The organism is Chryseobacterium oleae (assembly GCF_900115055.1).
Classification (GTDB): domain Bacteria; phylum Bacteroidota; class Bacteroidia; order Flavobacteriales; family Weeksellaceae; genus Chryseobacterium; species Chryseobacterium oleae.
Genome location: NZ_FOVD01000009.1, coordinates 173,015 through 223,992, shown reverse-complemented (window position 1 = coordinate 223,992; position 50,978 = coordinate 173,015). Strand labels below are relative to the sequence as shown.

Annotated in this window: 48 protein-coding genes (1 of these 48 cut by a window edge); 20 read left to right on the top strand and 28 right to left on the bottom strand. The window is 38.5% G+C overall.

Going from position 1 to position 50,978, the window contains the following annotated elements; genetic code table 11:
- Positions 1 to 120 precede the first annotated feature (120 nt).
- The 3 genes from BM143_RS24090 to BM143_RS21910 all read right to left on the bottom strand — a co-directional run bounded on the left by BM143_RS24090 (position 121) and on the right by BM143_RS21910 (position 5,125).
- Entirely contained in the window at positions 121 to 297 is a 177-nt protein-coding gene (locus BM143_RS24090; RefSeq protein ID WP_167375333.1) for a hypothetical protein, read from the bottom strand.
- 78 nt (positions 298 to 375) lie between these two features.
- Positions 376 to 3,369: a zinc-dependent metalloprotease gene (locus tag BM143_RS21915; RefSeq protein ID WP_090027314.1), complete on the bottom strand. Its 2,994-nt coding sequence runs from the start codon at positions 3,367 to 3,369 to the stop codon at positions 376 to 378.
- Positions 3,370 to 3,496: 127 nt separating this feature from the next.
- On the bottom strand, positions 3,497 to 5,125 hold the full coding sequence (locus BM143_RS21910) for an acyl-CoA carboxylase subunit beta (protein WP_090027312.1): 1,629 nt from the start codon (positions 5,123 to 5,125) through the stop codon (positions 3,497 to 3,499).
- 393 nt (positions 5,126 to 5,518) lie between these two features.
- Between BM143_RS21910 and BM143_RS21905 the strand changes: the two genes are divergently transcribed.
- From BM143_RS21905 to BM143_RS21895, 3 genes are read left to right on the top strand one after another with little or no spacing between them, the layout of a single operon-like run.
- Positions 5,519 to 6,406, top strand: a complete 888-nt coding sequence (locus BM143_RS21905; RefSeq protein WP_090027311.1) for a DMT family transporter — start codon at positions 5,519 to 5,521, stop codon at positions 6,404 to 6,406.
- 13 nt (positions 6,407 to 6,419) lie between these two features.
- Entirely contained in the window at positions 6,420 to 7,502 is a 1,083-nt protein-coding gene (locus BM143_RS21900) for a putative type IX sorting system protein PorV2 (protein ID WP_090027309.1), read from the top strand.
- 23 nt (positions 7,503 to 7,525) lie between these two features.
- The gene (locus BM143_RS21895; RefSeq protein ID WP_090027307.1) at positions 7,526 to 8,272 is read left to right on the top strand and encodes a hypothetical protein; all 747 of its coding nucleotides are present in this window, start codon (positions 7,526 to 7,528) and stop codon (positions 8,270 to 8,272) included.
- A gap of 52 nt (positions 8,273 to 8,324) precedes the next feature.
- Here the strand turns inward: BM143_RS21895 and uvrC are convergent, their stop codons facing one another.
- Positions 8,325 to 10,124, bottom strand: coding sequence for an excinuclease ABC subunit UvrC (gene uvrC / locus BM143_RS21890; RefSeq protein WP_047454611.1), 1,800 nt, complete (start codon positions 10,122 to 10,124; stop codon positions 8,325 to 8,327).
- A gap of 264 nt (positions 10,125 to 10,388) precedes the next feature.
- The gene (locus BM143_RS21885; RefSeq protein WP_090027305.1) at positions 10,389 to 11,150 is read right to left on the bottom strand and encodes a hypothetical protein; all 762 of its coding nucleotides are present in this window, start codon (positions 11,148 to 11,150) and stop codon (positions 10,389 to 10,391) included.
- A gap of 136 nt (positions 11,151 to 11,286) precedes the next feature.
- Here BM143_RS21885 and hutH point away from each other — a divergent pair, with 136 nt between their 5' ends.
- The 3 genes from hutH (at position 11,287) to BM143_RS21870 (ending at position 14,971) form a co-directional block, all read left to right on the top strand.
- On the top strand, positions 11,287 to 12,777 hold the full coding sequence (hutH, locus tag BM143_RS21880; RefSeq protein ID WP_090027303.1) for a histidine ammonia-lyase: 1,491 nt from the start codon (positions 11,287 to 11,289) through the stop codon (positions 12,775 to 12,777).
- Between the two features lie 136 nt (positions 12,778 to 12,913).
- Entirely contained in the window at positions 12,914 to 13,360 is a 447-nt protein-coding gene (locus BM143_RS21875) for a GNAT family N-acetyltransferase (RefSeq protein ID WP_090027302.1), read from the top strand.
- Positions 13,361 to 13,477: 117 nt separating this feature from the next.
- A complete protein-coding gene (locus BM143_RS21870; protein ID WP_090027300.1) occupies positions 13,478 to 14,971 on the top strand; it encodes a S8 family peptidase in 1,494 nt (497 codons plus the stop codon).
- A 141-nt stretch (positions 14,972 to 15,112) separates the two neighbouring features.
- On the opposite strand, the gene BM143_RS21865 is transcribed toward BM143_RS21870, so the two are convergent.
- The 3 genes from BM143_RS21865 to BM143_RS21855 form a co-directional block, all read right to left on the bottom strand.
- The gene (locus BM143_RS21865; RefSeq protein WP_090027298.1) at positions 15,113 to 16,282 is read right to left on the bottom strand and encodes a carboxypeptidase regulatory-like domain-containing protein; all 1,170 of its coding nucleotides are present in this window, start codon (positions 16,280 to 16,282) and stop codon (positions 15,113 to 15,115) included.
- 53 nt (positions 16,283 to 16,335) lie between these two features.
- The gene (gene ygiD, locus BM143_RS21860) at positions 16,336 to 17,163 is read right to left on the bottom strand and encodes a 4,5-DOPA-extradiol-dioxygenase (RefSeq protein WP_034729877.1); all 828 of its coding nucleotides are present in this window, start codon (positions 17,161 to 17,163) and stop codon (positions 16,336 to 16,338) included.
- 176 nt (positions 17,164 to 17,339) lie between these two features.
- Entirely contained in the window at positions 17,340 to 17,852 is a 513-nt protein-coding gene (locus tag BM143_RS21855; RefSeq protein ID WP_034729881.1) for a YceI family protein, read from the bottom strand.
- A 419-nt stretch (positions 17,853 to 18,271) separates the two neighbouring features.
- Here BM143_RS21855 and BM143_RS21850 point away from each other — a divergent pair, with 419 nt between their 5' ends.
- Positions 18,272 to 20,413 (top strand): S9 family peptidase, encoded by a 2,142-nt coding sequence (locus BM143_RS21850; protein WP_090027296.1) that lies wholly within the window; start codon positions 18,272 to 18,274, stop codon positions 20,411 to 20,413.
- A 74-nt stretch (positions 20,414 to 20,487) separates the two neighbouring features.
- On the opposite strand, the gene BM143_RS21845 is transcribed toward BM143_RS21850, so the two are convergent.
- Positions 20,488 to 21,294, bottom strand: a complete 807-nt coding sequence (locus tag BM143_RS21845; RefSeq protein ID WP_228430927.1) for a hypothetical protein — start codon at positions 21,292 to 21,294, stop codon at positions 20,488 to 20,490.
- Positions 21,295 to 21,401: 107 nt separating this feature from the next.
- Between BM143_RS21845 and BM143_RS21840 the strand changes: the two genes are divergently transcribed.
- The gene (locus tag BM143_RS21840) at positions 21,402 to 22,418 is read left to right on the top strand and encodes an LLM class flavin-dependent oxidoreductase (protein WP_090027292.1); all 1,017 of its coding nucleotides are present in this window, start codon (positions 21,402 to 21,404) and stop codon (positions 22,416 to 22,418) included.
- 60 nt (positions 22,419 to 22,478) lie between these two features.
- Here BM143_RS21840 and BM143_RS21835 read toward each other — a convergent pair whose 3' ends face one another.
- The 3 genes from BM143_RS21835 to BM143_RS24085 all read right to left on the bottom strand — a co-directional run bounded on the left by BM143_RS21835 (position 22,479) and on the right by BM143_RS24085 (position 27,054).
- The gene (locus tag BM143_RS21835; RefSeq protein WP_090027289.1) at positions 22,479 to 25,514 is read right to left on the bottom strand and encodes an SbcC/MukB-like Walker B domain-containing protein; all 3,036 of its coding nucleotides are present in this window, start codon (positions 25,512 to 25,514) and stop codon (positions 22,479 to 22,481) included.
- 3 nt (positions 25,515 to 25,517) lie between these two features.
- A complete protein-coding gene (locus BM143_RS21830; RefSeq protein ID WP_090027287.1) occupies positions 25,518 to 26,723 on the bottom strand; it encodes a metallophosphoesterase family protein in 1,206 nt (401 codons plus the stop codon).
- A 178-nt stretch (positions 26,724 to 26,901) separates the two neighbouring features.
- Positions 26,902 to 27,054: a hypothetical protein gene (locus BM143_RS24085; RefSeq protein ID WP_165571912.1), complete on the bottom strand. Its 153-nt coding sequence runs from the start codon at positions 27,052 to 27,054 to the stop codon at positions 26,902 to 26,904.
- Positions 27,055 to 27,174: 120 nt separating this feature from the next.
- Here BM143_RS24085 and BM143_RS21825 point away from each other — a divergent pair, with 120 nt between their 5' ends.
- A complete protein-coding gene (locus tag BM143_RS21825; RefSeq protein ID WP_034729898.1) occupies positions 27,175 to 27,426 on the top strand; it encodes a VF530 family protein in 252 nt (83 codons plus the stop codon).
- A gap of 114 nt (positions 27,427 to 27,540) precedes the next feature.
- Positions 27,541 to 28,041, top strand: coding sequence for an FKBP-type peptidyl-prolyl cis-trans isomerase (locus BM143_RS21820; RefSeq protein WP_090027285.1), 501 nt, complete (start codon positions 27,541 to 27,543; stop codon positions 28,039 to 28,041).
- Positions 28,042 to 28,080: 39 nt separating this feature from the next.
- Here BM143_RS21820 and BM143_RS21815 read toward each other — a convergent pair whose 3' ends face one another.
- Entirely contained in the window at positions 28,081 to 28,458 is a 378-nt protein-coding gene (locus BM143_RS21815; RefSeq protein WP_090027282.1) for a YchJ family protein, read from the bottom strand.
- A 368-nt stretch (positions 28,459 to 28,826) separates the two neighbouring features.
- Entirely contained in the window at positions 28,827 to 30,968 is a 2,142-nt protein-coding gene (locus BM143_RS21810; protein ID WP_090027280.1) for a M3 family metallopeptidase, read from the bottom strand.
- A gap of 59 nt (positions 30,969 to 31,027) precedes the next feature.
- Here BM143_RS21810 and BM143_RS21805 point away from each other — a divergent pair, with 59 nt between their 5' ends.
- Positions 31,028 to 31,855 carry a head GIN domain-containing protein gene (locus BM143_RS21805; protein ID WP_090027278.1) on the top strand — a complete coding sequence of 276 codons (828 nt, stop codon included), beginning with the start codon at positions 31,028 to 31,030 and terminating at the stop codon, positions 31,853 to 31,855.
- A gap of 1 nt (position 31,856) precedes the next feature.
- Here BM143_RS21805 and BM143_RS21800 read toward each other — a convergent pair whose 3' ends face one another.
- From BM143_RS21800 to BM143_RS21780, 5 genes are all read right to left on the bottom strand, one after another.
- Positions 31,857 to 33,734: a monovalent cation:proton antiporter-2 (CPA2) family protein gene (locus tag BM143_RS21800; protein WP_090027276.1), complete on the bottom strand. Its 1,878-nt coding sequence runs from the start codon at positions 33,732 to 33,734 to the stop codon at positions 31,857 to 31,859.
- 3 nt (positions 33,735 to 33,737) lie between these two features.
- On the bottom strand, positions 33,738 to 34,259 hold the full coding sequence (locus BM143_RS21795; protein ID WP_034729916.1) for an NAD(P)H-dependent oxidoreductase: 522 nt from the start codon (positions 34,257 to 34,259) through the stop codon (positions 33,738 to 33,740).
- Between the two features lie 187 nt (positions 34,260 to 34,446).
- Positions 34,447 to 35,262: a TPM domain-containing protein gene (locus tag BM143_RS21790; protein ID WP_090027274.1), complete on the bottom strand. Its 816-nt coding sequence runs from the start codon at positions 35,260 to 35,262 to the stop codon at positions 34,447 to 34,449.
- On the bottom strand, positions 35,243 to 35,671 hold the full coding sequence (locus tag BM143_RS21785) for a TPM domain-containing protein (protein WP_185116565.1): 429 nt from the start codon (positions 35,669 to 35,671) through the stop codon (positions 35,243 to 35,245). The genes BM143_RS21790 and BM143_RS21785 overlap by 20 nt, the downstream gene beginning before the upstream one ends.
- The gene (locus tag BM143_RS21780; protein WP_034729922.1) at positions 35,671 to 36,276 is read right to left on the bottom strand and encodes a LemA family protein; all 606 of its coding nucleotides are present in this window, start codon (positions 36,274 to 36,276) and stop codon (positions 35,671 to 35,673) included. The genes BM143_RS21785 and BM143_RS21780 overlap by 1 nt, the downstream gene beginning before the upstream one ends.
- A gap of 73 nt (positions 36,277 to 36,349) precedes the next feature.
- On the opposite strand from BM143_RS21780, the gene BM143_RS21775 reads away from it, so the two are divergent.
- Positions 36,350 to 36,844, top strand: a complete 495-nt coding sequence (locus BM143_RS21775; RefSeq protein ID WP_034729924.1) for a dihydrofolate reductase — start codon at positions 36,350 to 36,352, stop codon at positions 36,842 to 36,844.
- A 75-nt stretch (positions 36,845 to 36,919) separates the two neighbouring features.
- Complete coding sequence (locus BM143_RS21770; protein ID WP_090027270.1) at positions 36,920 to 37,489, top strand: hypothetical protein; 570 nt, start codon at positions 36,920 to 36,922, stop codon at positions 37,487 to 37,489.
- 66 nt (positions 37,490 to 37,555) lie between these two features.
- Here BM143_RS21770 and BM143_RS21765 read toward each other — a convergent pair whose 3' ends face one another.
- The 3 genes from BM143_RS21765 to BM143_RS21755 form a co-directional block, all read right to left on the bottom strand.
- Entirely contained in the window at positions 37,556 to 38,188 is a 633-nt protein-coding gene (locus tag BM143_RS21765; protein WP_034729928.1) for a trimeric intracellular cation channel family protein, read from the bottom strand.
- A gap of 91 nt (positions 38,189 to 38,279) precedes the next feature.
- A complete protein-coding gene (coaD, locus tag BM143_RS21760; protein WP_047454664.1) occupies positions 38,280 to 38,753 on the bottom strand; it encodes a pantetheine-phosphate adenylyltransferase in 474 nt (157 codons plus the stop codon).
- A gap of 138 nt (positions 38,754 to 38,891) precedes the next feature.
- The gene (locus tag BM143_RS21755; RefSeq protein WP_090027332.1) at positions 38,892 to 39,875 is read right to left on the bottom strand and encodes a D-alanine--D-alanine ligase; all 984 of its coding nucleotides are present in this window, start codon (positions 39,873 to 39,875) and stop codon (positions 38,892 to 38,894) included.
- A gap of 155 nt (positions 39,876 to 40,030) precedes the next feature.
- Between BM143_RS21755 and BM143_RS21750 the strand changes: the two genes are divergently transcribed.
- The 5 genes from BM143_RS21750 (at position 40,031) to murI (ending at position 45,447) form a co-directional block, all read left to right on the top strand.
- Complete coding sequence (locus BM143_RS21750) at positions 40,031 to 41,125, top strand: PASTA domain-containing protein (protein ID WP_090027268.1); 1,095 nt, start codon at positions 40,031 to 40,033, stop codon at positions 41,123 to 41,125.
- A 73-nt stretch (positions 41,126 to 41,198) separates the two neighbouring features.
- Complete coding sequence (locus BM143_RS21745; protein ID WP_185116564.1) at positions 41,199 to 42,272, top strand: RluA family pseudouridine synthase; 1,074 nt, start codon at positions 41,199 to 41,201, stop codon at positions 42,270 to 42,272.
- 51 nt (positions 42,273 to 42,323) lie between these two features.
- Positions 42,324 to 43,274 (top strand): PorP/SprF family type IX secretion system membrane protein, encoded by a 951-nt coding sequence (locus BM143_RS21740; protein WP_090027266.1) that lies wholly within the window; start codon positions 42,324 to 42,326, stop codon positions 43,272 to 43,274.
- A gap of 51 nt (positions 43,275 to 43,325) precedes the next feature.
- Entirely contained in the window at positions 43,326 to 44,450 is a 1,125-nt protein-coding gene (gene hemW, locus BM143_RS21735; protein WP_090027263.1) for a radical SAM family heme chaperone HemW, read from the top strand.
- Between the two features lie 166 nt (positions 44,451 to 44,616).
- Positions 44,617 to 45,447: a glutamate racemase gene (gene murI / locus BM143_RS21730; protein WP_090027261.1), complete on the top strand. Its 831-nt coding sequence runs from the start codon at positions 44,617 to 44,619 to the stop codon at positions 45,445 to 45,447.
- A 57-nt stretch (positions 45,448 to 45,504) separates the two neighbouring features.
- Here the strand turns inward: murI and BM143_RS21725 are convergent, their stop codons facing one another.
- Positions 45,505 to 46,086 carry a nitroreductase family protein gene (locus BM143_RS21725; RefSeq protein WP_394332583.1) on the bottom strand — a complete coding sequence of 194 codons (582 nt, stop codon included), beginning with the start codon at positions 46,084 to 46,086 and terminating at the stop codon, positions 45,505 to 45,507.
- A 104-nt stretch (positions 46,087 to 46,190) separates the two neighbouring features.
- Between BM143_RS21725 and BM143_RS21720 the strand changes: the two genes are divergently transcribed.
- On the top strand, positions 46,191 to 46,541 hold the full coding sequence (locus BM143_RS21720; RefSeq protein ID WP_034729961.1) for a winged helix-turn-helix transcriptional regulator: 351 nt from the start codon (positions 46,191 to 46,193) through the stop codon (positions 46,539 to 46,541).
- On the opposite strand, the gene BM143_RS21715 is transcribed toward BM143_RS21720, so the two are convergent.
- The 5 genes from BM143_RS21715 to BM143_RS21695 all read right to left on the bottom strand — a co-directional run bounded on the left by BM143_RS21715 (position 46,538) and on the right by BM143_RS21695 (position 49,410).
- A complete protein-coding gene (locus BM143_RS21715) occupies positions 46,538 to 47,110 on the bottom strand; it encodes an RsmD family RNA methyltransferase (RefSeq protein WP_034729963.1) in 573 nt (190 codons plus the stop codon). The genes BM143_RS21720 and BM143_RS21715 overlap by 4 nt on opposite strands.
- Before the next feature lie 83 nt (positions 47,111 to 47,193).
- A complete protein-coding gene (locus BM143_RS21710; RefSeq protein WP_047454684.1) occupies positions 47,194 to 47,910 on the bottom strand; it encodes a DUF3822 family protein in 717 nt (238 codons plus the stop codon).
- An 18-nt stretch (positions 47,911 to 47,928) separates the two neighbouring features.
- The gene (locus BM143_RS21705; protein WP_090027257.1) at positions 47,929 to 48,423 is read right to left on the bottom strand and encodes a Smr/MutS family protein; all 495 of its coding nucleotides are present in this window, start codon (positions 48,421 to 48,423) and stop codon (positions 47,929 to 47,931) included.
- A 32-nt stretch (positions 48,424 to 48,455) separates the two neighbouring features.
- Positions 48,456 to 48,953 carry a metallophosphoesterase family protein gene (locus tag BM143_RS21700; RefSeq protein WP_090027254.1) on the bottom strand — a complete coding sequence of 166 codons (498 nt, stop codon included), beginning with the start codon at positions 48,951 to 48,953 and terminating at the stop codon, positions 48,456 to 48,458.
- A gap of 34 nt (positions 48,954 to 48,987) precedes the next feature.
- Positions 48,988 to 49,410, bottom strand: a complete 423-nt coding sequence (locus BM143_RS21695; RefSeq protein ID WP_090027252.1) for a hypothetical protein — start codon at positions 49,408 to 49,410, stop codon at positions 48,988 to 48,990.
- A 96-nt stretch (positions 49,411 to 49,506) separates the two neighbouring features.
- On the opposite strand from BM143_RS21695, the gene BM143_RS21690 reads away from it, so the two are divergent.
- A protein-coding gene (locus BM143_RS21690; protein WP_090027250.1) for a serine hydrolase crosses the window boundary here: on the top strand, positions 49,507 to 50,978 show its 5' portion. The gene runs 70 nt beyond the window's last position; only the first 1,472 of its 1,542 coding nucleotides appear in the window; the start codon lies at positions 49,507 to 49,509; the stop codon falls past the right edge of the window.

Below are 50,978 nucleotides of genomic sequence, written 5' to 3'. Positions count from 1 at the left end.
CTACTACTACTACTACTACAGAACATCACTTATCATTCATCATTGATCCATAGATTTGCAATAAGCAATAAGCAATAAGCAATAAGCAATAAGCAGCTCTTCTACATTTTTCCTATGTATTCAATAGGAGCGGGCTTTAGCCCGCTTACCATGTATACCCAATACAAAAGGCTTTAGCCAAAACTTAAACGAAACCATCTTCTCCTTCTCTTGTTCTCCGGTAACTACAAAAATAATCTGCTCCATCTGAAAGATCTGCGCGAGATATTCATTGCTGTTATGAAGCTTAACTCTCATCTACTCTTATAGTTTAACATGTATAACAAAAAAGATGGCCTTTCGACCATCTTTTCTTATTGTATTTAAAAGTTAATACTATTTTTTAATAACAGTTGTTGTATAGATCAGACCTTCTTTATCGAAAAGTCTCAATACATAAGATCCTGCTGAATACTCTGTGAAAATGATGTTTCCTGAATATTTCTTTCTGCCAACCATATTTCTACCGGACATATCATATAGTTCATAATGAGTAACCTGTTTGTCCGTAATCACAGAAAGAATATCTTTTACCGGATTAGGGACGATTTTGATATCAGTAACATTCTGATATTCCTTTGTGCCCAAGCTTGAAGTAAGTGTTAGTACTCTGGAATTTTTACTTTCATTTAAGCAGATATTTAAAGCAATAAGTTCACTGACACTTTTTCCAACAAAGCTTGATACATTGGCTGTACTGACATAGGAGATTCCTTTTACAGTAAAAGTACCAGCTGGAAGTGATGTGAAGTTTGCCGTAGGGCTTACTGCCTGAATCTTACCAGTGGAATTATTAATGGCGACAAATGTGTAGCTGTAGCCTGCAGGTGTTGTAGTCGTCTCATACAAACTTCCAGGGCCAGCAGACGTAAGGGTATAACTGGTTGCATTCGCTGGATTGGAAAAATTTGAAATCACAAAGTAATAATCAACTCCCTCATTTAATACTACAGCTTTTGCGGATCCGGTAGATGTGTAATTTGAGCCGTTATAGTAAGCATTTGATGTTAAAAAGTTAGCCAGTGTAGCAGGACTTCCGGAATGTACTGATGTAATCAGGAAGCCAGATGATTTGGAGAAAACATATGAACCGGTTTCTGTTACTCTGAATTTAAATGTATTGGTTACAGCATTACTGCTTGCAGAAACAGGAGCTGTCATTCCAGAGTTACTGTAGACAATAATGTTATTTGTACTGGTTCCTACATTATAGACAAAAGTTTTGGAAGTATACGCCGGATCTGCTGCTGGTGGAGCTACCATATTAAGATTAGATGCCGGACTACCCGCAACAGCTGTAGCTGCAGTCTGTGGGGTAATATAAGTAGGATAGGCTGCACAGTCTGATGTAATGGTAAAATTATTATCAGAAACATCAAAGAATTCAGCATAAGGATTGATCACCCCTACTACTTTTACTCTTGCTTTATCAGTAGTTGGAATATAAGGAATAGTAGCATTATAGCTGCCATTATTCAGAACATTGGATGCTAATGTATAAGGAAATGATACTCCACCATCAATAGAAAGTAAAATATCAACATTACTTTTAATCGTATTGGTATTATTGACATCCCAGGTAACGGTCATATTCGTATTGGAAGCTACTGAAATACCTGTAGCATTCGGATATGAAACTGTTAATGGTCCATTATTGCTCACCGTTACAATGATTTCATCAGAATCCAGTCCTCCGTTTGTGGCATTATTATCTCTTACGGTAAAACGGAATTTCATATTCCTGGCTACCAGAGGTAAAGCTTCGGCGTCATTCGTAGGTGGATTGTTTTGATTATTCAGGACAAACTGCATCTTTGGAAAATATCTTTCAGTAGTTGAAACCGTTTGTTCAGAACGGAATAAAGGTGCAGTCGTACTGTTTACTGCAGTATAGCCGCCTGTTCCGGTAATCGTGGACCCGAATGCTCCTTTATCATTAGCTGTAGCTATATCCGCCTGTTCCCAGGTGTAAGAAAGGTTGCTGTCATTAGGGTCAGTAGCAATTCCTTTTAATTTGAAAGGTGTATTTTTCGGGATGGTAATATCTACTCCGGCATTGGCAGAAGGAGCCTGGTTGGTACTGGCAACAATAGTATAACAGTTGGCAGGTGTTTGCAGATAAGCTAGAATCTGATCTAAACTTCTTGCATTAAAATAACTTAAATTATTATTTCCTGTATTTGTTTGATTATTAGGGGTTGAGCAGTTAGTTGAATATCCCATAAGCGTTGATCCTCCACCGGGTTCAATAGCGGCACCTGCATTCCAGCCGCTTGTACAAAATGTAGGACTACTGGCACTTCCGCCAACAGCATTATAGGTATGTCCTGCAGAGAATTGATGGCCCATTTCATGAGCAATTAATCCTGCAACAATCCCTTTAGGCATTGTAAGAGCCCATTGGCTCCATGCTCTTGACTTTGATGTATTGTTACACGGTTGCGGACCAGCCTGACCCTGCGCCCCACCACTGCTTAAAATATTAAATGTATGCCCAATATCATATTTATTATAAACCAAAGTGGTATTGGTATTCATTGTATTAAAACCGGTTTGAGAATTGGCAGCACTGGCAAAAGAAGCATCCACTGTAAATGGATCTGTAGCCGGATCTGTAAATATCAACGTTTTATTAGTAGTATCAGCAATAAGACCGAATGTTACGGAAACCTCAGATTCATAAATTTTATTAATCAGGTTCACCATATTGACAGCCTCAGCCAAAGCATCATCTGTATTTCCTGCAAAAGCCTGGGTAAATTCACCGGTCGTAGCAACCGCCAGTCTGAATTTTCTGATCTGGTTGCCGAATGGAAAATTGACCGCTGATTTTGAATTTAAAGATTGTTTAACTACCGCTAGTTCCTTAATCACATCATTTTCTTCCACCCCACAGGTAAATCTTTCATCAAATTTAGAGAAAGCGTTGTATATCCTGTACTCGCCGGGAGATGTTTTGTAAGGCTCTACTATAAAATAACCTTCATCATTTTTAATAATCGCATTAAAGTGATCTTTAAAGACAGATAGTTTTAAAGAAGAACTGCGATCTTCACTCACACCGTCAAAAGTAAGGATTGAATTAAGCCTTTGCTCTGTAAGACCGTTCTCGCTTAAATTGAATCTTATACTTTTCCCGTTTTCCGCAGGAATGTTGATCCAGACCTTTGAAATTTTTTCTTTTTTTAATCGGGTTTCCCGAAACTGGCTATCAAATCTTTGAAAGTCAAATGGGAAAACACTGCCTGGTAAGGAGGCTTCTTTTGAAATGTTCTGTGCCCAAAAAATGTTAAAAACAATTAATAGGAAAAAAGTTAATTTAGTTTTCATAATAAAGTGATTCTTTTTATAAAGTTAATAAATAAAAAGCAACGACAATATGAATTACTTATCATATTGCCGTTTTGTTAGAGTATATTAAAAAAATAAATACACTATTAATATATGGTGAATATTTTTATACCTGAATAACTCCTAAGTTAAATTTTTCCGTAATTGGAGAATGGTTTGCTGCTTCAATACCCATAGAGATCCATTTTCTTGTATCGGTAGGGTTGATGATAGCATCCGTCCAAAGCCTTGCAGCTGCATAAGTAGCTTCAGTCTGCTTTTGGTATCTTTTGGTAATGGTATCTAAAATTTCGTTATGTTCTTCTTCAGAGATTTCTTTACCCTGTTTTTTCAAGGTAGACTCCTGAATCTGCACTAGAACTTTTGCTGCCTGAGATCCGCCCATTACAGCAAGATCTGCCCAAGGCCATGCTACGATCAGTCTTGGATCATAAGCTTTTCCACACATCGCATAATTTCCGGCTCCGTAAGAGTTTCCTGTAATGATCGTGAATTTTGGAACTACAGAATTAGAAACGGCATTCACCATTTTAGCACCATCTTTAATAATTCCGCCATGCTCGGACTTCGAACCTACCATAAATCCTGTAACATCCTGAAGGAATACCAAAGGAATTTTTCTCTGGTTACAGTTAGCAATAAATCTTGTTGATTTATCAGCAGAATCCGAATAAATGACACCTCCGAACTGCATTTCACCTTTTCCGCTTTTTACAAGCTTTCTTTGGTTGGCTACAATTCCTACGGACCACCCGTCAATTCTTGCGGTAGCACAGATGATGCTTTTTCCGTAATCAGGTTTATATTCTTCGTATTCTGAATTATCAACTAAACATTTAATGATCTCGTAAGTGTCATACTGTTCCGCTCTTGAAACAGGAACAATACCGAAGATATTATCAGGATTTTCTTTTGGAGGAAAGCTTTCTATTCTGTCGAATCCGGCCTTTTCAGTACTTCCAAGAGATTTCATGATGTTTTTGATTCTGTCTAAAGCATCTTTGTCATCTTTAGCCTTATAATCCGTCACTCCTGAAATAGCACAGTGCGTGGTAGCGCCTCCCAATGTTTCATTATCGATAGTTTCACCAATGGCTGCTTTTACAAGGTAACTTCCGGCAAGGAAAATAGAACCTGTTTTATCCACAATCATCGCTTCATCACTCATAATAGGAAGATAAGCGCCTCCTGCTACACAGCTTCCCATCACGGCGGAAATCTGAATGATCCCCATTGAACTCATTTTAGCATTATTTCTGAAAATTCTTCCGAAATGCTCTTTATCAGGGAAAATTTCATCCTGCATAGGAAGATAAACACCCGCAGAGTCTACCAGATAGATAATTGGAAGTTTGTTTTCCATCGCGATTTCCTGTGCTCTTAGGTTTTTCTTTCCGGTAATCGGGAACCATGCACCTGCTTTTACAGAAGCATCATTCGCTACCACCAGACACTGTCTGCCTGAAACATATCCCATCACCACTACAACTCCTCCGCTAGGGCATCCGCCATGTTCTTTATACATTTCATAGCCAGCAAATGCACCGATTTCTATGGAATCTGAACCTTTGTCGAGAAGATATTCTACTCTTTCTCTTGCTGTCATTTTTCCTTCGTCGCGAAGCTTTTGAAGCCTCTTTTCACCGCCTCCTTTTTTTATTTCAGCGAGCAATTGATTGAGATCGGATAATTTTAATCTATTTTGATCTTCCCGTTTGTTGAATTCAAGGTCCATAAAATTTCAATTTTTTACGCCTAAAGATACTATTTTTATAAAGAATACACACTGAAGTAAAACAAGTGTTTAATATATTGGTTCTCAGAAATTTGTGAAATTTTTAACAAAAAATTATTTTTAAATTACTGATATTTTTTCTAACTTTACTACAGAGTTAAAGGGATCATATTCCCTGCTAAATACTCTAAGTTCCTAGTTTATTTTTTTAATAGTTTATTATTTGAAGGCCCTGAACGTTGAACAAATTTTCAGGGTTTTTTATGTCTTATAATAAGTAGATGAACTGAATTTTACATTTTCTGCTTTTTATTTCACTAAACTTATCTTTTTAGCACTATTTCTAAATGCTATTTGTAAATTTGCCTGTTAAAAATTTATAGAAGTTAGGATATGCAAAAATTAGCACTTTTCAGGTTGCATTTGATTGTTTTTTTGTGGGGGTTTACTGCAATTTTGGGAAAACTGATTCATGCCAATGCTCAGATTCTCGTATTTTACAGAATGCTGTTTGCGGCCATATTCCTATTTATATTTATCAGGATCTATAAAAAGGAGAGCATAAAAGTATCGAAGAAGATATTTTTTCAGCTGGCTGGGATCGGCTGTGCCATGGCGCTCCACTGGTATTGTTTTTTTTATTCCATTAAAGTGTCGAACGTTTCCATTGCATTAAGCTGCCTCTCACTTTCTACTTTATTTGCTTCCATATTAGAACCCATTATTTTTAAAAGGAAGATCGATATATCAGAAGTCATCATGGGTGTCGTAATTGTTGCCTGTATTTTACTGATCTTTAAAACAGAGTTTCATTTTAAGGAAGGGATCATCTATGGGATTCTCTGTGCGATATTCGGGACCATCTTTTCTGTTTTTAACGGGAAGATGTTTGGAAAAACAAGTTCCGGAAATATTATATTTTATGAAATCTTCTGCGGATGGCTGGTTCTTGCTCTATTTTATATGGGTACAGGACAGATTTTTCAGATGAATGAAATAAACTACAGAGATCTGGCGTTAATATGCTTGTTGGCCAGTGTTTTTACAGCATTTCCAATGTTGGAATCTGTAAACCTGATGAAATATATTTCGCCGTTTACTTTAATTTTAACAGTTAATTTAGAACCTGTTTACGGAATTATACTAGCTTTTTTTATCTTTGGGGAATCAGAAGAAATGAGTCCTGTATTTTATGGAGCTTCAGGCGTTATGATACTGGCAATCATTGTCAATGGATTGATGAAATCCAGGAAAACTAAAAAACTAAAAAACTTTAACTAAGCATCAAATTTATATGATGAAGAAATATTTTTTACTTGCATTTTCACTGCTGTTTGGGCTGTCTCAATCTCAGATCATAAGAAAATACTCCAATGAATTTCTAAATATAGGAGCTGGAGCAAGAGGGCTGGCCATGGGTGGAGCTGTAATTTCCAATCAGGACGATGTATACGCCTCGATGTGGAACCCCGCAGGTTTAATGGCTATCGAAAGAGACTGGCAGGGCGCAGCAATGCACGCAGAATATTTCGAATCTATTGCAAAATATGATTATCTGGCCTATGCAAAAGTACTGGAAGAAGGGGTATTTGGGGTTTCTGTAGTAAGATTAGGGGTAGACAATATCCTGAACACTACACAGATGATCGATTCAGAGGGGAATATTGATTATGATAAAATCACAAAATTTTCCCAGTCTGACTATGCCGCCATCCTTTCCTATGCATTTCATCCTGCCGGAAATCCGAAACTGGATGTGGGGGTCAATGCTAAGATTGTCTACAGAAATGTAGGGAAATTTGCCAACGGTTATGGTTTTGGTTTTGATATCGGTGCTATTTATAAAGCAGACAACGGATGGAAATTCGGGGGGATGTTGCGTGATGCAACGACGACTGTCAACTTCTGGAGCATCAATCAAAAGGAGCTTTCTACTGTGGTAAACGGAGAAGAATTTAACCCGGCGCCAAAAGATAAAATGGAACTTACCATGCCTAAACTGAATGTTGGGGCAAGTAAAATATTCAATATCAATAGCAGCCTTTATGTATTACCGGAAGCCGGAATCAATGTGGATTTCGCGAAAACGGCCGCTTTGGTTTCTACAGATTTTGCCAGCCTTACGCCTTACGCAGGGGCTGAACTTGGATATCAGAAAATGATTTTCGTAAGACTTGGGGTAAACAGATTCCAGTCTATCACAGATATTGAGGACCTGAAGAGAAAAGTTTCTTTCCAGCCGAGCGCTGGTATCGGGATAAAATACAGAGGGCTTACACTGGATTATGCCATCACCAATTCAGGAATAGGAGGATCTAATTTCTATTCTAATTTTTTCTCTCTTAAACTGGATATGGGGCAGTTTAGAAATGATTAACTTTGACATGTAATTTAAAAGCAATGAAAAAAATTTCAGTATTAGCATCTTTCTTTTTGGTAACGGCTGTTTTTGGACAGAAAGTTTCTGATTATAAATATATTTCCGTTCCGGAGAAATTTAAAGATTTTGATAAAGAACCCTATGGGCTTGAAGCAGCCTTGGCTAAGGCCTTGACCAACAAAAAATACACGGTTATAAAGCCGGCTGATGCAAGAGAAAATCCATGCAGTGTTTTATCTGCTAATGTTTCAGACAACAGCAGCTTTTTAAAGAATAAACTACTTATTGAATTGAAAGACTGCAATGAGAAAACTGTTTTTTCTTCTAAAGGAGCTTCCGGGATCAAAGACTTTAAGGAAGGATTTCAAGACGCTCTTAAACAGGCTGTCGTAACAATTCCTGTTTCCTTTCCTTCAGAAGCAATGTTAGCTGTAAAAGCAGCAGAACCTGTACCAACACAATCTGTAACTCAAACTGAGACTCCATCTTCTTCTCCTGTAACAATTCAGGAAAATAAATCAGGGAAGTATTCAAACGGAAAGTGGAATCTTCAGAAAATTCAGGTAGATAATAGTCAGTTTATCCTTGCAGATAGCGGAAGTTCTGTACCATTCGCTGTTTTTAAAACTTCTTCAAAGAAAGATGTCTTCAGAGTAAAACTTGCAGACGGAAGCTATACCATCGGTTATTTTGAAAACGGAAATATCATCATTGATATGCCACAATCTAACGGAGAGTTTTCAAAAGAAGTATTTTCCTCAAAATAAGAATACACTATCAATAATATATAATCCTTAATTCCATGAGTTAAGGATTTTTTTATTGGTCAGTGCTATTGAAATACTCCCAGATCACCTTCGCCTTACTTTTCCCCAGGATCTCTTCCAATGTTTCCATACTCGATTCCCGGATACGTTTAACGGATTTCAATTTAGAAAGCAATAGCTCAATTGTTTTTTCACCCACACCCGGAATTTCTTCCAGCTCAGATTTGATGGTTGAGTTTTTTCTTCTCGTTCTGTGGTGTTTTACTCCGAAACGGTGAGCTTCATCTCTTACGCGCTGCAATATCTTTAAGGTTTCTGATTTTTTATCCAGATACAAAGGAATAGAATCTTCAGGAAAGAATATTTCCTCCAGCCTTTTCGCGATGCCGACAATGGTAATTTTGCCGTAAAGTCCCAATAACCTCAGACTTTTTACAGCAGAAGAAAGCTGTCCTTTTCCACCATCTATCAGAATCAGCTGCGGAAGATCTTCTCCTTCATCCAGCAGTCTTTTATAACGTCGGTAAATCACTTCTTCCATGGTAGCAAAGTCATTGGCTCCTTCCACCGTTTTCGGATGGAAAATTCTATAGTCAGCTTTGCTTGGTTTTCCGTCTTTAAATACAACACAGGCAGAAACAGGATTGGTTCCCTGAATGTTCGAGTTATCAAAACCTTCAATATGTCTTGGTTCCACAGGCATTCTCAACAGTTTCTGCATTTCTGCCATGATTCTGTTGGTATGTCTTTCAGGATCTACAATCTGTACCTGTTTCAATTTTTCCAAACGGTATTCCTTGGCGTTTTTCTCGGAAAGTTCTACAATCCTTTTTTTATCGCCTACTTTGGGAACAATCAGTTTTACATTCGGGATCTCTACCGAAAGATGGAACGGAAGCAGGACTTCTTTAGAATCCGAGCTGAACTTTTGTCGGATTTCGATAAGGGCTTCTTCCATAATATCTTCATCGGTTTCCTCAAGGATTTTTTTGATTTCAGTGGTAAAACTCTGGATGATATTTCCGTTTCTGATTTTAAAGAAATTCACATAAGCAGCCGTTTCATCGCTGGTCATTCCGAATACATCCACATCATCAATATTGGGATTAACCACCGTGTTTTTAGCCTGATAATCTTCTAAAATATCCAGTCTTTCCTTAATGATCTGTGCTTCTTCAAACTTCAGATTTTCGGCATGCTTCATCATCTGATTCACCAGATATTCCTTTGCTTTCCGGAAATCTCCTTTGATAATTCCACGGATGGCATCGATCTTTTCATCATAATCTTCTTTACTTTCCAGATCCTCGCAAGGTCCTTCACAGTTTTTGATATGATATTCCAGACATACCTTGTATTTTCCTTCGTCTATTTTAGCAGGCGAAAGATTCAGATTACAGGTTCTGAGCTTATAGATATGCTTGATGGTATCTAATAGAATCTTTGCAGGACGTACTTTCGCGTAAGGACCATAATATTCAGAGCCGTCTTTGATCACATTTCTGGTGAGAAAGATCCTTGGGAAGTTTTCGTTTTTAATACAGATCCATGGATAGGTTTTGTCATCCTTCAGCAATACATTGTAAAAAGGACGGTGTTCCTTGATCAGGTTGTTTTCCAGTAAAAGAGCGTCATATTCGCTATTAACGATGGTCGTTTCGAGACGGACAATCTTTCCTACCATTATTTTAATACGGTAGCCTGGAAGGTTTTTGTTGAAGTAGGAGAGAACCCTTTTCTTTAAGTGTTTGGCCTTTCCTACATACAGCAATTGATCGTTTTTATCATAATAACGATAAACGCCTGGTTCTGATGGTAAAGTTTTAAGCTGTAATTCTAAAGAAGGATTCATATAACAAAATTACGGAATCCATCCGGGATTTAAAAGAACAAAAAAACTGCAGAATTTTCTGCAGTTTTATGAGGTATGTTTAAATTAGATCCGGGTTTGAGAGTCGGAGCGTTTTAGGGTTTGAAAGTTTTGACATGAATGTTTCAGATCTTGTAATATCTGAAATCTTATATTAGCCCCAAAAAAATTCACCATTCACTTGCGAAGCAAAATTCACCATTGACTCTTAGTTTGCTCATCCCGAACTCAGATTAAAATTAAATTTTATCCGTTGCTCATCGCAGTGTATTCATTGATCAGGAAGCTTAGATAATCCCACTCAACAGAATTTTTAGGATATTTCTTCATGAATTCTGCATTGTCGCCAAAAAGGAAATCATAATTATCCTCGAAGTCATCCTTGTGAAGCCACATGACCTTATCTCCTTTCTTTACATAATAAGATTTGATAACCCCACCACCAAGCTGAGGAGAACCCATCATAGAAAAACCTCCGGTTTCTTTAGCTCTCGGGTCATGATATACAGAAATGATATCACTGAAGTCAGGGTTGATCAGCTGCATCAGGAATTCCTTATCGTCTTTTTTGTTTTTCAGAGAAACGGTTTGATTGACAAAATGGATTCTTCCACCCGCTGTATTCTTCGTCAGTTTTTTGGTGCCGAAATTTCTGATGTTTCCCATATACTTTCCAACTTTTGCTATTTTTTCAGCATTGGTAGGGTATACATACATCTCGGTGATCTGTTCAGCATTAAAGACTTCATTCTTTTTCGTGATGCTGTCTTTCAAAGAAACTTCATAAATCTGTCCTTTTTTTGTTTCGATCTTGCCACAGAACCCTTTATGAGAGCTTCCGTCTTTTAAAACAATGGTTGATGTTTTCTTAGGAGACGGTGTATTAAAGCCCTCGTTGAAGAGATAAGTTTCCATTTTTTTGATGTCTTCTTTGGCGTATTTTACTTTCTGGGCGAAAGTGGCTGTACCTGCAAGACATAACGTAAGCAGTAGAGTTTTAAGTTTCATAAGTTATTGATAATTGTTTTTAATTTTGGCGGTAAAAATAGGAAATTAATCGACGTATTGTCAGAAAAATATAAGACCGTGAAATTTAGCTTTTACAATTATCGTTAAATGCGTAATTTTAAGGAAATTTTTAGAAATGATATACGGTGTAGATGTTTTCACTTTCCATGATGTTCTGGAAATCTGTAAAAAACCAAATAAAGCTAAACTTAATAAAGTAGCCAAAGAACAGATCCTAAAATCTCAGAAAAACGTTCAGAAAATAGTAGAATCCGATAGATGTGTCTATGGGATCAATACGGGTTTCGGTCCCCTTTGCGATACTAAAATATCTGCTGACGAAACTGCCCAGCTGCAGTATAACCTTATTATTTCCCATGCAGTAGGTGTAGGAAAGCCTATCAATAAGGAGTTTTCCAAAATCATGATCATTGCCAAGGTTCATGCTTTGTCTAAAGGTTTTTCAGGAGTTTCTCTTGAAGTGATCGAAAGACTGATCCTGATGCTTGAAAAAGATATTATTCCGGTTGTTCCGGAGCAGGGTTCTGTAGGGGCATCCGGAGATTTAGCTCCTCTTGCTCACCTGGTACTTCCATTGCTTGGATTAGGACAGGTTTGGGAAGGAGACGAGATCTTTGAAACCATGGAAGTTTTAGAAAGACATGGTCTTGAACCGTTGGTATTAGGCCCAAAAGAAGGTTTGGGACTGATCAACGGAACCCAGTTTATTCTGGCGCATGCGATCAAAGGTTTGGAGAAATTTGAATATTTACTGAACCTGGCAGATATGACTGCGGCTATGAGTATTGAAGCGTACAGAGGTTCTGAAAGCCCGTTCAAAAAAGAACTTCACGAGATCAGACCTTTCGAGGGAAGTAAAAAAGTGGCGGCTAGAATGGTTAAGTTTTTAAAAGGTTCTGAAAACATGAAAGCGCATGAAGAGTGCGAAAGAGTGCAGGACCCTTATTCCATGAGATGTGTTCCTCAGGTGCATGGTGCCAGCAGAAATGCTTTTGAACACCTTAAGCTGATGGCTGAAACAGAACTAAATTCTGTAACAGATAACCCAATTGTACTAAGCGCCGAAGAATCTATTTCCGGAGGAAATTTCCACGGACAGCTGATGGCACTTCCATTGGATTATGCTACACTGGCTGCTGCTGAATTAGGAAATATTTCAGACAGAAGAAGTTATTTACTGTTAGAAGGAAAATACGGACTTCCAAGATTATTAACGGAAAGCTCAGGACTGAATTCAGGATTTATGATCCCTCAGTATACTTCTGCGGCTTTGGTTACGGAAAATAAAACATTGTGTTTCCCGGCATCTGCAGATTCCATTCCTACAAGTTTAGGACAGGAAGACCACGTTTCTATGGGAAGTATTTCCGGTAGAAAATTCAATCAGGTTTTAGGAAATCTGGTAAATATCTTATCTGTGGAATTGATGTTTGCAGCCCAGGGATTAGAATTCAGAAGACCTTCCAAATGTTCGAAGATCATCGAAGAAAACTTTGCTATCATCCGTACAAAAGTGAAGAAGCTGGAAGATGACAGACTGATCGGAAAAGATATGCTGGCGATTGCAGAGCTTATCAATGAAAGAAAATTCAAGGTAGAAGTTTAATAAAAAAGCCAAAAGCAGCGATAGCCATCACTCCTGAAAAATAAATAAATCTTAAGCTTCCTCTCACCGGGGAAGCTTTTGTATTACACCCCAATTTTTAAATCTTTAAATCAGTTAAATTTTTAAATCCAAAAAAATGACCATCACCAGAACAGATTCTTCCCACACAGATTTTCAGAATTTAGTTAAACTTCTCGATGCTGATCTTGCCATCCGTAACGGAGATGAGCACTCATTCTATGATCAGTTTAATAAAATTGACAATATCAAAAACTGTATCGTGATCTACGTTGATGAAAAGCTGGCAGCATGCGGAGCTTTCAAAAAGTTTTCTGAAGATACGGTAGAGATCAAAAGGATGTACACTCATCCCGATTTTAGGAAAAGAGGTCTGGCCACAGCGATTGTACAGGAACTGGAATCCTGGGCTAAAGAATCAGGTTATGTAAAAGCGGTTCTGGAAAGTTCACTTGAACAGAATGAAGCCCTTTCCGTCTATGAGAAAAGCGGCTATTGCAAAATTCCTAACTACGGAAAATATATAGGTGTTGATAAAAGCGTTTGTTATGAAAAAATGTTATAAATTTCTCAAAGGGTAGTAGTAAATATTCATATTCTTGTAATAGTAAATTCATTTTTTCTAAGCTTTTAATTCCCATCAAAGTGTTATATTGGGGTTCCAAACCATACAATTAAAACTATGAGAAAAAGTGTATTTTACCTACTGGCACTGTTTTTTATCATGAATTCATGTACCAGTGACCAACTTCAAAATGAAAATCCTGCCGTTGAAAATGTTCAGAAAGATCCTTTAACGGGAAAACAGATCAACGCTGAAATTAACAGCTCGATCAAAAATACCGGGGCTTTCAACTGGAAAAATGCTTCCGATCATCTGCTTTGGAGTGCTATTTTCAGAGGAAACAGAATGGTGTCCATCGGATTTGGGTCTTCAAAGGATGATTTTGACCGAAGCCTTTCCGCAGACAGCAAAACCATGGAAGCTGAAGTTCTGGATCTGATCAAAAAATATGAAAATGCCAGCCAGGAACGATTTCTGATTGCTTCAGATCAGTATCTTAATCAGATAGATGTCATCGTAGAAAAAGAGGAAACGATTACAGCCCTGAGAAAAATGAAGACCATCAGGTATGTAGAGCCGGGAGACTATCATTATTTTGAAATAGAAAACGGGCTTAATCCCAACGCAAAATCCAGCGGTTCTTCATCAGGATGCGGCTTTGAATCTACCGCTTTAAATGCTGCAGATTATACGACCACAACACCGAATGCTAAAGTTCCATGGGCTTTTACCCAACACAATATTCCTAACGCATGGAGCCACAGTACAGGAGCAGGAGTTACCATAGGCCTTATCGATACGGGAGTTTCACCAGAACAGACCTTACTGGGAAGCAGTTTTAATACAGGAGCTTCTTCAGGAAGAACGATCAGCAAGTTCGGATCATATGTGAACGGATCTACTACAGACGGACCGGCAGATCAGTGTGGTCACGGAACAAAAATGGCTTCCGTAATGGCAGCTCCGAAAAATAATGCAGGACTTCCTGTAGGGGTGGCGTACAATGCCAATCTGATTACTTACCGTGCGGCTTCCAATGTTGTACTGGAAACTTCCAGCGAGCAGAACGGAGTAAAAACAGCATTTACGGATCTGGCCAATAATACCAGCGTGAAGATTATTTCAATGTCAATGGGGCATATTTTCTCTGTCGGAAAAATTGAAGACGGAGTGAAATACGCTTATTCGAAAGGAAAATTGATTTTCTGTGCGGGAGGGACTTCTACGAGCTTTACCAATTTTGTTGGGGTTATTTTCCCGGCAAGTATGTCTGAAACGCAGGCTGTAACGGGTGTAAAGGAAGGAACATCCAACCAGAAATGTGATGTCTGCCATTCCGGAAGCCAGATCGATTTTACATTCCAGATGGAAAGAGCCAATGGAAATACAGTTCCTGTTTTAAGTTATTATAACAATCAGTCTGATTATGTAGGCGGTTCATCAGTGGCAACAGCAGCAACGGCTGGTATTGCAGCTCTTGTCTGGTCTAAAAATCCGTCATGGACGAGAGATCAGGTGCTTAATAAAATGAGACAGTCTGCTACGTATTATCCTACCGTTAATTCAAGCTACGGATACGGAAATATTAATGTTCTGAAAGCGGTACAATAAAGTTATAAGTAATCAGTAATGAGTAATGAATAATGCGTTTCAGGGGTAAGAGTACGAAACCCGCATCCCGAAACGTTACGTTGAGATTTATGCCTTAAAGATCAAGGCTGTCTCTTAATGAAAAATTTCAAAGGGAATATCTCAGTCTCCCAGCTGATAATCTAACGGAAGCAGGTTTTCAATTTTATTTTTTGTAAAATCGCCTTCGTTGATGAGTTGGTCCGGATTGGAGATATTCCCTTCTTTTGTTATCTCAAAGACTTCACCTTCAGGATGCAGGTAGGAAGACAATGTAATGGGTAATCCCTCTTTAGTAAATTCCTTTCCCTTAATCTCGTAAGAATATTTCTGATAGTTCACCTGCAGCATATCTTTAAAACTGAACAGCACCTTCCCATCTTTTCTTTCCACGTACGCGGAATCAGGGATTTGTGTTTTTACAATGGCCAGTGCATTAGGTTTCTGGTTGTTTTTCCTTTGGGAAATATCACTTATGTTTTCGGGTATTTTTAGCATTGCCGAACTTTTTACAATCTGCTTAAAATCATCCAGGATTTTCAGTTCTTCTTCCGTTGGATATTTCGGATTGGGAACTTTTACCACATGATTCACAATAAACTTTTCTTCCGGGATTTGATTATTGTAAATGCTTCTGAAAAAATGAAGCAGACTTCCGTCGTAAGCATTCATCCGGTTAAGTTTGATTTTATCAGAGCTCTTTGTTTCTTTGAAAAAACTTGTTCCTGTATAATTAACCATATGGGAATTAAAATCTGATGTATAGTTGATCAGATTGTAGCGGATTTCATAGCCCAGATTTTTATTTTCTATGATTAAAGTATTCGGAGCTTTTACTTTCAGGAATTTATTTTTTTTGTCGTAGGAAAACTTCAGGGACTTTTGGTTCTTGATTGTTACGTGTTCACGGTCACTGCCGATGAAAGTTTCCAGAAAATAATTGATATAACTTCTATAAGCTTCCGGAGTATAGGGAACCAGCCTGATTTCTTCAATAGCGGTGGTTTTAGTCAGAACCACTTTCAGATTTTTATTGATAACCTCCGAAGCGGGTGTCGTAAAAGTTTCAAAATCGTCCTTCTGAAAAACGACATTTCCCAAAGTCGTAGAAGAAATACTGAGACTAAAGGTTCCGTCTTCTTTTGAAATAGTTCCCGTTTTGGTTCCATCAATATAAATATTTACACCGGATATGAGATTACCGTTATCACTGACTACCCGGCCTTTAATCATCTGCCCGGTTACAAAATACAGAGGGAGTATAAATAAAAATAGTAATATCGTTTTTTTCATGGTAAACAATATTACTAAATTTCTAGTGATAAAAAAAGGTTCATAAAACAGGTTTATCCTATCCTTACACTCGTCATACTTAAAGATCCCCCGATCAGTTCATCATTAAATAAAGACAGATTCTCCGCTTTATCTTTTAAGCCTAATGAATAGATCAACGGAAGGTAATGATCCGGTGTAGGAACAGCATACTGAAGGAATGTTCCCTGTTTCTGATAGTCTATGATATTCTGGAAATTTCCGTCCAGAAGCCAGTTATTGGTCTTTTCTCTTGCTTCTATGGCCCAATCCCAGCCGGCACCTACTGTATCGATGTTTTTCCAGTCGATCAGGCGAAGGTTGTGCACAATATTTCCGCTTCCGATGATCAGAATACCTTTTTCACGAAGCTTATTCAGTTTTTGGGCCAGGTCAAAATGATATTGCGGAGGTTTTGTATAATCGATGCTCAGCTGGATCACAGGAATATCAGCATCCGGGTACATATGTTTAATCACCGACCATGCGCCGTGATCAAGTCCCCAGTTGTGATCTTCCTCCACCAAAGCCGGAGCTAAAAGTTCAACGGTTTCTTTGGCCAGTTCCGGGCTTCCCGGAGCAGGGTACTGCACATCAAACAAAGCCTTTGGAAAACCGCCGAAATCGTGGATGGTTCTCGGCATATCCATCGCAGTGACATAAGTTCCCTGCGTGTACCAGTGTGCGGAAATACACAGAATCGCATTAGGTTTTGGGATTTCCTGTGCTGCTTTTCTGAATCCCTGTACAAACTGGTTTTCTTCAATAGCATTCATCGGCGAACCGTGCCCGAGAAATAAAACGGGCATTCTTTGGGTATTTCCAAAATTGTTGCTGATGTTCTGCAGATCGTTGAGGTTCATAATGAGGTTGTAATTAGAAAAAAGGTTCAAGGCTTTTAGAAAAATCCCTGAACCTTTTTATGTTATGAATTGTAGATGCTTTTGATATTACATTAATTAATAGGATTGCATCCTATTTTGGGCTAAGTCGCCACTTCGTGGCTCCCTTCTACCTACCAAAAACTCCGTTTTTTTTATTATGCCTGTTTTACAAACTGTAATTCTCCGGCGATTTTTACATCTTCGCTTACCATTACGCCTCCTGCTTCAAGAGCTGCGTTCCAGTTCAGTCCGAAATCTTTTCTGTTGATTTTTCCTTCAAAAGAAAAACCTGCTTTTGTATTTCCCCAAGGGTCAACGTTGATTCCACCGAAGTCTACATCTAAAGTGATTGGTTTTGTAACACCGTTTACCGTAAGGTTTCCAGTGATTGTATCATTTAAAGCCTGAGATTCAAATGTGATAGACGGATATTCTTCTGCATTGAAAAATTCAGCAGATTTTAAGTGATTGTCTCTGTCTGTGTTATTGGTGAATACAGAATCAGTCTGAATCGTAGCTGTTGTTTTAGCATTTTTGAACGTATCATCGTCAGCTTCAATTTCAGCATTGAACGTTCTGAAGTTTCCTTTGATGTTAGAAATCATCATGTGTTTTACTTTGAAAGTAATTTCACTATGCGTTGGGTCTAGGTTCCATTTTGTTGCCATTGTATTGTATTTTTTGTTTGTTATTGATACTGCAAATGTAGGACAGAGAACGTATACGGGGCATTGATTTAGGATAAGAAATGAGAGTAGTGCTATTTTTGAGTGTGAAATGTCAATTTTGCTTCGCAAGTGAATAGTCAATTATAGGTCTGATAAAATTCACAATTGACCATTTACCTTTGACACAATGTTTGCTGTGAAAGGTGAATTTTGCTTCGCAAGTGAAATGCCAATTATTGAGGCTGAAAAATTAACAATTGGTGATTCACCATTCACATCCGTTTCCCCTCATTCTTCCTACCATTAAGTTAAGAATTTATTTTTATCGGTACATTAATCCTGTTTTATGAATGTTTTAATTTAACATTTATTAACGGATGACTTTTATTTCTTATTTTTGAGGGATTCAATTTTATACAATGAAATTACATAAATTTTCTTTATTGATGCTGGTTTTGGGTAGTTCTGCATTCGCACAGACCCAAAAATTCACGATGGCAGAGGCAGTAAACGGACTGAGAACGAATCTTGCCGTGAAAAATATTTCCCAATTTTCATGGGCTGCGGATGGTAAATCTTACATTCAGGCTGTGAAAGGCGGTTATCTGATCACCGATCTTAAGACCAATAAGCAGGATACTTTAGTGTCTCTGACTCAACTGAACAAATCGTTTTCTGATGCTAAACTGAAAGCGGTTCCGCAGATTAAATTTACAAACGGTTCAAACGGTTATTTCAGTGCCAACGACAAAATGTTCTGGATCGAAAAATCCGGAAACGACTGGAAAGTGAAATCAGCTGCTGCGGTAGAAGGAAATGCTTCCAACGTGAAGATGTTCGGAGATAACCAGACTTTTGCTTTTACAGTAAAGAATAATTTATTTGTCAACAAAAATGGAAAAACAATTGCTGTAACCAATGATTCTGATGAAAATATCATCAACGGAGGGGCAACTGTTCACAGAAATGAATTCGGAATTGATACAGGAATTTTCCCTGCTCCCAATTCTGAAGCGGTAGCATTCTACAGAATGGATCAGACGATGGTGGCAGATTATCCGATCATCGATTGGTCTGTAACGCCGGCTGTAAACCACAACATTAAATATCCAATGGCAGGGCAGAAGTCTCATGAAGTTACTTTGGGTGTTTATAATATTAAAAATCAATCAACCACGTTCCTTAAAATCGAAGGCGAAAAAGATCAGTACCTGACAGCAGTTACCTGGAGCCCGGATTCAAAATACATCTTTGTAGGTGTTCTGAACCGCGGACAGAATCATGTAAAAATGAATCAGTACGATGCTGCTACAGGAAACCTGATCAAAACTTTATTTGAAGAAACCAGCGACAAATATGTTGAGCCTCAGCATCCGCTTACGTTCTTCCCGAATTCGAATACAGACTTCATCTGGCAGAGTCAGAGAACCGGATACAATCACCTGTTCCACTACAGTCTTGAAAAAGGACTGGTTTCGCAGATTACAAAAGGAGACTGGTTAGTAACTGATATCTTAGGTTTTAACGAAAAGAAAAAGGAGATCTATTTCACATCTACGAAGGAAACTCCTACAGAAAAACATTTATACAAGATCAACTGGACGAACTTCAAAATGCAGCGTATGGATGATGCAGCCGGTGTACACACAGGAGTTTTAAGCAGCGACGGAAATTATCTGTACGATACTTACAGTAATGCAGGTACGCCAAGATCTATAAACATTATCAATACCAGTACAGCAAAATCTACAAATATCCTGACAGCAGAAAATACATTGAAAAATTATCAGCGACCTGAAATTAAAAATGTAGAATTAAAAGCTGATGACGGAACACCGCTTTACGGTAAGATCATTCTTCCAACAGATTTTGATGCGAGCAAAAAATATCCGGTAATTGTGTATCTGTACAACGGACCACACCTTCAGCTGGTAACCAATACATTCCCGGCATCCGGAAACCTTTGGTACGAATATATGGCTCAAAACGGGTACATTATTTTCACCATGGACGGAAGAGGTTCTGCCAACCGTGGAATGAAGTTTGAGCAGGCTGTTTTCAGAAACCTGGGAACCACAGAAATGAATGACCAGATGAAAGGAGTAGACTACCTAAAATCTCTTCCTTATGTAGATGCTCAGAAAATGGGAATCCATGGATGGAGCTTTGGTGGATTTATGACAACAAGTTTCATGCTTCGTAAGCCGGATGTATTTAAAGTAGGTGTTGCCGGAGGACCGGTAATCGACTGGAAAATGTACGAGATCATGTACGGAGAAAGATATATGGATACGCCACAGGAAAATCCTCAGGGATATGCAGCAGCGAATCTTCTGGATAAAGTTCAGAACCTGAAAGGAAAATTACTGATGATCCATGGAGCTCAGGATGATGTGGTGGTATGGCAGCATTCCATTAAATTTATCAAATCTGCGGTAGACAATGGAGTTCAGCTGGATTACTTTGCTTATCCCGGACATCCGCATAATGTGATCGGGAAAGACAGAGTTCACCTGATGCAGAAAGTGACAGACTACTTTGATCAGTATCTGAAGAAATAATAGAAAAATCCAGCCGAAAGGCTGGATTTTTTGTTTTTAGTATTGAAATTTTTATATCCTACAGATTGAACGGATTAATCATAAAATTCCTTTGTCACATAAGTCCCGTTATTGATTCTTTTCAACTCTTTTAATATGTAATACCGGTGCAGGAAACCTGTAAGCACAACGATCTTTTTACCGGGATGGGTTGCTGCAATCTTGGAAATGTTTTTAGCCATAGTCTGGTTTCGGAGGTCCCAGAATCCGGACATTAATTTAAAACCGTCTCTGTAGCTGATCTTTTCACCGTTTGGCTTTACCACAAATCTTTTCGCAAATTCAGGTCTTGCTTCAATGATCTTTAAAAGCTCGGCATACTGGGCATCCTGTCTCTTTCCTGAGATTTGGTCGGTCGTGGCATTATTGAAATTCTCCGGTGATAGTTCAGCAATCTTCATCAGGTCTTTCGTAAGATTGGTGAAATTTTCATAGATCTTCACTTCGGAAGGAGCCAGTAGTTTGGCTTTATACAAACTGTCAATCAGTTTCACCGATAAATTATCCGTAGGAACCATTCCTCTGTCTTTTCTGTATTGATTTCTGCCTTCAAAATCAAAAGCGAACCTTAATGTTTTCGGATATTTTTTCAGATAAGCATTGCTTGCTTTAATTTCGTTTTCTGTAATCTTAATGCCGTTTTCGTAGTCTTTCATTCCCTGGCTATCTACTTCATGAAGGATAATATCCGGTTTCACTTTATCAAGGATGTCGAAGAGTATTTTAGGATGATAATTGGGCACACTGTCATGGATGTTACCGATGACGTAAATTTCGGTTTTGCTTTGTGAAAAACAGAAGCCGGTCAGGAGAAGTAAGAACGCTGTTAGGGTATGTTTCATTTTTATCATTATAGAAAGATCCAAATATAGGTAAAATCCGTTCTTAACAAACATCAATGTTTTTGAGCTTTTTCATCCGTAATTTTGTGTATCTAAAATCTAAAAATATGGAATTAGGAATAGGAATGTTTGGGGACCTGGCTTTTGATCAAGCTACCGGAAAATATAGAGATGCAGGTGTGAAGATCCGTGAAATACTGGATCAGGTAAAATTAATGGATGAGGTGGGCATTGATGTTTTTGCAATGGGAGAGCATCACCGTCCGGATTATGCAGTTTCGTCACCGGAAATGGTATTGGCTGCCGCAGCGAGTATCACCAAAAATATAAAGCTGGCAAGTGGAGTTACAGTGTTAAGTTCTTCAGAACCCGTGAAAGTATATGAAGATTTTTCAACCTTAGATCTGATCTCAGACGGAAGAGCTGAAATATTTGTCGGAAGAGGAAGCTTTATCGAGTCGTTTCCGTTGTATGGCTATTCTCTGAATGATTATGAAGAACTTTTTGATGAAAAATTAGAATTGCTTTTAAAAATCAACTCAGAAGAAAATGTGACATGGTCAGGGAAACTTCGTGCACCAATGCAGAATCAAACGGTGTATCCGAGAGCCAAAAATGATGGAAAACTGTCGATCTGGAGAGCGGTAGGCGGAACTCCTCAATCGGTTTTAAGTGCAGCAAAATTAGGAATGCCATTGGTAGTCGCCATCATCGGAGGAATGCCGGTACAGTTTAAAAATCTCGTAGAATTTTACAAACAGGAATATCAGAAAGCGGGACATGACGTCTCCAAAATGCAGATCGCAATTCATTCCCATACGTTTGTAAGCAATGATCAGGCTGTAGTAGACGGATATTTCAATAATTATAAATCTCAGATGGACAGAATCGGGGCCACCAGAGGCTGGGCTCCTTACACGAAAATGCAGTATGACGGCGGAAGAGCAAGAGAAGGCGCTCTGTTCATCGGAAGTCCGGCACAGGTAGCGGATAAAATTGCCTATATGAAAGAGATTTTTGGAATCACGAGATTCATCGGGCATATGGATATCGGTGATCCTGCTCACGATATTATGATGAAATCTATTGAACTGTTCGGGGATGAAGTAAAACCTGCTGTTTAGGATCTATAAAATGAAACCTCTGCTGACTCACAGCAGAGGTTTTTTATTGTCGTTTAAAATTTATACAATTTCAATCAGGCTTCCTCTTTCCTCATCTTTCACGATATTGAGAGCGGTCGGAATCTTTTCTTTAAGCTCTTCCACATGAGAAATAATTCCTACGATTCTGTTTTCTTTCATCAGATTAGTGAGGGTTTCAAAAACGATATTCACGGATTCCGTATCCTGGGTTCCAAAGCCTTCATCTATAAAAAAGAAATTTTTATCAGCCTTCGCATGGGACTGAACACTTTCCGCCAAAGCAAGAGCCAGACTCAAAGAAACCTGAAACGCCTGTCCGCCGGAAAGGGTTTTTACACTTCTGCTTCTTCCTTCATTCAGATAATCGATGATCTCAAAATCATTGCTTTCATTCAATTGAAGACTCAGCTGATTTCTTGTCATCCTGTGGAAACGGACATTCGCGTGATCACACAACTGTCTTAGATAAATAGAGGAAACGTATTGTACAAAACCGGCTCCTTTGAACAGATTCATCATCAGCTTTAAATTTTCAGAACGCTTTTGAAGGCTCGCGAGATTCTTCAGCAGATCTTCTTTCTTCCGGAATTCCTTTTCCAGTCTTTCAATTTCAGACCTGATTTTTACAACGGCATCATTCATCTGTTTCAGATCAGTCTGAGCTTCAGTGAACTGTTTTTCAGCCAGAGAAAACTGCTCATCATCAAATGAAAGACCTTGCAGCTTTAATTCCAAACCTTCAATGACCTTCTTTAAAGTTTCATAATCAATTTTAAATTTTTGAATCTCAGCTCTCGCTTCCTGTACATTAATTTCCTGACGTAAAATACTTTCGGCTTCTTTAAAATCCGCAAAATTCTGTTCAGTGAGTGCTAGAATGATAGCATCCTTATTTTCAGATATTTCTTTTTCAAGCTCCGTCAACTGTTTTTCAGATTGAGCGACAATCGTTTTTTGTTCTGCCAGTTTAGGAGCAAGTATTTTTTCCTGCTGTGATGCTTTCTGGTAATTCTGTTCCGTTTCCGAATTCAACTGTAATAGCTTGTGGTAAGCATCTTCAACCTCTGCTACGGTTTTTTGTTCATAGCTGTTCCAGTCCAGCGTCTTCAGATTGGAAAGGCTGATATTGATCTGTTCCTGTTTCGCAGCTTCTTCCAGTCTGAAAGTTTCCAGAGCGCTTCTGTATTTATCCAGGGTCTTAGTTTCTCTTTCCAGCGTTTCCCTTTCCAAAGCAACTTGCTGAGTGTTTTCCTCCATCTTCTTTTCGATGGCAAAAGAATCTGAGCGTTTTTTCTCAAATTCATCTTCATGATCCGAACTGAATGATTTCCAGACGAATTGCTGAAGGTGATTTTCAATATCTTTCTGAATCTCAGTCAATGCTTTCTGCTCATTAGCCAGCTGCTCTTCAAATATTTTTTTTCGGGCTAATATTTTTTCAATTTCAGTTTCCTGTGTCTGATGCTTTAAAATCTCCTGTTCTGCAGCATGAATATTCTCCTGGATTTCCTGCAGCTCAGCATGTACATCCTGAATTTCCACAATATGCGGATGTTCCGAAGCGCCACAAAGCGGGCAGGCTTCACCGTCATGAAGTTCACTCGCAAAACGCGATAATTCCTTTTGGATTTTTAAATGATCCTGTTTTTGCGAAAGCTCTTTTTTCTTTTTTTCCAGCGCTTCCTTTTTACTCCTGAAATCTTCCTTAAAATTTTCATGATAAGAAAAATGCTTCAGTTCCTCAGAAATATTGGTGATCTGTTTCTGTTGGTTTTCAATTTTACTGATCAGCTCCAGCTGTGATTTTTTGAAGTTTTTCTGCTGAACAAACCAGTTTCCAACAGCTGAAAGGACAGCCGAATCCATTTTCTGTTCCTTCAGAATATCTGCATCCTTGGAAAGTATATCGATCTTTTTCTGAATACTATTCCTGTTTTCTTCTACCTCTTTTACTTTTTCCGAACCTTTTTGGGTTCTGTCTTTAAGCGCTTTGATTTCATTGGAAAAGGTCAGGATCTTTATGATCAGATTCAGGTCGTTTTCCTGAGCTCTAGACCGTTCCAATGCCTTAAACTGCGGTTCAAGCACACTGAGTTGTTCTGTAATTGTTTTAAAATCTTTTTCAGTTTCCTGTAAAGTTTTAATCTGATGCTCCTTTTCAATCTGTTTGGCTTCAATTTCTTTGAAAAGTTTATTTTTCTCAGCAATTAAAGGATTGAATACGCGAAATACTTTGTCGTAAAGTTCTGCCTGGAGTTCCAAAGCATCAATTCGGGGTTTGTGTTCAGATAAATTATTAAAATTCTCTCTGTTTTGTTTTAAACCTTCGAAATCTGTTTTTAAATTTTTCAGCTGCTGATAAGTCGTTGAAATCTTTTCAAACTTTTGATTGGATTCTTCGAACTTCTTCTGTTCCTCCACCAGATAATCTTTCTGAAGCTGAATGTTGTCTTCATTGATTTCTTCAAAACCTTTTAACTGACCTTCCAGCTGATCCAGTTCAGACCTGTTTTTCCCGTATAGAGCAGAAGCATTATTCTGAAGATCATAACGCTGAAGATTAAAAATATCCTTCATCATATTGGTTCGCTCAGCAGCGCCCAGTTCCAGAAATTCTTTGAACTGGCCCTGCGGAATAATGATGGTCCGTTTGAAATAGGAATAGCTCAGGCCTATAATAGCTTCTGCATTGGAATGATCCAGTGGAATCCATTTGCCATCAATATGCTCGTAAAATGTAACCGAATAAGGCTTTACATCTTCAAATTTTTTAGAATTTCGTCTGAAATCCCGGGTTGCCCGGAACAGTTTATTTTCATAATTAATAAAATCAAACTCGATATAAGAACTGCTGGACTTTAAATTCATCATATTATATGCTCTTTTATCACGCATATTCAGACGCTCCGTCTCGCCATACAGGGCAAACGAAATAGCCTCAAGCACCGATGATTTCCCGGAACCTACAGCCCCGAAAATACCAAATAATCCAGCATCGGTAAGGTTTTTAAAATCTATGGTCTGTCGCTCCTGATAGGAATACAAACCTTCGATCGTCAGTTGAACAGGTATCATGGCTTAGGCATTTAAAATTTCGTTAAACAAATTCATCAGTTCTTCATTGGCTTCCTGGCCGCCATTTTTAGATTTAAAATAATCTCTGAACAAAGGTTCAATATCCTGATTCAGATTAATTTCTATACTTTCCTGCTCGGTAAGTCCCTTGCTTTTAACTTTAGGGATCAGGTGAACGATGCCGTTGTGGGATTGATAGATCATTCTCCGTTCATCAGCGGTTAAAAAGGTTTCACTTTCCAGGGTCAGCTCAATAAACGTATATGGATTTTCTGTCAGCCACTGAACGGTCTCTTCAACGGAAGTAAAGGTCTTCCTTACCAACGGTCTTCCGCTTTTAAGAGATTTCTTGATAAATGATACAGGCTGTCCCGGTTCCGCTTCAATTATGGAAACATACTTGGTCTGTCCCGCTTCACTAAAACTGTAACATAGTGGCGAAGATGAATAGACGACAGGCTTTTCCGGAGTTCCGATATTTTGAAAAGCATGGAGATGTCCAAGCGCTGTATATTGAATCTGATCCGGAATACTATCCGAAAAGATGAGGTCTGCATTTCCGATCTTAATGGGTTTTTCACCTTCCGGTTCTTCTAATATTTCAGTCCCTCTTTTGTTCATGTACAAATGAGCCGTCAGAAGGTTCACTCCGGAAGTATCACAAAACTGATCTGCCAGTTCTTTCCAGGTTTCAGAAAGGACCTTATTGATTTCTTCTTCCTTATTCTCCCCGAAATATTCTTTCAGACGGACTTCATTGGCATAAGGCGTATGTAAAATTCGCACCGGGAAATCTGTATTTTCAAGCTCAAGTTCTATAAAGCCCTCTTTTGAATTGATAATCTTAAAATGCTCAGTCCCGAAAGGAAGAATTTCAGCTTTCGGATGACCGATTAAAATAATTCCGCATTCCCGCGCCAGAGGATCAGGTGCATTAATCAGGTTGGGAGAATCGTGATTCCCGGAAATAGCAATAACAGGGCGTTTCCCATTTTGAGATAAACGTTTCAGCGTTTTATAAAACAGTTCAGCAGCCTCTACACCAGGCGTGAAATTGTCAAAAAGATCACCGGCAACGAGAATAAGATCAACGTTCTCTTCATCAGCAATACTGATGATCTCTTCCATTGCTGAAATCTGTTCTTCCAGACGGGAAAATCTGTCCAGTCGTTTTCCCAAATGCCAGTCGGCGGTGTGGAGGATTTTCATGAAAATTCTTTTATGATTTTAAAGTAAATAGGTAATGTAATTTTAAAGATAAGGTTTACATTGTAAGTAGCAAAAAATTACATTTGGGGAAAAATAATACTGTTTGTCGCAAAAGACAATTGGCAGTGTATGACCTGTCGGATTTCAAAACCACCAGGGTTTAAAATAGTAGTGATTATTAAGGCTTATTATCGGCCTCTCTTGCTTTAAAATCTTCCCGGATTTGTTTTAAACGTGCTTTTCTTTCTACTTCAGCATTTTGTATTTTACGTTTTTTCTGATCAATTTTCTTTTTATGTTTTTGCCGGTTTGCTTCGTTATTTTTGCTCATATTTATTTTTCGGAATGAATCGTTTTTAGGTAAAAATACACGCATCAAAAATACTAAAGATTGGGAGTTTAAACAATTTTAGTCGCTAAGTCAGATAAAATATTTTAATTTTACTGCGTTATGGAAGAAAAATCAAAAGATCCTCTGCACGGAAAAAGACTCGATGCCATTCTTGAAGAACTGGTAGAATACTATGAAGGATTCGAGAAACTGGGAGAGCAGATCAATATCAAGTGCTTTACAGATAATCCGAGCATCAAGTCTTCTCTGAAATTTTTAAGAAAAACAGATTGGGCGAGAGCGAAAGTAGAAAGCTTGTACCTCTTTGTACTGAGACAGAAAAAACGAAACGAAACAAAAAACGGTAAGTAAAAAAGAGGCTGTTTTGAGATTTTTGTTTTAACAGTTTTTAAATAGGCAATCATTTCAAAAATAGTATATTTGTGCCGTTAATCGTGAAAAACATCGCGAAAAAAAAGATAAAATATGACAATTGAAAACAACCATGTTGTAGCAGTAAGCTACATACTTCACACGATCGAAGAAGATGGAAGTAAGATTCTTGTAGAAGAAACAACAGCAGAAAACCCACTTACATTTTTATATGGTGTAGGAATGATGATTCCAAAATTTGAACAAAATATCCTTGGCCTTAAAGCTGGTGATAAAGCAGCTTTCGTTATTCAGCCGGAAGAAGCTTACGGAGAACAGGATCCGAACTCTATCACGCAATTGCCTATCGATATGTTTAAGGAATCAGGAGTACCTCCAATAGGAGCTATCTTACCTTTATCTGATGGTCAGGGAAATAATTTCCAGGCATTTGTAGTAGAGGTTACCCCTGAAGCAGTAATCGCAGATCTTAACCATCCAATGGCTGGGAAAGTTTTAGATTTCCAGGTGGAAATTGTAAATACACGTCCTGCAACAGAAGAAGAATTGACGCACGGTCACGCTCATGGAATTGACGGAATTGACGCTCACTAAACTATAAGAAATGTCCGGAATTTTTTCCGGACATTTTTTTTATTCTAAAAATTCTCCACTCACATAAAACCACCGGTTTTGAATCATTTTGAATTTTGATAATTCGTGATGGAGCTGTTTCTTTCCTTCCTCATCCGTATAAAAAGCTTTAAATTCAACTTTACTCACGGAAGGCTTATCTACAATTTCCAGTTTTGTCCACACATTAATTTCTCCCCATTCCTGCAGATCTTCGGTGTTATGATATTTCCTTTTTGGAGGAAACGTTGTTTCCATCAGGTATTTTCCGTTCGGAATTGCAAATGCAGAAAAGCGGGAACGCATCAGGGCTTCCGCAGTAGGCGCATGCTTTTCTCCGGTGTGGTACGGCTTACAGCATTCTTCATAAGGTTTTCCTGAACAGCAGGGACAATTCATGTTATACATTTTAAAGCACAAATTTACGTGATTTTTTATTTCATTAAAACGATTACCTTTTACTTGTTTCGCGCAGATTTTGCAGATCGCACAGATTTAAAACAACAAAAAAAAATATAACGCAAACATCTGTATGAATAAAAAAGCATCCGAAAATGAATTCTTCACAAAGAATGAATATGAAATATCCATTGTTGAATAAGAACGGGCTTTAGCCCGTGGCATAAGGAACATCTCAAAAAGCTCAAACCTTTATATTCAATAGGAATGGGTTTTAACCCATTTAACGGAAACATTCAATCATTTCCACGGCTTTAGCCAAAACGTATAAAAAAAGAAGCACCCAATTGGATGCTTCTCTGTAAAATTTATTTTATAAAACCTCTGTTTCTCAATAAAGGCTTGATATCCGGATCATGTCCCGTAAAATCTCTGAATGCCTGATTCAGGTCTACAGAATTTCCTACAGAAAGAATATATTTTCTGAAACGGTCACCGTTTTCTCTGGTCAGACCGCCATTGCTTTTAATCCATTCCCATGCATCGTTGTCAAGGGTTTCAGACCACAAATAAGCATAATAACCTGCTGAGTATCCACCGCCCCAGATGTGTGCAAAATAAGGCGTATGATATCTTGGAGGTACGGTAGCCAGAGTAAATCCGTGGCTTGCCAATGACTGTTTTTCAAAATCAAGAACAGGAATGAGCTGGCTTTCATTTGTAACGGTATGCCAATCCATATCCAGAGCTGCCGCAGAAACAAGTTCTGTCGTCATATATCCTTGGTTGAATGTCGCTGCCTTTTTAATTTTCTCAACTAAAGTCTGAGGAATCGGCTGCTTTGTTTCGTAGTGAATTGCATAATTTTTAAGAACCACAGGATCTAAAGCCCAGTGCTCATTGATCTGCGACGGAAATTCCACAAAGTCTCTAGGAACACTTGTCCCTGAAAGTGATGGATATTTCTGGCTGGCAAACATTCCGTGGATAGAGTGTCCAAATTCATGGAACATCGTAGAAACGTCATCATAGCTGATTAGTGAAGGTTTTCCCGGAGCCGGTTTCTGGTAATTATAACAGTTGACGATCACAGGTTTTGTTCCTAAAAGATAAGACTGCTCAACAAAATTACTCATCCATGCACCTCCGTTTTTAGAATCTCTGGTATAGAAATCAAGATAATAGATCGCGATAGATTTTCCATCGTGGTCAAAAACCTCGTACGTTACTACATCCGGGTGATAAACCGGAAGATCTGTTCTCTTTTTGAAAGTTAGTCCGTAGAATTTTTCAGCGGCATAGAAAACGCCTTTCTCCAAAACAGTAGTCACTTCAAAATAAGGTTTGATCTGGTTTTCATCAAGGTCATATTTTGCTTTTCTTACCTGCTCTGCATAGAAATTCCAGTCCCATGGTTCTACTTTGAAACCACCTTTCTGCTGATCAATAAGATCCTGAATATCTTTAGCCTCACGTCTTGCCGTTTCCACAGCAGGAGTCGCGATCTGGTTCATGAGTTTGGTTGCTGCCTCGGGAGTTTTAGCCATCTGGTCCTGAAGTTTCCATTCAGCGAAGCTTTTCTTTCCAAGGGTCTGAGCTTTTTTAAGTCTTAATTTAGCCAGCTTTTCAATGGTTTCGCGGGTATCGTTTCCGTCGCCTTTTTCAGCTCTCAGCCATGAAGCTTTGAACAATTTTTCTCTGGTTGTTCTGTTTTTCAGATTCTGAAGAAGTGGCTGTTGGGTTGTATTTTGAAGAGCAAGAAGATATTTTCCAGGTTGCCCTGCCGTTTTAGCATCCGTTGCTGCTGCTTCGATTTCGTCTGTGGAAAGTCCGTCAAGTTCTTTGGCATCAGAGAAGAATACACCGCCCTGTTTTCTTGCTTCCAGTAATTTATTGGCGTATTGCGTAGAAAGTGAAGCCAGTTCCTGATTGATCTGCTTTAATTTTTCTTTATCTGCTGCAGAAAGATTCGCTCCTGCAATCTCAAAATTCTGTTTGTAAAACTGTACAAGTCTTTTTCCTTCGGAGTCTAAGCCGTCTTCTTTAATAGACTTGATTCTTTTATATAAATTTTCATTCAGGTACATTTTATCGGAATGCGCTGCAAAAATAGGAGCAAATTCTTCATCTAAAGCCTGAAGGGTAGGGTTCGTATTCGCGCTTGTAAGATTGGAAAATACAATAGTGGCTCTTTTTAAAACTTCACCGCTTTTTTCAAGGGCTACAATTGTGTTTTCAAAAGTAGGCGCTTCCGGATTGTTGGCGATTTTCAGGATCTCAGCATCGTGCTGTTTCAGTCCAAAATCGAAAGCAGGTTTGAAATGTTCATTTTTAATTTTATCGAATTCCGGAGCTTCGTACTGAAGCTTGCTTTTCTTCATAAAAGGGTTTGAAGATAAGGATGGATCGGTAACAGGAATCTCCTGTTGAGTATCGGTTTTCTTCATTGTAGTACAAGATTGGTTAAGTGCCAGCGCAGAAATTAACAATACCGATGAAATATTTTTCATAAATTAGTTGTTATTAAAGTATAAAGATATTAAAAACTTAATTTATAAACGCAGTAAACATGAAATCAACAACTCTTTTTATGCTGTCAGCCTTCGCGCTGATGGCCTCATGCAATGAAAATCATAATAAAAGGAATAATGATAATGACAATAGTGGTAATGGGTGGGTAGACAAAGTAATCGACAAGGATAACGGCCCGGTTAAAGAAAAAACATTCAACGGGGATTTTGACGAAATAGAAGTTTCTCAGGCAATCGATGCTGAGGTGATCAAATCTGACGTAGAAAAAGTGGTGATTTCCGCACCGGAAAATATCATCAACGAAATTCTTGTGGACAACGATGGCGGAAAGCTTCATATTCATTACAAAAAAGGAATCAGAGTGATGAACAGCCATAATGTAAAGGCTAAGATTTACACAAAAGATTTCTCAAAGCTTACGGCTAATTCTGCAGCAAGCATCAGCATTAAAGATAAATTCACACAGGATAAAGTAAGCATTGATATTTCCAGTGCAGCCAGCGTTTCCGGAGATCTGGAAGCCAATGATTTCGATATCTCAGCGGGAAGCAGCAGCAGCTACAGTGGAAAAGTATGGGCAGTGGATCTTGACATTGAAGCATCTTCAGCGGCAAGTCTTGATATTTCCGGGAAAAGTAAAAATGCGGACATCAGTTCTTCATCAGGAAGCAGTGTTTCAGCCAAAAATCTTATTGCAGACAATGTAAAAGCAGATGCATCCAGTGGAGCGAGCCTTCAGATAAGTGCTGTAAATTCAGTAAATGCCGAAGCTTCTTCAGGAGGAAGTGTAGATGTTTCCAAAAAAGGAGAACTTAAAAATGTAACCAAGCAGGAAAGCAGTGGCGGAAGCGTAAGTATTCAATAAATCAGTTGGGAGTTTCATCGTCATCTACTGACGAGGAACCTTCCCAGTTTCTATTATCAAAATTAAGATTATCATAAGCTAATAATTCCTCCTCACGCTGGAGGAATTCTTTTGTGGTAAACTTTAAAATCTCATCATCACCTTTTGCCTTAGCCAATCTCCGGATAGAAGCCTTGTCTATAGCCATAAATCTCTGTCCCAGACGTCTTGCCGCATATTTTCTCATCCCGGTTTCATGAAGAACGTCTACAGCCATATCAACAGCAGTTCCCAATGTTTCACGGTAAATATTTTCAATGCCGTTATTTAAATAATCATAAGCATCTATTCTGTTCTTGGCCCGTACAAAAATTCTCACCTTTGGATAATGTTCACGTACAAGATCTGCAATAAATTTATTGTCATCCCGGTCGTCAAGACACAAAACTAAAATTTCCGCATCTTCAATGCCTGCAGCCCTTAAAATGGGAATTCTTGTCGCGTCGCCGTAATAAACTTTAAAGCCATTACTTCTCAGCAGCTTCACCCGGTCAGAATCCCGGTCCAAAACCGTTGCTGATATTTTATTTGCCTTTAAAAGGCGGCCTACCGTACTTCCAAAGTGTCCGAAACCTACAATAATGATTTTCTTTTGACTTACATCATTGTCCAGAATGTTGAAATCATTGTCTTCATCAGGAATCTCTTTGATGAATCTAGGCGTAATGAATTTATCGTTAATGATCAGAAGGATAGGGGTGATGCACATGGTAATGGCTGTGACGGCCATCATTTGCGCATTAAGTTCCGGGCTTAGCAGATAAAGATCCGAAGCGTAATTGATCAGGACAAAAGCAAATTCTCCCACCTGAGAAAGAGCAAAAGCATAAAATAAACTCTGTGGCGTATCGATTTTGAAAAACTTTCCAATTGCATACAGGACCATAAATTTTACCGCCAATACGGCAAAAACAGTAGAGAAAATAAACAGTGGATCCTGCTGAATAATATTAAAATTGATAGTAGACCCAACACTCACAAAGAATACGGCAAGAAGCAGCCCTTTAAAAGGATTGATCTGCGCCTCCAGTTCATGCCGGAATTCACTGTTGGCAAGCATAACGCCCGCAAGGAAAGCTCCCAAAGCAGGAGAAAGCCCAATAGCAGCCATAAGCTCTGAAACCCCAATCACGAGGAACAGGGAAGAAGCGGTAAGCAATTCAGTCATTCCTGACTTTGAAACATATCGTAAGAAAGGGACAAATACATATCTCCCCAAAAGAATCAAAATAGCAACCCCTAAAATAACGGTTCCGGCCTGCAGCCATTCCGGAAGCTTCTGGATGATGATCTGAATTTCATTATCGTGATGACTGGCTTTATAATTCGCAATAATCGGAAGGATAGCAAGGATAGGAATCACGGCAATATCCTGAAATAGAAGGGTAGAGAATGAGGCTTCTCCAGCCATGGTTTTGAAGTTATTCTTTTCCTGAAGCGTCTGCAGTACAATAGCAGTAGAGGAAAGGGCAAAGCATATCGCGATGGCAATGGCTTTGTCGATCCGCCATCCGGCACTGATGAAAACGAGAAACAATAGTGAAATAGTAAGCAGCATCTGCGTCAGTCCGAGGCCCATAATTTTCTTCCGCATTTCCCAGAATTTCCGGGGCTCAAGTTCCAGTCCCACCAGAAAAAGCAGCATGATCACCCCAAATTCACTGGCGTGCATAATATCATTGACATCTTTTCCGGTAAGCCGCAGAACATAAGGACCAATGATGATACCTCCTAAAATATATCCGATCACTGAGCTTAACCCAAATTTTCTGGCCAGCGGAACCATAATAATGGCTACACCTAAGAAAAGTAATGTATTCATCGCTAAGCTGGATTCCATACGCTATTGATTGAGAAGTTCTGTAAATTCTTTTTTATGTAAAATAATGTCTTTTTTGCTCAGTTTATTGGCTTCGTAAACGATCTTGATATGTTTGATATCCGCTTTGAAAACCTTTAAGGAGACGATCAGTCCGCTGACGAGTTCTTCCACTGTGTACTGGTATGTTCCGGTTTTCGTGAATGATCTTTCTTTTCCGCCGGTGGTGATCAGAATGTAGATTTCTTTCCCTTCCAGAGGATTGGTTTCGCCTTCTCTGAGCCAGTCTCTGTCGAAAACTTCATCGATCCATAACCTTAATAAAGGAGGCATTCCGAACCAAATGAGCGGGAATTGAAAAATAAAACGGTCATAATTTCTTAACCTTTTTCTCTCCCTGAATGCCGCGATATGAAAATCAGGATATTCTTCGTAAAGATCTCTGAGGGTAAAGTGCTGGTGACGGACATAGAAATTAAAAAGCTCTACGTTGGAATTGGAGTGCTCTAAATAGGGATGTGCAAAAACTACCAGCGTCTTCTTCATAAACCTGTTTTCAGTAAATATAATGAAAAAAAATTAGTTAAAAGACGGGTTTTAAGTGGTTTTGTTAATTTTTTAATATGTAAAGTTGAATTTAGTATTAAAATAAGACAAAGAAATGATGGTATTTTAGCGTATTAAATAAAAAATCGGGCCATGAGCCCGATTATATTGAATTTTGTATTTCTGTTTACCATCCGCCCGAAGCGCCACCTCCGCCGAAGCTTCCTCCGCCGCCAAAGCCGCCGAATCCACCTCCGCCGCCACCGGAGCTTCCACCACCAAAGCCACCTCCTCCGAAGCTGCCCGGGAATGGGAAGAATCCACCTGGATAATTTCTGCGTCCTCTTCTGGTGATAATCACATCGTCGTCGTCATTATTGCCGCCGCCACGTCCGCCGCCTCTGCCTCCGAAGAGAAAGGCTATAATGATAAAAATGACAAAGGCAATCAGAAGGATTTTAAAAGTATTTCCTTTGCCTGAAGGTGCTGAGGTTTCCGTAGGTTTGAATTTCCCCTGAACGGCCTCCATAATGGCTGAGGTACCACGGTTAATACCTTCGTACCATTGTCCCTGTCTGAAATTAGGCGTGACAATATAATCAAGGATCTGTCCTGCCACAGAAGCGGTAAGGTATTGTTCTACGGCACGTCCCTGCTGGATAGACATGGTTCTGTCTTCTGTAGCAATAAGGAAAACGACCCCGTTATCTACTCCTTTTTTCCCGATTTTCCATTGCTCACCAAACATGGTCGCCAGAAAATTGACGTCTTCACCTTTGGTGGAACGAATAATGATCACTTCAATTTCTGTAGAAGTAGAATCTGCAAACTTGATCAGTTTGTTGTTCAGCTCATCTTTTTGCTGTTGCGTCAACAGTCCTGCTTCATCAAACACGGGATACAGAACCGCAGGTTTTTGCGGAATCGTGTATTGTGCTGATACAAAAGTGTAAAAGCAGAAGAGTAGAAATGAAAATACAAGTTTAAGAGAACGTAATTTCATTAGAGAGCTGATTGGGGTTTTTTCCCTGAACAGGAAAATGTTTTTTTAATTCAAGACCGGTCTCCAGGATGCCGCTTTTTAAAGCTTTATAATAATTTCCTTTGGCAAATTCAGCGGTAATATAATCGTGGAGGTGATCCCAATACGACTGGTGTACTTTGTCATGGATTCCGATATCACCAATAATGGTAAGATATTTTTGTTCGAAATTCACATGAAAAAGCACAGCATTTCTGTCGGCAGTTTTATTCATACAGAGTTCTTTGAAAACTTCAAATGCAGTCTGTGCATTTTGGGTTTCGGTATTCGAGTCGATATGGATACGGATCTCGCCTGTAGAATGTTCTTCTGCCGACTGTATCGCTTCCACAAGAGAAGTGATTTGCTGATTTGTCAGAAAACGGCTCATTATTTAAATACTTCAGGTGCTTTTTCTGCACCGGCTTCAGCCTTGAAGAATGGTTTTTCTTTAAAGTTGGTAAAGTTCGCCAGAATATTGTTCGGGAACGTTTTGATCGTTGTATTGTAATCTTTGGCAGCGTCGTTATAATAAACCGTTTCGGTTCTGATGCTGTTTTCTATCGCTGTAAATTCTCTCTGGAAGTTGATGTACTGCTGGTCCGCTTTTAAGTTCGGATAAGATTCTACCACAGCCATTAATCTGCTTAATGCTCCGGAAAGTTCTCCCTGTGCAGCCTGGAATTTCGCCAGATCAGCTTCTGTCATATTCGAAGGGTCGATTTGGATAGAAGTCGCTTTAGAACGTGCTTCAACTACTTTCGTTAATGTTTCCTGTTCAAATTTTGAATAGGATTTCACGGTTCTTTCAAGATTGGGAATAAGATTGGCCCTTTTCTGATATACTGTTTCAATATTAGACCATTTGGAATTCACGTTCTGTTCTTTCGAAACAAAATTATTATAACCGTTTTTCCCCCAGAAGAATAGTACACCTACAATGATTAGCAGAGCAATACCGATAGTTCCTGCGCTCAGGCAGCCTTTATTTTTCATAGTTTATTTTTTTTAATTTTTTGTGCTAATCAAATATACAAATTATGTGCTAATTTTGTAAAAAATTATTAGAATGACAACAATAGTGGTGGCTATGGGTGAGAAGAACGAGATCGGTTTTGAAAACAAACTGCTGTGGCATCTTCCGAAAGACCTGAAACACTTTAAAGATATAACTTCGGGACATCCTATTATTATGGGGAGAAAGACCTATGAAAGTATAGGGAAACCGTTGCCGAACCGTACGAATATCGTTATTTCCAGAAAGAAAAACTGGTTTGAGGAAGGTATTCTGATCGTGGGAAGCATTAAAGAAGCCGTAAAATTTGCTAAGAAAATTGATGAAAATGTATTCATCATTGGCGGTGGAAATATCTATGAACAGACAATGGAAATCGTAGATAAACTGGAAGTAACTTTAGTGAAAGCTGATCTTCAGGCGGATACTTTCTTTCCAAAGATCAATCCGAAGGTATGGAAAAAAACGGAAGAGATCTTTCATGAAAAAGACGAAAAGAATGAATATGATTTCTCCTTTCAAACGTATGAGCGAATCAAGACTGAGTAGTTATGAAAATTCTAACGGGTAACCTCTAGCTTCTAACCTCTAAATTTTCTATCTTTGCACTCTTAAAATTGAACAATGAATAAGTACATAAAAATTGTAATTGCAGCAGTTCTTATCCTTTTAGGACTTTATATGATGATTTTCACAAGAAGTCTGGGCTGGGGGATTGTAGTATTCCTTCTTGCAGCACTGCCTATTATACTTTTCATCAAAAATGAATATATCCTTCTTGCCTTCTGGCAGCTGAGAAAACAAAATATGGAGAAAGCCGCACAGTGGTTAAACGGAATTACCAACTACAAAGCGCAGCTTCATAAATCCCAGTATGGATATTTCCACTATTTACAGGGACTGACCCAAGCTCAGGAACATCCTGCGAAAGTGGAACCGCTGATGAAAAAAGCTTTGGAATACGGTCTGAATATGAAGCACGACAGAGCAATGGCTACATTGAATCTTGCCGCGGCAGCCATTTCTAAGGGAAGAAAACAGGAAGGGCAGAAGCTTCTGGATGAGGCTAAGAGATTAGACACGGCAGGAATGATGACGGATCAGATCAAAATGATGAAAGATCAGCTGAAAATGCCTTCTATGCAGAAACACATGCACAACCCGAATATGAGACAGAGAGGAAAATTCTTCTAAGAACACTATACGAAACGAAAAAAGCACCTGATTCAGGTGCTTTTTTTATTTTAAACTCATTTTACATCACATTTCTGAATTATGATCATACCCATAGAATTTAGGCATCTGCCAGTGGTATTTCACAGCAAGCGTTCTGATGGCTACAATCAGTAAAATGGTGAAGATCTGGATAAGTGTATAAGAAAGCGGGATAAACTTCGTCATCAGAAGAAATGCAGATCCTCCGACGATACACGCCGTTGCATAGATTTCTTTCCTGAAGATCAATGGAATCCGGTTGAGGAGAATGTCCCGGATAATCCCTCCAAAGCAGCCGGTGATGGTTCCCAGCGCGATACATATCAATGGATGAATGTCCGCATTGAGTCCTTTCTGAACGCCGATAATGGTAAATAATCCCAATCCGAAGCTATCAAAAATAAATAAGGTTACCTTGAAGTTCTTTTCGATAGATTTGAAGATCATAGCAAAAATACTTGTTCCGAGGATTAATGCACAGGTTAAAAGATCATGCATCCAGAAAACAGGAATATCCAGCAGGAGATCTCTTACAGTTCCTCCGCCCACAGAAGTGACGAATGCGATAATCAGTACCCCGAACGGATCCAGGCGTTTCTGCATCGCTGCAAAACTCCCCGACATCGCAAAGGAAATGGTTCCAAGTACCTCTATGGCAAAATTGAACTGTTCGTGCATATATTTATGATTGATAAATGATAATCGATGAATGATTTCTGCATCTGCAAATTTTCGGCCATGTCATCAATTATCATTTATAGTTGATCATTTATTTTGCTTTTTTCTCTACCCTGACAGAGTCCGGAACCAGCAGTTCGTATTCTCCGTCGTGATTGATGATCTCCCTTACAATACTGCTGCTGATGAAAGATTTTCCGGATGAGGTTAATAGGAATACGGTTTCCAGTTTTTTATGAGCCAGTGTTCTGTTGGTGTGGGCAATGGCTTTTTCAAATTCAAAATCGGCAGGATTTCTTAAGCCTCTGAGAATGTATTGTGCATCCTTTTCAAAGCAATAATCTACCGTTAATCCTTCAAAAAAATCGACTTCCACATTGGGGAATTCGGCGACGGAATTTTGGATAAATTCCATCCTTTTTTCAAGAGGAAACATATATTTTTTTTGGGAATTCTGCCCGATCGCAATAATCAGTTTGTCAAAAAGCGGAGCCGCTCTTTCAATAATATCATAATGTCCCAGGGTGATAGGATCAAATGATCCGGGGAAAACAGCAATTTTCATGTTTTACGTGTTATGATGAGTTACGGGGTGCGAGTTAAGTGGCGAGTTTCGGGATACGCGTTTCGGATTGTTTCCTCTATTGCCTATATTCAAACTTCCATCCACTAAAATCTAACCTCTGATTTCTAACTTCTATTATTATTTATTCAACGCTTTTTCTACTTCGTTTCCGCAAAGGTCTGTAATGGATATGCCGTAAATTTTAGCTTGTTGCGGAAGAATGCTGGCCGGAGAGAATCCAGGATTGGTATTCATTTCAAGCATATAGGGAATGCCGTCCATAAGGATGAATTCACTTCTTGAAAAACCGCTCATACCAAGGGAATTGTAAGCTCTTTTTGAGATTTCTTCCACTCTGATTCTGGTGGCATCATCAATTCTTGCAGGGGTAATTTCCTCTGAAGCGCCTTCATATTTAGCTTCATAATCAAAGAATTCATTGGTAGGTACAATTTCAGTGATTCCCAAAACAATGGTTTCACCTTTGTAATCTATAACGCCTACCGAAACTTCCATTCCGTCGAGGAAACTTTCGATAAGGATTTCGTTATCTTCTTTGAACGCGACTTCTGTGGCAGCAATTAATTCTGACTTCTCTTTTACTTTTGAAATTCCCAGAGAGGATCCGGATTGATTGGGTTTAACGAAAACCGGAAGCCCAAGACTTTCAACAATTTCGTCTGTATTGATCTCTTCTCCTTTTCTTAAATAAATGCTTTTAGCAGAAGGAATTCCGTATTTTGACAATACCGCCAAAGTATCTTTTTTATTGAAGGTTAAAGCGCTTTGATAGAAATCACAGCCGGTATACTTCTGCCCGATGGCATTCCAATAGGCCTGAAGAATTCCGTTTTCACCAGGAGTTCCGTGGATAATGTTGAAACAGGCATCAAATTTCAATTGTTCATTATTATCTAATGTCACTGAAAAATCTCCGCGGTTGATTTCATATTTTTTGTCGTTGTCTCCTAAAAAATACCATTCATCTTTTAGAATGACTACTTTATATACGTCATATAGATTTCTGTCCAGAGAATCGTAGATCAACTGACCGCTTTTTAAGGAAACCACATATTCATCTGAATAGCCTCCCATGACAACGGCAACACTTTTTTTGCTCATAACCATTATAGTATCAATTAAGGCAAATTTAATCATTTTATGTAATGCAATAAGGGAAATTCAGAAATTTTAAAATTCAAAATGAATTGTGTTAAATAAAAGGACATTTAAAATTATTAGCTATATTTGCCGTTATAATTAAAGTATTTTTAAGTATGCTTAAATCACTTTTCAATTGGAAAGTTTTACTGAATTTAGTAGTCGCCATCGGTGTTTTTGTGGGGTTGGTGTGGCTTACTTTCCGCTGGTTGGAATATCATACCAAGCACGGTCAGGAAATTCCTGTGCCTAATGTTATTAATAAATCGGTATACGATGCCGTAAAAATATTAGAGGATACAGGTCTTGAATATGAAGTAGACAGTGCAGAGTATAACCCTAAATATAAGCCTTTTCAGGTTTTAAAGATGCACCCTTTATCCAGTTCCCGCGTAAAGCCAGGATCGCTGGTAAGAATTGTTGTTAACCCAAGAACCTGGGCTCCCATTACCGTTCCGGATGTGATCAACAAATATTCAGGACTTGCGTTCCAGAGATTGGATCAGGTAGGTCTGAAGATTGGCGATACCATCTACGAACCGAGTATTCAGAAAGATGCTCTTTTAAGAGTATTATATAAAGGTAATGCTGTCAATCCTGGATCACGTCTTCCGAGATTCTCTGTAATTGATGTTGTCGTGGGATCCGGACCTATGAGAAATATTTCTATTCCTAGCGTGGTAGGGCTTTCTGTAAAAGAAGCCAGAGCCGTTATTTTGAAAAGTATGTTTGAAGTGGGACTGGTAGAGCATGAAGACGGAAGCAAAGACGAATCCGATATTATCTATTATCAGGATCCGGCCTCAGGGGATGTAAGAGACCAGGGAATGCAGATCGACCTTTGGGCCAGTAAGAGAACTCCTGCTGAGCTTAGAGCGAAAGTAGAGCAGCTGAATGCAATTTACCGTATGAAGGTAGATACTTCATTGCCTCCGGTACATTATGACGAAGTTCCCAACCATCCGGAACCAAGCTATGATCCGCCTGCAGCAGTACCTATGCCTAAAAAGGAAGTTTTTAAACCAGAACCGACTAAGACAGAACCAGCCAAGAATAATGGAGCCACAGGTACTAAACCTGCCTCAATCCCGGCTGAAAAGCCTAAATCTACTGCAGCAAGCAACCAGGGTTCAGGAAATAAACAGGCTACCACGGGAACCACTCAGCAACCGGCTCAAAAGCCAAAAGCTAAAAAAGTAGTCGTAGAATAATAACGATTTATTATATAAAATATAGGCTTCAACTGCAAAATGTTGGGGCCTTTTGCGTAAAAAAAATAAAACAATGGCAGAAGATAACGAAGACTTTTTAGATGAAGAATTAGTAGAGTCCGACAGTCTCGAGAATATCGATATTGATGAGGAAAATAAAGGTCTCTATGAGCATGTAAACATCAAAGTCGATAAAAACCAGGAGCCGTTAAGGATTGATAAGTTCTTATTAATATACAGACAAAACTCCTCACGTAATAAAATCTCACAGACCTGCAGAGCCGGAAATGTGGTGGTAAACGGAGCTCCGGTAAAACAAAATTACCGTGTGAAGCCTGGTGACCAGATTTCAGTGCTTCTTGCCCATCCGCCGAGAGAAAATGTCATCATTCCTCAGGATATTCCTGTAAATATCATTTATGAAGATGATGATTTGGTTGTGGTGGATAAAGAACCGGGAATGGTAGTACATCCTGGTCATGGAAACTGGGATAAGACTTTAGTGAATGCTTTGGCTTTCCATTTTGAAAAGAGCGGTGAAAAATCTGATCTGGACAGAGTAGGGCTTGTTCACAGAATTGATAAAGATACTTCCGGACTTCTGGTGATTGCAAAAAATGAATATGCACTGAGCTTTTTGGCGAAACAGTTTTTTAACAGAACGACAAAAAGATTATACTGGGCTTTTGTCTGGGGAAATCCTCAGGAAGATGAAGGGACCATTAAGGGGCATATCGGGAGACATCCCAAAAACAGAATGCAGATGTCGGTTTATGAAGACGGAAGCCATGGAAAGCATGCGGTGACGCATTACAAGGTTTTAGAGCGTTTCAAATATATGACATGGGTAGAATGTAAACTTGAAACGGGAAGAACGCACCAAATTCGTGCTCATTTCAAACATATTGGCCATACGCTGTTTAATGACGAAAGATATGAAGGTCATACGCCTCTAAGAGGAGTGAATATACCTAAGTATAAGCAGTTTATAAAAAATGTTTTCGAAATTCTTCCGAGGCATGCACTCCATGCCCACACTTTAGGGTTTATACACCCAACGACGAAAAAGGAATTATATTTTGAGAGCCCAATGCCGAAAGATATGGCGGATGCTGTAAAAAAATGGAGAAATTATTTAGAAAACTAAAAATATATTGAGAATTTTTTTATATTTGTTGAATTGAAATCAAGATTTGTTATGAGAAAACTATATGCTATCGTATGTTTAGCTCTTTTGTCAAATGCATACAAAGCACAGGAATCACTACCATACTATCAGCAATATCTTTTGGATGGTGATTTTCTGTTCAACCCAGCTCAGTACGGAAAGACCGATTACGTACAGCTCAATGCTAATTACCACAAACAATTTGACAAGTTTAGCGATTCTCCAAATACGCAGTCTATAGGAATCAACGGGAACATCTTCGACAGAGTGGGAGCAGGGCTCTCTATTTTCAGAGACAGTAATGGACCTATTTCTGCAGGCGGTATTACAGCGGGAGCTTCATACTTTATTCCACTAAGCAGTGAAGGAGAAAGAAAAGACCAATTCTCTTTCGGTACTAGTGTTTCATTTTATAATATGAACTTCGACTATACTTCAGTGAATGTTGAAGATGGTTACGATCCTTTATTGATCGGGAAAGAAGGGAATATTTTTATGGCTTATGCCAACTTTGGTGCAGCGGCAACGTACAGAAACATCTTTGCAGGGATCTCTGTAAATGATATCGCGTTAAGCAATGATAAGGCTATCGTAAACGGAATCGAGCCTTCACCAATTAAATTCTTCTTAAACTTAGGATATGACTGGCATTTTGCTGACAATATCTACGTATCGCCATCAGCGTTGATCAACCTGAATACGAATTCAACAAGAATGATCGACTATAACTTAATGGCAACTTTCTTTAACGATGTCAATTCATTCTCTGCCGGTGTAAGCTACAGAACGGTACAGAACAGATTTGACAGCCAGCAGTTACAGGTGGCACCGGTTGTTAAAGTAAGAATTAATAAATTAATGATTGGAGCAACTTACAACATCGGAATGTCTGATATCCAGACGTATGGTGGAAACAGCTTTATGTTGAGCTTAGGTTATAACTTCGATAACTTTATTAATCATAGAGGATATAGATATTAATCTGATTTAATTTAAATAAATTTGAGCTCTGAAATTTTCAGAGCTTTTTTTATGATATACATTCACATCCCGTTTTGCAGACAGAAATGCAGCTACTGTAATTTTCACTTTTCCACATCTTTGAACTTTAAGGATGAAATGATCAGTGCCATGAAGACCGAAATCCGTCTGAGAAAAGACGAACTGCAGAATAAAAATTTAAAGTCACTGTACTTTGGAGGCGGAACACCGTCTATTCTTTCTGCAGATGAGATCAGTTCAATGATTGATGAAGTGTTAAAATATTTCAGTTTTGACCGGGATATTGAAGTTACTTTAGAAGCCAATCCCGATGATCTGGATAAAAATTTTCTTCAACAGCTGGCAAAATCTCCGGTTAACAGACTTTCTATTGGTACCCAAAGTTTTTTTGATGAAGATTTAAGGTTAATGAACCGCGCCCATAATGCTTCCGAAGCAGAAGGTTCTATCAAAAGAGCACAGGATTTTGGCTTTGAAAACTTAAGCATCGATTTGATTTATGGCTCACCAACCTCCAATCTGGAGATATGGAAAGAGAATTTAAACAAAACGATTGCTCTTGAAGTTCCCCATATTTCATCTTATGCCCTGACGGTTGAACCGAAAACAGCTTTGGAAAACTGGATAGCAAAGGGAAAAATCGCCAGTCCGAGGGAAGAAGAACAGAATAGAGAGTTCTATTATCTGTCGGATTTCTTAAAAGACAACGGATTTGAGCATTATGAAGTTTCTAATTTCGCGAAACCGGGCTTCTATTCAAGACATAATTCTTCGTATTGGAAGTATAAAGAGTATCTTGGAATAGGCCCTTCCGCACATTCTTACAACGGATTTGATGTCAGAAGCTGGAACGTTGCCAATAATCAACAGTATATTAAAAAGCTTGATGGTGGATTTCTTGCCAAAGAAGAGGAGATCCTGTCACAGAACGATCAGTTTAATGAAATGATTATGATCGGGTTGAGAACAATCTGGGGTGTAGATATTGAAAGCCTTAACAGTAAGTTCAGCGAACAGACTCTTGAACATTTCCGACGTGAAATACAATCCAAAATAGAGGAAGGTATTCTTATTACAGAAAACAATCACCTTAAAATCCCGGAAAAACATTGGTTTATGGCGGATGGAATTGCTTCTGATTTATTTATTGTTTAATTACATATTGAATACTTTTCGAAACAATGAGTATTAGCGATGTCATGCTGAGCGAAGTCGAAGCATAATATCTAAGCATAATAACTAGTACTGTACAAATAAAGTCCGGAATCAGGAATACAGAAATCTAAAAATCTTCGTATTTTTGTATAAAATTTCAGTTCACTTGAAAACGAAAAAACAAGACTATTCATATCTTTCACCAAGCCAGCCTATCGGTATTTTCGATAGTGGGGTGGGAGGACTTACCGTAGCCAAAGAAATCAAAAGACTGCTTCCTCATGAAGACCTGATTTATTTCGGAGATACCAAGCACCTTCCGTACGGTGAAAAGTCCAAAGACGCCATCATTGAATATTCTACTAAGATCACCAACTTCCTGCTTCAACAGAACTGTAAAGCGATTGTTATTGCCTGCAATACGGCTACTGCGAATGCTTTGAATGAAGTAATGCAGTCGGTGAACGGGAAGGTTCCTGTCATCGACGTTATTAATCCGGTTGCTGAAAAAGTAGCCTATGAGATTCATAATAATGTAGGCGTAATTGCAACGAAAGCAACGGTGAATTCAGGACTGTATAAAAAAAGCATCAGAAAGCAGAATAAGTGGATTAAAGTAGATGAACTTGCCACACCTTTGCTGGTTCCTGCCATTGAAGAAGGATTCAAGAATCACCCGATCACGCATGCGATCATCTATAATTATCTGAGCAATAAAAAGCTGAAAAATATTGAAACGTTGATTCTTGGTTGTACACATTATCCATTATTGATCGATGAGATCAAGCAGTATTACGGAAACAGAGTCCGCGTGATCGATTCTCCCAATATTGTAGCCAATCATCTGAAGATCATCCTGGATAAATACCACCTGCTGAATGATAATAACCCAAAACCGAACTATCATTTCTATCTTTCGGATCTGACGAAAAACTTTGAGAAAATCTCTAAGAAATTCTTCGGAAAGACCATCGATTTAGAATTGAAAGTACTATAATACAAAAAGCTGTTTCTCCTGAAACAGCTTTTATTTTTTGTGGAAATATCAGAAATATTAAGATTCTAAAATCACCATTTCACGATTCAGTCTTCTTTTAGGAGTTGTTGCCGGATGATTGCTGTCACTGTCTGCTTTTTCACCAATCGCAACAGCGAAAAGTGTTTCGTAAGAATCATTTTTCAGGGTGGCATCATATTTTTCAGGCTCAATTCCTTCCATCGGAGTAGAATCAATTCCCATCGTTGCACATGCGGAAAGAAAAACACCCAGCGATAGATAAACCTGATGTCCAAACCATGAACGGATGGCCTCTTCACCGTTGGGTTTTACCATGGTTCTGTAGTAATTTACGGAACCTTCAGGAAGATTTTCTTCGATCTGTCTTTCAAATTCTTCCGGATTTTTCATCATTTGGAATACAATCACATGGCTGCTTTCCAATACTTTTTCTTTGTTGAAATAAGATGCTTCTGCCAGTTGTGCTTTTAATTCAGGTGTATTCACGAAAATAAAATTCCATGGCTGGCTGTTGATTGAAGATGGACTTAGATTAAGAATCTCTTTCAATTCTGCAATCTGTTCTGCACTTATTTTTCCCTGAGGATTATACTTTTTTACCGTATACCTCTTTTTCATTTGTTCTAAAAAATTCATAAATTATTGTACTATCATTTTTATAGTTACAAAAGTAATTTAAGTTTATTACCTTTGCAATAACGGTAAAAAATGATAGTATAAAAATGTATACCATAGATAACAAAGAATATCCTTGCTGCACCAGCGTTACGATGAAGTTTATAGGAGGAAAATGGAAAGCTGTAATTTTATTTCACCTGACGGATGGAGCCAAAAGATATAATGAATTAAGAAAATTAATTCCGACCATTACAGAAAGAACCTTAAGTCTGCAGCTTAAACAGCTGGAAGAAGATCATATCGTCAACAGGAAAGTATATACGGAAAAGCCACCTTTAATGGTAGAATACACCTTGACGGATTTTGGAAAAACACTGCTCCCGGTGATTGAAGCGATTACCAATTGGGGAATTGCGGCACCGGATCTTTCCGTAAAAAAAATAATCAGGAATTAAATTTCCTGATTATCTTCTTTATTCGCTTCGAAAAAACTGAAACTTACATTTCCGTATTTTCGGGTATCTACTAAATTGGGGTGCTCGAGTTTCATCCTGCTCTGATGTTCTATGATCAGAACACCGTTCTCCTTCACATATTTATTGTTCAGAACCAAAGACAGCAGTTCGTAATATTTCTTCTCTTCCATTTCAAAAGGAGCATCAGAAAATACGATCTCGAAACTTTTCTTGTTTCTGAATTTTTTAAGCCAGTCGAAAACATCACCTCTCTGAACATTCACCTGCTGAGACATATCCAGCTCTGAAGCCGTAGAATTGATAAAACTTGTGTGCTTTGGATTCAGTTCCACTGAAGTGACATCCTGACACCCTCTGGATGCAAATTCGAAAGTGATAGAACCGATGCCTGCAAAAAGATCAAGCACCGAAATAGACTGCATGTCATATTTGTTTTCCAGGATGCTGAATAGCGCTTCCTTAGCAAAATCTGTTGTAGGTCTTACGTCAAAATTTTTAGGAGCGGCTATTTTTTTGGCTTTCCACTTGCCTGAGATTATTCTGTACATATTTGTTTAGTTGTTAGGTCGCAGATTGCAGGTGGCAGGCAGTTGCACTTGGAAACTTATTCCTGCTACCTGCAGCCTGCAACCTAATTAAGTATAAAATTCTTATTGGGAACGTTGTCGTAAACAATTCTCATGTTCTTAACAAACTTCTGAAGTTCAGAAATAAAAGTTTCATTTTCCGTAGTTTCACCGTATGCATAAAAGTTGGTTTCATTGATTCCAAAGCCAATTTTACTCAGGGTAAACATCACGAAATAAAGAAAATCTACTTCAGAATTCACATCCAGGTTATTGTATAAAATCACCTTCTTGTTATCGATGGCAAAAAACTCACACTGGTTGTGGTATAAATTGATATGAATTTCTTTATTGTTTTTATTATTGATAGAATTTAAAAACTTCTCTCCCGAAAAATTAAAATGAACCGGAACCGCCAGCTCTTTTATTTTCTTATAAAAGTTTTTAGGAAACGTATAATAAAACTGTACGCCGAATCTTTTATTCACAGAAAGCATCAGCTCTTCTTTTTCCTTATCTGCAGGAGCATTGAAGGCTATCAGTTCGAATCCTGCATCATGTTCTGAAAATCCTTCCGGCATCAGCGTAAAATGATTCAGTGCAGAGATCACGTGGATCTCTTCAAACCTTTGCTTAAGAAGAATTTCATCAAGTTTATCCTCAATGAGATTTTCCGGTGTTTCTTCAGTAACGAAATAAGACTTTTCCTCCAGGATGCTTTTGTTCTTTGCAATCTGGCAGATTAATCCGTCTTTGGTAAAAAGTAAATTAAGTACGTTCATATTTCAATTGATGCAAATTTAGTGAAATTCTATCATAACGGCACCTGATTGATGGTGAAGTATTTCCTTATTGTAAAAATCAATATCCGACTGGCTTTCCAAAACATCCATAACCATTCTCTGCAGCGTTCCGTCACCAATACCATGAACGATCTCTAACCTTTTCAGGTTATGTTTTCTACAGAAATCAAGAACTTCTATCAGTTTTGCTTTTTGAATGAAAAGCCTTTCAAAACTATCATAATCACTGGGATTTTTAACCATATGATGAAAGTGCAGGTCGAGGACCATGTGATTTTTCTGGTGCTTTTTAGAAACTACTTTCTTAGGTTCTGCTTTTTTAACTACGCGAATGTTTTCATAAAGATCGGCATCTTTTGGAACCAGTTTTTCTTTTGGATACTGATAGGTAAATCCATATTCATCTTTAAAAACAACGATATTGCCTTTCACAGAAGTAATTGTTCCGCTTAAATCTTCATCTACCACAGAAACTTTGTCCCCGATTTTCATGTATTGTACCTCTTCTTTTATTATTTTAAAAATTAATTCTTCGGTCCCAGTTCAATGATCTCGAGATCTTTCACTTCATCGCCTTCCACCACAAAGCGCATCATGGTTCTCACCTTATGCCATCCCTGTTTTCCACAGGCACCCGGATTCAGATGAAGAAGATTATTCTTTTGATCGAACATCGCCTTCAGAATATGAGAATGTCCTGAAATAAATAGCTTCGGAGCTTTTTCAGAGATTTCTTTATTGGTAAGTGGCGTATATTTTCCTGGGTAACCTCCGATATGGATCATCAGAACTTCAAGATCTTCACAGAAAAAACGGTTCACTTCAGGAAACTCAGCCCTGATTTTCGCGTTATCTATATTTCCGTAAACTCCTTTTAAAGGTTTTATCTTTTCCAGTTCTTCAATAACTTCTATACTTCCAAAATCTCCGCAATGCCAGATTTCATCGGCTTGAGACGCATATTCTAAGATACGGTCATCTATATAGGAGTGGGAATCGGAAAGCAGAAGGATTTTTGTCATGAAGATCTGAAATTTGTGCAAAGTTAGGAAAGATTTATTTCTCAGCTATTTTAATAAATCTTTTTAACACCAAGCTATTATCCGGAAGTATTGATACTATAAATTTACCATTAATTGCTGGAAATTTGGGGTTGGTTATGATGATGGTGGTATCAGAATCCATTTTCCAAACTCCACGGTGGCGATACAGCTTTAATTTGTCAGCTTCAATTCTTTCTATTATTGCCGTGGCACACGCTGGCTCCGCATTAAGTGATACAATTGTTCCGTTCTTTTTAAACCGGATTCCACCCCATTTTTGATCAAAAGTTTTCTGACTTTTATATATGTAAGTCAATCTATCTAATTTTGCCAGCTTCCATGTGTGGAAAAGAAATGAAGCATCCATCTTATTCTGACTTTTAAAGGAAAGAACTGCGAAACATACGAATAGAAGGCTATAAACTGATTTTTTCATTCAGGTACAATTGAAAGTAGGGAAAATAGATAAATTTTTCTCTGTTACAAAATTTGGGTCGCTGAATATTTACTAAATTTGAGAAAATTAAAAAAAATGAAGCAGAAATTTTCTTTTTTACTTTTTCTCGCAGCGGTAGGGCTCTTCAATGCTCAGGTTGAAGAAAAAAAATTGGATGAACTGATCCAGAATACCTTAAAAACTTTCGATGTGCCCGGAATGTCCGTTGGGATCATAAAAGATGGAAAAGTGATCTATTCCAAAGGTTTCGGACAACGTTCCTTAACTACCAAACAACCGATGGATGACAACACATTGGTAGGAATCGCTTCTAACTCAAAAGGCTTTACCTGTACTGCCCTGGCTATTTTAGCGGATGAAGGAAAATTGAACTGGGACGATAAAGTTTCAAAATACATCCCTGAATTTCAGATGTACGATCCATATGTTTCCCAAAATGTAACCATAAAAGATCTTATCACGCACAGAGCCGGATTGGGTTTGGGGCAGGGCGACCTGATGTTTTTTCCTGAAGGCGGAAGTATGACGGTTAATGATATTATTCACAACGTCAGATATTTGAAACCTGAAAATCCTTTCAGAACTAAATTAGACTATAATAATGTCATGTTCATTGTTGCCGGAGAGGTGATCCACAGGATTTCCGGACTAAGCTGGGCAGAATTTATTGAGCAGAGAATTATGAAACCGGTGGGTATGACTTCAAGTTTCGGAAGTTATAGCAGAGCCAAAGCTGTAGCCAACAAGATTGATGCTCATGCTCCGGTAGACGGAAAAGCCATTGCCGTTCCACACGACTGGAACGAAACAGGGAATGCAGCAGGAGGAATTATGAGTAACATCAAAGATATGACCACTTGGGCAGACTGTCTTTTAAATAATTTCACCACGAAAGACGGTAAAAAACTGGTTTCTGATAAAAATGTACAGCAGTTATGGAGTTTACAGATTCCGGACAGAGTCGCAATGAAAAATCCATATGACACTAGTTTCTATGGGTATGGATTAGGATGGTTCTTAAGTGATGTTAAAGGGCACAAACAGATTCAACATACAGGAGGTCTTATCGGAACGGTTACCCAGTTTACACTAATCCCGGATTTGAAATTAGGAATCGTAGTGCTTACCAACCAACAGTCAGGAGCAGCGTTCAACTCGATCACCAATACGGTGAAAGATTCTTACCTTGGAGTGGCAGACAGAAACTGGCTGAAAACCTACGGAGAAAGAATGACGAAAGTTAATGCTGAGTACGATAAGCAGAAAAAAGAGGCCTTTGCTAAATCTGAAGCCTTCAAAAAAGAAAAAAATCTTCAGCCGAAAGCAGAACAATTTGTAGGAAAATACAATGACTCATGGTTTGGAGATGTAGAAATTTCACAACAAGGAAATACCTACAGAATTTCATGTAAAAATTCTCCGCGTCTGAAAGGAGAACTCCTTCCTTATTCAAACAATTCATTCATCGTTAAGTGGGACGACAGAAGCTATGATGCCGATGCCTACATTGTTTTTAATTATGATGAAACCGGAAAAGCAGAATCCGC

Bases quoted from the DNA above. Each gene is read 5' to 3' on its own strand.
- BM143_RS24090 (WP_167375333.1), bottom strand. From the start codon at position 297: ATGAGAGTTAAGCTTCATAACAGCAATGAATATCTCGCGCAGATCTTT.
- BM143_RS21915 (WP_090027314.1), bottom strand. From the start codon at position 3,369: ATGAAAACTAAATTAACTTTTTTCCTATTAATTGTTTTTAACATTTTT.
- BM143_RS21910 (WP_090027312.1), bottom strand. From the start codon at position 5,125: ATGGACCTTGAATTCAACAAACGGGAAGATCAAAATAGATTAAAATTA.
- BM143_RS21905 (WP_090027311.1), top strand. From the start codon at position 5,519: ATGCAAAAATTAGCACTTTTCAGGTTGCATTTGATTGTTTTTTTGTGG.
- BM143_RS21900 (WP_090027309.1), top strand. From the start codon at position 6,420: ATGATGAAGAAATATTTTTTACTTGCATTTTCACTGCTGTTTGGGCTG.
- BM143_RS21895 (WP_090027307.1), top strand. From the start codon at position 7,526: ATGAAAAAAATTTCAGTATTAGCATCTTTCTTTTTGGTAACGGCTGTT.
- uvrC (WP_047454611.1), bottom strand. From the start codon at position 10,124: ATGAATCCTTCTTTAGAATTACAGCTTAAAACTTTACCATCAGAACCA.
- BM143_RS21885 (WP_090027305.1), bottom strand. From the start codon at position 11,150: ATGAAACTTAAAACTCTACTGCTTACGTTATGTCTTGCAGGTACAGCC.
- hutH (WP_090027303.1), top strand. From the start codon at position 11,287: ATGATATACGGTGTAGATGTTTTCACTTTCCATGATGTTCTGGAAATC.
- BM143_RS21875 (WP_090027302.1), top strand. From the start codon at position 12,914: ATGACCATCACCAGAACAGATTCTTCCCACACAGATTTTCAGAATTTA.
- BM143_RS21870 (WP_090027300.1), top strand. From the start codon at position 13,478: ATGAGAAAAAGTGTATTTTACCTACTGGCACTGTTTTTTATCATGAAT.
- BM143_RS21865 (WP_090027298.1), bottom strand. From the start codon at position 16,282: ATGAAAAAAACGATATTACTATTTTTATTTATACTCCCTCTGTATTTT.
- ygiD (WP_034729877.1), bottom strand. From the start codon at position 17,163: ATGAACCTCAACGATCTGCAGAACATCAGCAACAATTTTGGAAATACC.
- BM143_RS21855 (WP_034729881.1), bottom strand. From the start codon at position 17,852: ATGGCAACAAAATGGAACCTAGACCCAACGCATAGTGAAATTACTTTC.
- BM143_RS21850 (WP_090027296.1), top strand. From the start codon at position 18,272: ATGAAATTACATAAATTTTCTTTATTGATGCTGGTTTTGGGTAGTTCT.
- BM143_RS21845 (WP_228430927.1), bottom strand. From the start codon at position 21,294: ATGAAACATACCCTAACAGCGTTCTTACTTCTCCTGACCGGCTTCTGT.
- BM143_RS21840 (WP_090027292.1), top strand. From the start codon at position 21,402: ATGGAATTAGGAATAGGAATGTTTGGGGACCTGGCTTTTGATCAAGCT.
- BM143_RS21835 (WP_090027289.1), bottom strand. From the start codon at position 25,514: ATGATACCTGTTCAACTGACGATCGAAGGTTTGTATTCCTATCAGGAG.
- BM143_RS21830 (WP_090027287.1), bottom strand. From the start codon at position 26,723: ATGAAAATCCTCCACACCGCCGACTGGCATTTGGGAAAACGACTGGAC.
- BM143_RS24085 (WP_165571912.1), bottom strand. From the start codon at position 27,054: ATGAGCAAAAATAACGAAGCAAACCGGCAAAAACATAAAAAGAAAATT.
- BM143_RS21825 (WP_034729898.1), top strand. From the start codon at position 27,175: ATGGAAGAAAAATCAAAAGATCCTCTGCACGGAAAAAGACTCGATGCC.
- BM143_RS21820 (WP_090027285.1), top strand. From the start codon at position 27,541: ATGACAATTGAAAACAACCATGTTGTAGCAGTAAGCTACATACTTCAC.
- BM143_RS21815 (WP_090027282.1), bottom strand. From the start codon at position 28,458: ATGAATTGTCCCTGCTGTTCAGGAAAACCTTATGAAGAATGCTGTAAG.
- BM143_RS21810 (WP_090027280.1), bottom strand. From the start codon at position 30,968: ATGAAAAATATTTCATCGGTATTGTTAATTTCTGCGCTGGCACTTAAC.
- BM143_RS21805 (WP_090027278.1), top strand. From the start codon at position 31,028: ATGAAATCAACAACTCTTTTTATGCTGTCAGCCTTCGCGCTGATGGCC.
- BM143_RS21800 (WP_090027276.1), bottom strand. From the start codon at position 33,734: ATGGAATCCAGCTTAGCGATGAATACATTACTTTTCTTAGGTGTAGCC.
- BM143_RS21795 (WP_034729916.1), bottom strand. From the start codon at position 34,259: ATGAAGAAGACGCTGGTAGTTTTTGCACATCCCTATTTAGAGCACTCC.
- BM143_RS21790 (WP_090027274.1), bottom strand. From the start codon at position 35,262: ATGAAATTACGTTCTCTTAAACTTGTATTTTCATTTCTACTCTTCTGC.
- BM143_RS21785 (WP_185116565.1), bottom strand. From the start codon at position 35,671: ATGAGCCGTTTTCTGACAAATCAGCAAATCACTTCTCTTGTGGAAGCG.
- BM143_RS21780 (WP_034729922.1), bottom strand. From the start codon at position 36,276: ATGAAAAATAAAGGCTGCCTGAGCGCAGGAACTATCGGTATTGCTCTG.
- BM143_RS21775 (WP_034729924.1), top strand. From the start codon at position 36,350: ATGACAACAATAGTGGTGGCTATGGGTGAGAAGAACGAGATCGGTTTT.
- BM143_RS21770 (WP_090027270.1), top strand. From the start codon at position 36,920: ATGAATAAGTACATAAAAATTGTAATTGCAGCAGTTCTTATCCTTTTA.
- BM143_RS21765 (WP_034729928.1), bottom strand. From the start codon at position 38,188: ATGCACGAACAGTTCAATTTTGCCATAGAGGTACTTGGAACCATTTCC.
- coaD (WP_047454664.1), bottom strand. From the start codon at position 38,753: ATGAAAATTGCTGTTTTCCCCGGATCATTTGATCCTATCACCCTGGGA.
- BM143_RS21755 (WP_090027332.1), bottom strand. From the start codon at position 39,875: ATGAGCAAAAAAAGTGTTGCCGTTGTCATGGGAGGCTATTCAGATGAA.
- BM143_RS21750 (WP_090027268.1), top strand. From the start codon at position 40,031: ATGCTTAAATCACTTTTCAATTGGAAAGTTTTACTGAATTTAGTAGTC.
- BM143_RS21745 (WP_185116564.1), top strand. From the start codon at position 41,199: ATGGCAGAAGATAACGAAGACTTTTTAGATGAAGAATTAGTAGAGTCC.
- BM143_RS21740 (WP_090027266.1), top strand. From the start codon at position 42,324: ATGAGAAAACTATATGCTATCGTATGTTTAGCTCTTTTGTCAAATGCA.
- hemW (WP_090027263.1), top strand. From the start codon at position 43,326: ATGATATACATTCACATCCCGTTTTGCAGACAGAAATGCAGCTACTGT.
- BM143_RS21725 (WP_394332583.1), bottom strand. From the start codon at position 46,086: ATGAAAAAGAGGTATACGGTAAAAAAGTATAATCCTCAGGGAAAAATA.
- BM143_RS21720 (WP_034729961.1), top strand. From the start codon at position 46,191: ATGTATACCATAGATAACAAAGAATATCCTTGCTGCACCAGCGTTACG.
- BM143_RS21715 (WP_034729963.1), bottom strand. From the start codon at position 47,110: ATGTACAGAATAATCTCAGGCAAGTGGAAAGCCAAAAAAATAGCCGCT.
- BM143_RS21710 (WP_047454684.1), bottom strand. From the start codon at position 47,910: ATGAACGTACTTAATTTACTTTTTACCAAAGACGGATTAATCTGCCAG.
- BM143_RS21705 (WP_090027257.1), bottom strand. From the start codon at position 48,423: ATGAAAATCGGGGACAAAGTTTCTGTGGTAGATGAAGATTTAAGCGGA.
- BM143_RS21700 (WP_090027254.1), bottom strand. From the start codon at position 48,953: ATGACAAAAATCCTTCTGCTTTCCGATTCCCACTCCTATATAGATGAC.
- BM143_RS21695 (WP_090027252.1), bottom strand. From the start codon at position 49,410: ATGAAAAAATCAGTTTATAGCCTTCTATTCGTATGTTTCGCAGTTCTT.